A 57057-nucleotide genomic window follows, 5' to 3' on the forward strand; every position below is an offset into this window, starting at 1 on the left:
CAGGTCGGGGTATCAACATATCTGGCGTTGACTTTTGGCACGCTGTTGAGTTCTCAAGGAACGGACGCTTCCTTTGTACTCACCCGAGAGACTCTCTCAGGCTTTCCTCCGGGCGCTTCCCTTCGGTCTTGCGTTTCCGACTCTATCAGATCCTTTTCGATCCGATTTCCTCGGCGCTTTCCAGGTTCCCGCTTTCGCGTTTCCCTTTCCGGCGGCTCCGACTCTATCAGATCCTTTCGGGCTCCGATTCCCCGTCGGAGGGGGTTGTCATCGCGGCTGTTGGGCCGTTCCGACGTCTCAAACCCTAGCGGACTCTCTCGGTGATTCCCAATCGCGGTGACCGGGTCGCCGAGTCCCGTTCGGAATTGAATTCGGACACGCCGAAAGCATTCCCACTGGGAGGTCGTACTGGTGGTTTGGTGCCGCTGATGCGGCGGAAGCGCTACCGCGGAACCGTTACGGCTCCGTGGCAACCCGAAGAACCATACGGATCCCGTAGGTGGCTGTCAAGCAGGCCTGTCAAGATCTTTAATCGAGGTCGCTGAGCCGGCCGCCGGCGTCCGGCTGGGCGTGCTCCACCCGGCGCAGCAGGCGGGTGAGGACTTCGCCGAGCGCGGTCCGCTCGTCCGCAGAGAGGTCCTGCAGGAGGTCCTCCTCGAAGACCGTGGCGAGGCGCATGGCCTCCAGCCACTTCTCCCTGCCCTCCGCCGTCAGCTCGACGATGACCCGTACCCGGTTGGTCTCGTCGCGCTCCCGGGTGACCAGCCCCTCCGTCACCATGCGGTCGATGCGGTGGGTCATCGCGGCCGGCGTCAGGCCCAGCCGCTTGGCGAGGTCACCGGGCCCCAGCCGGTAGGGGACGCCGGACAGGACGAGCGCCTTCAGCACCTCCCAGTCGGTGTTCCCGATGCCCAGCTCGGCGGTTTGCCGGCCGTACGCGACGTTCATACGGCGGTTGAGGCGGGAGAGCGCCGAGACGATCTTCTCGACCTGCGGGTCGAGGTCCTGGAACTCGCGCTGGTAGGCGGCGATCTGTTCTTCGAGTGGCGGCTCGCCGGCGCCGGAGGTGTCGCCCATGTCCGCAGTATGGCACGCACCTGCTTTGCCTCGAAGTCCTTCGCTGTGTACTCTTTAGCTTCGAACTTTAGCTTCTAAGTCTTCAGCTTCAACGGCTGGAGCGACGACCCAAGAGAGGGTGAACGTGACCAGGGCAAGGGGCGCGGCGATGCGCCGGATCCACGTGGGCAACGCACTCAGCGCGTTCGGGCTCGGCTTCACAGTCCCCTACCTGTACGTCTACGTGGCGCAGGTGCGGGGACTGGGTTCCGTGACGGCGGGTCTCGTACTCGCCGTCTTCGCCGTGGCCGCGCTGATCGTGCTGCCGTTGGCCGGTCGGGCCATCGTCCGGCGGGGCCCGCTGCCGGTACTGCTCGCCGCCCTGGTCACCGCCGCGCTCGGCGCACTGAGCCTCGGGCTGTCGGCCTCCGCGGCCACCGTGCTGCTGTCCGCGGCCGCGCTGGGTGCGGGGCAGGCCGTGATGCAGCCGGCGCTCGCGACGATGATCGTGGACTGTTCGTCGTCCGAGACCCGGTCACGGGCGTTCGCCATGCAGTTCTTCCTGCAGAACCTGGGGCTCGGCGTCGGCGGGCTCATCGGCGGGCACCTCGTCGACACGTCGAGCGCCGCGTCGTTCACGCTGCTGTTCGCGATCGAGGCGGCGATGTTCCTGCTGCTGGTGGCGGTGATGGTGACGGTGCGCACGCCGCGCGCGCCCCGTATGGAGCAGGCTCCCGGGCAGTCCGGCGCGGGCAGCTGGAAGCAGCTGCTGGGGAACCGGGCCATGGTCCAGCTGTGCGTGCTGGGCTTCGTGCTGTTCTTCGCCTGCTACGGGCAGTTCGAGTCCGGCCTGAGCGCGTACGGCGTCGAGGCGGCCGGAATCACCACGTCCGCGCTGGGGACCGCGCTGGCGGCCAACACGCTGGTGATCGTCGTCGCGCAGTTCGCGGTGCTGAGGTTCGTGGAGCGGCGCAAGCGCTCCCGGGTGATCGCGGCCGTGGGGCTGATCTGGGCCGTCGCGTGGGCCGTGGCCGGGTACGCCGGGCTCGGGCACGGCAGCCAGACCATGGCGACGGCCGCCTTCATCTCGACGTACGCGCTGTTCGGGCTGGGTGAGGCGATGCTGTCACCGACGCTGGCGCCGCTGGTGGCGGATCTGGCGCCGACCGGGCTGGCCGGGCAGTACAACTCGGCCTTCGCCCTGGTGAAGCAGCTCGCGCTGGCGATCGGGCCGGCGGTGGGCGGACCGCTCGGGGCCTCGCTGCACGGGCCGTACATCGTGGCGTTCCTGCTCTTCTCCCTGGGCATCACGGTGCTGGCGGTGCGACTGGGGCGGCAGCTCACCGACGTACAGAACCAGCCGTCGCTCGCCGGGAGCCGGGTGGTCACGCAGAGCGGGGCGCCGGCCGGCACGGTGGCGGCCGCCGAGGCCTGACCGGGGGTGTGACGGGCTCGGCGCCCGTCACGACCCGCCCTTCACGGTTCACGGCTTGGGCAGGACGAACTCGCACCAGACGGCCTTGCCGCCCCCGGGCGTGCGCCGGGAGCCCCAGTTGGAGGCGATCGTCGCGACGATGGCGATGCCCCGGCCGGACTCGTCCCCGGGCTCCGCACGGCGGCGTCTGGGGAGGTGGTCGTCGCCGTCGGTGACCTCGATGATCAGTCGGCGGTCGGTGCGGCGCAGGCGCAGCCGCATGGGGGGTGTGCCGTGCTGGAGGGAGTTGGCGACCAGTTCGCTGGCCGCCAGGACGCCCAGGTCGTGCAGGTCGGTGGGGAAGCGCCAGCTGGCGAGGACGCCGGAGGCGAAGGCACGCGCGCGGGGGGCCGCTTCCACGCCGCCGAGCAGTTCCAGGGCGGCGTTGCGGAAGCGCTCGGCCTCCGCGCCCTTGCGGGCGGGGTGCTGGAGGACGAGGACGGCCACGTCGTCGTCGTGCTCCGGGGTGACGCCCGCCGAGCGGACCAGGCGGTCGCAGACCACCTGCGGGGTGCCGGTCGCGCCGGACAGGGCGCGCTCCAGGGCGGCGATGCCCTCGTCCAGGTCCTCGTTCCGGCGTTCGACCAGGCCGTCGGTGTAGAGGACGGCCGTGGAGCCGGGGGTCAGGGCGATCGAGCCGGACGTGTGGATCCAGCCGCCGGTGCCGAGCGGGGGGCCGGTGGGTTCGTCGGCGCGCTGGACGGTGCCGTTCTCGTCGCGGACCAGGATGGGCAGGTGCCCGGCGGACGCGTGGACCAGCCGGCCCTCGTTGGGGTCGTGGATGGCGTAGACGCAGGTGGCGATCTGGTTGGCGTCGATCTCGGTGGCGAGGCCGTCGAGGAGCTGGAGCACCTCGTGCGGGGGCAGGTCGAGGCGGGCGTAGGCCCTGACCGCCGTACGGAGCTGGCCCATGACGGCTGCCGCGCGGACGCCTCGGCCCATGACGTCGCCGATGACCAGGGCGGTGCGGCCGCCGCCGAGGGTGATCACGTCGTACCAGTCGCCGCCGACCGCGGCCTCGGTGCCGCCGGGGTGGTAGGTGGCGGCGACGCGCAGGTCGTCGGGCTCCTCCAGTTCCTGCGGGAGCAGGGAGCGCTGGAGGGTGACGGCGGTCTCGCGCTGGCGGCGTTCGCTCGCGCGCAGGCGGGCCGCGGCCTCGGCGTGGTCGGTGACGTCGGTCGCGAAGACGAGGACGCCACGGCCGCCGCCGGCGGCGCCCTCGGTGACCGGGGTGCAGGTGAAGGTGTAGGAGCGGCCGTCGGGTGCCTTGCGGGACTTGAGGGTGCGGGGTCTGCCGCTGCGCTGGACCTGGTCCAGGAGCGGGAAGAGGCCGAGCGCGTCCAGCTCGGGGAGGGCCTCCGCGACGCGCTCGCCCAGGGGAGGCGTGCCGAAGGCCGTGACGTAGGTGTCGTTGACGTAGGCGAGGCGGTGGTCGGGGCCGTGGACGAGGGCGACGAGGGCCGGGACGCGGTCGAGGACGTCGCGCACGGGCAGGTCGTCGACGGCGGGGACGGGCGGGGCCTCGTCGGTCAGCTGCTCGGCGCGGGCGGCGGGTACGGACCCGTCCCCCCGCCGGTCCGCGGAGACGGTCGGGTCGGTCCGCGCTGCGGCGCGGCGCTGCGTTCCGGGGAGACGGGCGCTCCAGCGCGTGAAGTTCACGAATCCTTGCCTCGTGTAGTTGTCGGCGGCCGGGGGCCGGCCGGGGCCCCGATGGCCGCGCGTGGGCGGGCGCCGGCGCGCCCGCGGTGGTGGACCAGTCTGGCAGGGTGCCGACCGGGCCGACATCCGTCAGACGCCGGGCCGCCCGGTGGAGTTCCTGAGTCCGGTCAGGACGACCCCTTCGGGTTGCGCGGAGGTTCCTGAGAAGGCTTTCCACCGGCCGCGAGTTCGAACTCCGCGCGCGGATGTTCGAGTGAACCCAGGGAGACGATCTCCCGTTTGAAGAGTCCGGCCAGGGCCCATTCGGCCAGCACGCGCGCCTTGCGGTTGACGGTGGGGACGCGGCTGAGGTGGTAGGCGCGGTGCATGAACCACGCGGGGTAGCCCTTCAGCTTGCGCCCGTAGACGTGCGCGACGCCCTTGTGGAAGCCGAGGGAGGCGACCGAACCGGCGTACTTGTGGGCGTACGTGTCCAGGGGCTCACCGCGCAGGGCGTGCGCGATGTTGTCGCCGAGGACCCTGGCCTGGCGGACGGCGTGCTGGGCGTTGGGGGCGCATTCCCGGCCGGGTTCCCCGGCGGTGACGTCGGGGACGGCGGCGGCGTCTCCCGCGGCCCACGCGTGCGGGGCGCCGTCGACCGACAGGTGGGGGGTGCAGCGGAGCCGGCCGCGGTCGTCGAGGGGGAGGCCGGTCGCGGCGAGGACCGGGTGGGGTTTGACGCCGGCCGTCCAGACGACGGTGCGGGTGGGGAAGCGGGCACCGTCGCTGAGGAGGGCGACGCGGTCGACGCAGGAGTCCAGGCGGGTGCCCAGGCGGACGTCGATGCTGCGGCGGCGCAGTTCGGTGACCGTGTAGCGGCCCAGCTCCTCGCCGACCTCGGGCAGGACGCGGTCCGATGCCTCGACGAGGATCCACTTCATGTCGTCGGGCGTGACGTTGTGGTAGTACCGCGCGGCGTACCGGGCCATGTCCTCCAGCTCGCCGAGGGCCTCCACGCCCGCGTAGCCGCCGCCGACGAAGACGAAGGTGAGCGCGGCGTCGCGGAGGGCGGGGTCCCGGGTCGACGAAGCGATGTCCATCTGTTCGAGGACGTGGTTGCGCAGGCCGATGGCCTCCTCGACGGTCTTGAACCCGACGCCGTGGTCGGCGAGGCCCGGGACGGGCAGGGTGCGCGCGACCGAACCCGGCGCGAGGACGATTTCGTCGTACGCCAGCCGGCGGGCCCCCGCCCCTTCCTCCTCGGTGGCGAGGGTGGTGAGGGTGGCGGTGCGCGTCGTGTGGTCGACGGACCGCACCTCACCGACGACGACGTCGCACTGGCCGAGGACGCGGCGCAGCGGCACGACGACGTGCCGCGGGGAAATGGAGCCGGCCGCCGCCTCGGGGAGGAACGGCTGATACGTCATGTAGGGATCGGGGGTGACGACCGTGATCTCGGCCTCGCCCCGCCGCAGTTCGTTTCTCAGGTTCCGCTGCAGACGCAGCGCCGTGTACATCCCGACGTAGCCGCCGCCGACAACGAGAATGCGCGCACGTTCCTTCACCATCCCATGACGCACCCGGCGCTTGCGTTTGTCCACAGGCTCGTCGATTTGTGTGACCGGGGACCACCGGGGCCCGAGGCGTGTCCGGCCGTCGTGCTGTGGCACGGTCGCGCAGGTCAGTGGCGGTGTGCGCGGAAAAAGGGGGTGGCATTCACAGGGTGTATACGATCCGTACTCCGATCGGTGGGAGCTGCGTGCGGAACCTGCCCCTTCTGAATTGACTCCCGCTCAACTATGTTCTCTCACACGGTGTGCAGGGGGTGTGCTCACGGGTCCGCGACGGGCGGGCCGCAGAACGGGCCGTTCCGCGCACTCCGGCTTTCGATGGCGGGGAGAGTCTCCGGGGGGAGACGTCATTACCGGGGGATTGTCATGCATGTTCAGGACTCTCATTGGTCGTCCGCGTCCACTGTCGCGCCCGGTGGCGCGATGAGTACGGCGACGGGCGGGGCTCGCGGGGGCGGGGCGCGGACCGCGCCGTTGCGCGTGGACGCCCAGCGGAATCTGGAACACGTGCTGCGCGCGGCACGTGAGGTGTTCGGCGAGCTGGGGTACGGCGCGCCGATGGAGGACGTGGCGCGGCGCGCACGGGTCGGTGTCGGCACGGTGTACCGGCGCTTCCCGAGCAAGGACGTCCTGGTGCGGCGGATAGCCGAGGAGGAGACGGCCCGGCTGACCGACCAGGCCCGGGCCGCGCTCGGGCAGGAGGACGAGCCGTGGTCGGCGCTGTCGTGCTTCCTGCGGACGTCGGTGGCCTCGGGCGCCGGCCGGCTGCTGCCGCCGCAGGTGCTGCGGGTCGGGGTGGCGGACGACGGTGAGGGCGGTGACGGCGGTGCCGCGGCCGGTGAGCCGCGGGTGCCGCAGCAGCGGGCGCAGCCGGGACCGGGCGAGCTGCGGCTGATGTCCGAGGGCGTCGGGTCCACCGGCGCCATGGCCGGTGCGGTGGCTTCCGTGCTGGACGACGACGGGGCGTCGGAGCTGCTGGAGGTCGTGGGCCGGCTGGTGGAGCGGGCGCGGGCCGCGGGTGAGCTGCGACCGGACGTGTCGGTGTCGGACGTGCTGCTGGTGATAGCCACGGCGGCGCCCTCGCTCCCGGACGCGGCCCAGCAGGCCGCGGCCTCGGCCCGGCTGCTGGAGATCCTGCTGGAGGGACTGCGGTCGCGGCCGGCGTGAGAACGCGGGGCCGTCGGGTGGCAGCCGGCGTCGGTGGGCGGTTCGCGTGGGGTACTCCTCGCGTCCCGCCCCACGGCCGCCGGTACGGGCGTCTTCTCATCCCCCGAACGGCCGAGCGTTGTCACCGCGTCACGCGCAAACGCCACGGACGGGTGACGGTCCGCGGCTTGGGGTCCTGACCACGGGCCCCTATGACACGCTGACCCGATGTTCGGGACTGGCTGGGCAGGTGGCGGGGGCCTTCCGCGATGAGTGTCGAAAGGCGGGGCGGGCCACGCGGCGAGGACGCCACCGGACCCGGTGACCCACCGCAGGTGCCGGGCCAGGGAGGGCCGACCCGGATGCCACGGGACGGTGCCCCGGCTCGGGGTGGCGTCCCGGCGGAGGGCGGCCTTCCAGCGGCGGGCGGTGTCCCGGCCAGTTCTGGTGGCGTCCCGGCGGAGGGCGGCGCCCCGGCGGAGGGCGGTGCCCCAGCCAGGGGCGGCGCCCCAGCGGACGGCGGCCTTCCGACGGCGGGCGGTGTCCCGGCCAGTTCTGGTGGCGTCCCGGCGGAGGGCGGTGTCCCGGCGGAGGGCGGCGCCCCAGCCAGGGGCGGCGCCCCAGCGGACGGCGGCCTTCCGACGGCGGGCGGTGTCCCGGCCAGTTCTGGTGGCGTCCCGGCGGAGGGCGGTGTCCCGGCGGAGGGCGGCGCCCCAGCCAGGGGCGGCGCCCCAGCGGAGGGCGGCCTTCCGACGGCGGGCGGTGTCCCGGCACAGCGTGAAGTGCACGAGGGCAGTGTCCTGCCCCCGTCCCGGGAGCGGTACGACGGCGGCGTCCTGCCTCCGCCGCGCGAGCAGCCGGTGTCCGACGCGGAACTGATCGAAGGGATGCGCTCGGGGGACGACGCGGCCTACGAGGAGTTGTACCGGCGCCACGCGCACGCGGTGCGCCGGTACGCGCGCACCTGCTGCCGTGACGCCCACACCGCGGACGACCTCACCGCCGAGGTCTTCGCCCGCGTGCTCCAGGCGGTGCGGGGCGGTTCGGGCCCGGAGCACGCCGTGCGCGCCTACCTCCTCACCGCGGTCCGGCGCGTCGCCGCCGGCTGGACCCGGTCGGCGGGGCGGGAGCAACTGGTCGACGACTTCGCGGTGTTCGCCGCGCAGTCCACGCACACCGCCCAGGCGCCGGACGACGACACGCTGGAACTGGGCGCCGACGTCCGGGCCATGCACGAGGCCGAGCAGTCGATGGCCATGCGCGCCTTCCGTTCCCTGCCGGAACGGTGGCAGGCCGTGCTGTGGCACACCGAGGTGGAGGACGAGTCGCCGAGCGAGTTGGCCATGCTCTTCGGGCTGGACGCCAACGGCACCCGCGTGCTCGCCAGCCGCGCCCGCGAGGGCCTGAAGCAGGCCTATCTCCAAGCCCACGTCAGCGAAACCCTCGCCACCGACGAGCAGTGTGCCCGCTACGCGGACCGGCTCGGCACCTACGCGCGCGGCAGGCTGCGCACCCGGGCCGAACGGGGGCTGCGCCGGCATCTGGACGAGTGCGCCCGGTGCCGGCTGGCCGCCACTCAGATCGAAGAGGTTGCGAGCTGCATTCCGGCCGTGGTTCCGGTCGCGGTCATCGGCTGGTTCGGCGCCGCCGGTTACGCCAAGGCGGTGGGGCTCGTCGCCGGGGGCCTGGGCGCCGGTGCGGCCGGTGCCGCGGGCGCGGCGGGCGGTGCCGCGTCCGGCGGCGCGGGCGCGTCCGGCGGCGCCACGGTCTCCGAGGGCCTGGGCGCGCCGGTGAAGGCCGGGATCGCGGCCGGTGTCGTGGCGGTGGCCGCCGCGGCGGCGCTGGTCTTCGCGCTGGTCGGCGACGACACTCCGGTCGAACGGCCGCCGAAGGCGGGTCCGCCCGCCTCCTCACCGGTGGCCGAGCCGGCCCCGGACACACTCGCGCCCCCGGCACGGCCGCCCCGCCCGCACCCACCGGAGGCTGCCCCCCGGCCTTCTTCTCCCCCGACGCCCACGCCCGGCCCGACACCGCCTCCCCCGCCCGCGCCCTCCCCCGCACCGACGCCGGAACCGGCACCCACGCCGACCCCGAAATCACCGACCCCGAAACCATCGGCCCCGAAATCACCGACCCCGAAACCATCGGCCCCGGAATCACCGACCCCGAAACCATCGGCCCCGGAATCACCGACCCCGAAACCACCGGCCCCGGCACCGCCGCCCGCCCCGTCGGTCCACCGGTGGAGCGAGTTGGCGTACGACGTCGTCGGTGACGGCACCGGCCCCGAGATGCGGCTGGCCGGGAGCGGCTGGGTGTGGCAGCGGTCCGCCCTGTCGATCGGTGGCCGGCGGTACGCGCACGGTGTCACGGTGCACGGCCGCTCCTCCGTCACCGTCGTCCTCAACCGCTCCTGCTCGTCGTACGACGCACGCGTCGGCGTCGACGACCTGACGGCGGAGCTGGGCGGGGTCCGCTTCTCGGTGCACGCCGACGGCGCCCGGCTGTGGACCTCGGGCACGGTCGAGGGCGGGGACCCGGCGGTGCCCGTCCAGGTGGACCTCACGGGACGCGAGACAGTACGGCTGGTGGTCGAGCCGCACGGTCCCCTCGGCCCGGTGGCGCTCGCGGACTGGGCCCAGTCACGGTTCACCTGCGCGTAGCCGCGTACGGGAAGGGACGTGCAGGCGAGCGGTGTCCGCCCGAAGGCGCGTCACCCCCGCCGCGCCACCGCCCCCGCACCGCCCAGCGCACCCCGCTGCGGAGCGATCCCGGCCGGTACCGCGCGCTGGCGAGCCGGCGTACCCGTCCAGCAGGTGCCGCGCCGGGCCAGGAGGCGGCGGAGCCACAGTTCGAGGGAGACGAGGTCGGCCAGCCCGGCCAGGGGCAGTGTCTCACCGGCCGCCGCCGCCCGCACCGCCTTGCGCACGACCCGGGCCTCCACGAGCCCCGCCTCGGCGAGCAGCGGTGTGTCGAACAGCCCCAGCAGGGAGTCGGCGGCGACCCGCAGCCCCGTGCGCGCGGCGGAGGCCGCCACCGCCTGGGTGGGCTCGCCCCAGCCGCTCGGCAGCTCGCTCACGCCCGCCCCCTCCAGCACCTTGCGCAGGATCGCCGCCCGCGCCCCCGGCTGCACCCGCAGCGCCTCCGGCAGCGCGCGGCAGGCGCGGACGACCTGGTTGTCGAGGAACGGCGTGTGCAGTCGCTGGAAGCGGATCTCGGCGGCCTGCTCCAGCACCCGCACGTCCGCCGCGTGCCGCGTCAGTGCCGCACGCGCGCGGAAGTCACCGGGCCGCTGCCCCGGCCCCACCCCGGACCGCTGCGAGGACGTCTGCAGGCGAACCGATACTTCAGCCAGCGCCTCCCCGGTCAGCCAGCGCGCCGCCGGTCCGGGCCCCGCCCAGGTGAGGACGGCGAGCGACGCCTCCATGGCGCCGCCCCCGTCGGCCGGTGTGTCGAAACGCCGGTGCAGCAGCCGTTCGGCGAGCACTTCGATGCCGGTGCGGTACGGCGTCCGCGCCAGTCGCCGGGCCGCGCCGTACACGCGGGCGGGGACCAGCACCGAGCCGTCCGCCTTGGCCAGCGCGGCGACCGGCCGTACGAGGTGGCGCCGCTTGCGGTCCATCAGCAGGTCGGCCAGCCGCGCCGGGTGCGCGTCCAGCACCTGCCGCGCCCCGTACCCGGTGAAGTGGTCCGCGCTGCCCGCGGCCAGCCGCGCCCGGTGGCGTGCCGCGGCGACCAGGACGGAGCCCGGTTCGTCGGTCAGCGGCCCGTCCAGCGCGGCGTACGGCAGCACCTCCTCGTCGCCGGCGACGACCACGTGGTGCAGCCGCGGGTTGGCCGCCAGCGCGCCCGCCCGCTCCAGCTCGCCCTCCTGGCCGCCGACGGCGAGGTCGTTGAAGGTGACGGCCAGCAGCCGCTCCCCCGCCCCGGTACCGTGGCCGAGCAGGGTCCCCGGCCTCCCCGGCAGCCCGGCGGCCAGCAGCGCCAGCGTCCCCGAGGCCGGCCCGCCGGACAGGTCGGCGCCGATCCCGGGGGCCGGCATCCCGCGCGCGGCGCGCCGTTCCGCGGGTCCCATGCCGGGCACCGGTCCGGGGTCCATGCCGTCGCCGGGAACGTGGCGGGGCGCGGCGAGGCGGGTGCGTACGGCCTCCACCAGGGCGTCCCGGACACCGTCCACCGCCCGGTCGGGGTCGGCCGAGGGGGCCGCCACGGCGAGCGAGGCCACGGGCTCGTACCCGGCGATCTCACGCGCTCCGGCGCGCAGGATCAGCGCGTGCCCCGGCGGAACGCGCTTCACGCCGTCGTACGGGGTGGAGTCGTCCAGCGCGGCCGGCACGTCGGGGGCGGCGAGCAGTGCGGCGAGGTATCCGAAGTCGAGGTTGGCCTCGACGAGGTCGGCCAGGGGCAGCGCGGCCGTCGCGTACGCCGTGCCGCCCCTCCAGGGGGTGTGGAACACCGGGCGCGCACCCGCGAGGTCACCGCAGACCGTGACCCGCCGTCCCACCTGGACGACGGCCGTGTAGCTGCCGGGCCACGCCGTCAGGTGGCGCAGCGCCCCTCCGCGCGCGGCGAACAGCCCGACGCGCAGTTGCTCGTCGGTCGCGCCGCAGATGCCGAGGACGGCGATCCGGGTCTGCGGATCGACCGAGACGACGCGCACCTCGTCGGGGCGCCAGTCGCCGACCGCCCACAGGGGATCGGGGTCGCCCCACAACGGCTGGGCGCCCACGGGCTGTACGGTCTCGCCGTCGTACCCGGTGGTCCCCGCGGAGCCGCCCGCCCCGGTGATCCCCGCGGCTCCCACGGCGGCGCTGCTCCACCCCACCAACCACCGCATCGACGCCTCCACAGGCTGGGGACAACCAGTGCACCGTACGAACTGGTCCCATGCTGCCATGAAGGGCGCGCCGAAGAGCATCGGCGGAGCCGCACGTGCTCCCGTGAACCCGCCTCGGCGGGTGTCCACCCGCGGAGGCCGACTTCCTGCCCGGAGGGTGCGCGGACGACGCGAATGCGCCCCCACAACGCGCCCCTTAGCTCCCTGACGCGCCCTCAACTCCCGTGGTGAGGGCCGCGAAACCCTGGAAACACCAGGGTCTGTTTTCAGCCAAAGTGGCGTCACGCGGACACGTTCGAACACGCTCCGTACAGGCTTTGCGCACCGCCCGGCGGTGCGTGGTCCGGGAGGCGAGGCGCACCCCCCGGACCGGTCCGCCGCCCGCGGGGATGTAGGCGGCGGTGTCCCCCAGCCCACTGGATCCAGTACAGCGGGCCGACCCACGCGGCACCCATGGAACCGCTCCCCCCGTGGCCGGAGAAGAGCGCACGGCCGGGCGCACGGCCACACACCGGGAGCACGTGGCAACGCACCGTGCGCGCGCCGCACTTCGGCACGGACCACAATCCCGCCATCCGGAACAATGCCTCTTAACGCATGGGATCCGGCGAACTACGCTGGGTTTACGAATGCCGCGTGGTTATGCCAGCACGGCAGCCGTCTGTGTCGAGGGGTGGCGCATGTCCAGGGAGCAACGCGGGCCGAACGAAAAGCTCGGCACCGTTCTCGCCCTCGCGGGAATCAGCAACGCCGGCCTCGCCCGGCGTGTCAACGACCTCGGCGCGCAACGCGGGTTGACGCTTCGCTACGACAAGACGTCGGTGGCGCGCTGGGTGTCGAAGGGCATGGTGCCGCAGGGAGCGGCGCCGCACCTCATCGCCGCCGCCATCGGCCAGAAACTCGGCCGCCCGGTGCCGCTCCACGAGATCGGCCTGGCGGACGCGGACCCCGCTCCCGAGGTGGGCCTGGCCTTTCCCCGGGACGTCGGCCAGGCGGTCAGGTCCGCCACCGAGCTGTACCGTCTCGACCTCGCCGGACGCCGGACCGGCGGCGGCATCTGGCAGTCACTCGCCGGCTCGTTCGCCGTGAGCGCATACGCGACACCCGCCTCGCGGTGGCTGATAACCCCGGCCGACAGCTCGGTGGCGCGTGACGCGAGCCCGGCGGAGGGCTCCGGCGCACCGCTCAAAGTCGGCCACAGTGATGTGCGGAAACTGCGGGAGGCCGCCGAGGACGCCCGCCGCTGGGACTCCAAGTACGGCGGCGGCGACTGGCGGTCGTCGATGGTCCCCGAGTGCTTACGCGTAGAGGCGGCCCCGCTGCTCCTCGGTTCCTACTCCGACGAGGTCGGCCGCGCCCTGTTCGGCGCCTCGGCGGAGCTGACCCGCCTGGCCGGCTGGATGGCCTTCGACACCGGCCAGCAGGAGGCGGCGCAGCGGTACTACATCCAGGCCCTGCGCCTGGCCCGCGCGGCGGCCGACGTGCCCCTGGGGGGGTACGTCCTGGCCTCCATGTCGCTCCAGGCCACCTACCGCGGCTTCGGCGACGAGGGCGTGGACCTCGCCCAGGCCGCCCTCGAACGCAACCGCGGCCTGGCCACCGCCCGCACCATGAGCTTCTTCCGCCTCGTCGAGGCCCGCGCACACGCGCGTGCCGGCGACGCGCCGGCGGCCGGCGCCGCCCTCAAGGCCGCCGAGAGCTGGCTGGAGCGGGCCCGCCCCGGCGACAGCGACCCGTCGTGGCTGGGTTTCTACTCCTACGACCGGTTCGCCGCCGACGCCGCCGAGTGCTACCGCGACCTGAAGGCACCGCGCCAGGTCCGCCGGTTCACCGAGCAGGCCCTGTCGCAGCCGACGGAGGAGTTCGTCCGCTCGCACGGCCTCAGGCTCGTCGTCTCGGCCGTGGCCGAGCTGGAGTCGGGCAATCTGGACGCGGCCTGCGAGCAGGGCGTGCGGGCGGTGGAGGTAGCCGGCCGCATCTCCTCGGCCCGCACCACCGAGTACGTCAAGGACCTCCTCCACCGCCTCGAACCGTACGGCGACGAGCCGCGCGTGGCCGAGCTGCGCGAGCGCGCCCGGCCGCTGCTGATGACCACGGCCTGATCCGCCGGCGCTTCCCGGGTTTGAGGGCGTTGTCAGTGGCGCAGTGCACTATCGAGGCCGGGAGGTGCACCGGGAGATGGAACGAGTGCGGACCGCGACCGCGCAGCGCGTCGCGTACGACTGCGACGTGCTGGTGATCGGCGGCGGAATCGTCGGCCTGTCGACGGCGTACGCGATCACGCGCGCCGCCCCGGGCACCCGGGTCACGGTCCTGGAGAAGGAGCCGGGCCCGGCCCGGCACCAGACGGGCCGTAACAGCGGCGTCATCCACAGCGGCGTCTACTACCGTCCGGGCTCCCTGAAGGCCCGCTACGCGGTGCGGGGCGCCGCCGAGATGGTCAAGTTCTGCGCCGAGTACGGCATCGCCCACACCGTCACCGGCAAGCTGATCGTCGCCACCCACCGCTCCGAGCTGCCCCGGCTGCACGCCCTCGTGCAGCGCGGCCGGGAGAACGGCATACCGGTCCGCGAGCTGGGCGCGGCGCAGATTCCGGCGTACGAGCCGGAGGTGCGCGGCCTCGCCGCCATACACGTCGGCACGACCGGCGTCTGCGACTACGTCGCCGTGGCCCGGCACCTGGCACGGGCCTCGGGCGCCGAGATCCGCTACGGCGCGCGGGTCCGGCACATCGACCGGCGCCCGGGCCTCGGAGTGGCCGTCCGCACCCGCTCCGGGGACGTGCTCCGGGCCCGCGTCCTGGTCAACTGCGCCGGCCTGCACTGCGACGAGATCGCCCGGACGACCGGGGACGACCCGGGCATGCGGATCGTCCCCTTCCGGGGCGAGTACTACGAGCTGGCCCGTCCCGAGCTGGTGCGGGGCCTGGTGTATCCGGTGCCGGATCCGGCGTTCCCGTTCCTCGGGGTGCATCTGACCCGCGGCATCGACGGGGGCGTCCACGTCGGGCCCAACGCGGTGCCGGCGCTGGCCCGGGAGGGGTACGGGTGGGGCGTGGTGCGGCCCGGCGAGCTGGGCGGGACGCTGGCCTGGCCGGGCTCGTGGCACATAGCCCGGCGGCACTGGAGGTACGGAGCGGGCGAGCTGCGCCGGTCACTGTCCAAAAGGGCGTTCACCACCGCCGTACGCAGGCTGCTGCCCGGCGTCACGGAGGACGACCTGGTGCCGGCGCCGGCCGGGGTGCGGGCGCAGGCGGTGCTCGCGGACGGGACGCTGGTGGACGACTTCCTCATCCGCGAGGGCGCCCACGCCGTCCACGTGCTGAACGCGCCGTCCCCCGCGGCGACGGCGGCGCTGCCGATCGGCCGGGAGGTCGGCCGCAGGGCCCTGGCCGTGCTCGGAGGCGCGTGACCCGGGCGACCGACCGTAAAATCGGGTGCACTGTGTCTGATTTCCGCAGCGCTTCCGACGCTCCCCAGCCAGCCGCCCCCCATGCCGGCGCCTCCCCGGGGCACGCCCGTGCCAAGGGCGAGCCCCGTTTCCCGGACGGTCCGAAGGCCGACCCGGCCGGGTCGCACTTCGAGCGGCGGATCCGGAGTTTCCAGCCTCGGCGCAGCCGGGTGACCACCGGGCAGGCGGACGCCCTGCAGCGGCTGTGGCCGACGTGGGGGCTGGACGTCGACGGGCAGCGGGTCGTCGACCTCCCCGAGCTGTTCGGGAACGACCGCCCCGTCGTCCTGGAGATCGGTTTCGGCATGGGCGAGGCCACCGCCCGGATGGCCGCCGCCGACCCGGACACCAACCTCCTCGCCGTGGACGTCCACACCCCCGGCCAGGGCAACCTGCTGGCTCTCGCGGAGCGCCAGGGCCTGTCCAACATCCGGGTGGGCAACGGCGACGCGATCATCCTCCTGCGCGAGATGCTCGCCCCCGGCTCCCTCGCCGGGCTGCGCGTCTACTTCCCCGACCCCTGGCCCAAGAAGCGGCACCACAAGCGCCGCCTGATCCAGCCGGAGTTCCTCACCCTGGCCGCGACGCGGCTGGCGCCGGGGGCCGTCGTGCACTGCGCCACCGACTGGGAGCCGTACGCCGAGCAGATGCTGGAGGTGCTCACCGCGCACCCCGGCTTCGAGAACACCGTGCCGGACGGTGGCTTCGCGCCGCGTCCCGCGCACCGGCCGCTGACCCGTTTCGAGGGCCAGGGACTGGACAAGGGGCATGTGGTGAACGACCTGCTCTTCCGCCGCGTACAGCACCTCGCGCCGCACCCCGCGGCACCCGGCGACCAGCGCCCGGAACAGCACCGCGTTCAGCACACGGAACAGTACGGGGAACGGCACCGGGGCCGGCACGAGGAGCGGCGGCCCCCCACCGGTTAGGGTCCATGCCGTGGCCACCTGTCCCCCGTACCCGACGCGTCCGCCCACACGTCCGCGTCCGCACTGGTGGCAGCACCCCTGGGTCCGCTACGGCGCGCTGGTCACCCTGCTCGCGCTCTCGGGTCTGGTGATCCTGGCCCTGGTGCGCGAACAGACCGGCACCCAGGGGTTCCTGGTGGGGCTCGGCCTCGCGGTCCTCCCCGTGCCCCTGCTCATCGCCGCGTTCCGCTGGCTGGACCGGGTCGAGCCCGGCCCCTGGCGGAACCTGCTGTTCTGCTTCGCCTGGGGCGCCTGCGCGGCGGCGCTGATCGCGATCGTCGCCAACAGCTTCGCGACGAGATGGATAGCGACCGCCACCGCGGACCCGTCCGGCGCGGACACCCTGGGAGCCACGGTGATAGCCCCGGTCGTCGAGGAGTCCGCCAAGGCCGCCGCCGTCCTCCTGGTCTTCGTCTTCCGCAGGCGCGACTTCAGCGGCATCGTCGACGGCGTGGTCACAGCCGGCGTCACCGCCACCGGGTTCGCCTTCACCGAGAACATCCTCTACCTGGGCAACGCCTTCGGCACCGACCAGCTCACCGGCGGCGGCATCGCGTCCGTCACCGCGGCGACCTTCTTCGTCCGCATCGTGATGTCGCCGTTCGCCCATCCGCTCTTCACCGTGCTCACCGGCATCGGCTTCGGCCTCGCCGCGCTCACCACGGGCCGCGACCGCCCACGCCGTGCCCTGCTCCCCCTGACCGGCCTGCTGCTCGCGATGGGCACGCACGCGCTGTGGAACGGTTCGGCCGCCTTCGGCGAGTACGGCTTCTTCGCCGTGTACGCGGCGTTCATGGTCCCGGCCTTCGGCCTGCTGACCTGGCTGGTGATCCGGGCCCGGCAACGCGAACTGCGCTCCGTGCGCACCGAGCTGCCCGTGTACGTCCTGGCCGGGTGGCTGTCGCCCGCGGAGCCGTACGCGCTCGGTTCGATGCGCGCCCGCCGCATCGCCCGCCGGCACGCCCGCCGGTACGCCGGGAAGGAGGCGGCACGGGCGGTGGCCCGGTACGAGGCGTACGCGACCTCGCTGGCGTTCCTGCGGCAACGGGGGCGCCGGGGCGGGGCGGGCGCCGACTTCGCCGTACGGGAGCGGGAGCTGCTGGAGGCCCTGTGGCACCGGCGCGGGGCGGCCCGCCCGGCCCTGGACCACGCGGCCCGGGCCACGGCACCGCCCGTGCCGCGCCCGCCCGGGTACGGCCCCGGCCCGTACCCCGGCCACGGCCCCTACGGCCACGCCCCCCTGGCTCCGGCGTGGTACCCCACCCCCCAGTACCTCCCGTACGCCCCGCCCGGCCCCTACCGGCCGTAGGCCTCCGCGTCCAGGGCGTCCTCGGCTGCCGACGACCGTCCTCGATGTTCAGGGCGGACGGACCCGGGTACTCGGAGGACCGGTCGGCCCCGGTGGCGAGGACGACGTCACCACGGCCGCCGTCGGCCCGCGGAGAAGTCGCGTCCCGCGTCAGCGAACGCGGCGGGTCCGCAGGGGCATGGAAGCGGGTGCGGCACGCGCGAACCGGCAGCCCTGACGTCGGGGGGTCGCCGTCAGGACCGCCGGGGGCCCTTGGGGCCGTGAAAGGGTCCGGTCAGGGGGTCAGGCCCTTGCTCTGCAGCCAGGCCATCGGGTCGATCCCGCCGCCGTCGGCGGTGTGGACCTCCATGTGGAGGTGGGCGCCCGTGACGTTGCCGGTGGCGCCGACGCGGCCGATGACGTCACCGGTGTTGACCTTCTGGCCGACGCTGACGCTGATGGACGACTGGTGGGCGTACCAGATCTCCGTGCCGTCGTCGAGGGTGAGCACCGTCTTGTAGCCGTACGAGCCCTCGTAGCCGGCGGACGTGATGGTGCCGCTGTGGACCGCCTTGAGCAGCGTGCCCGTGGGGGCGGCGAAGTCGAGGCCGGTGTGGTAGCCGGAGGACCAGTAGGCGCCGGCCTGGCCGAAGCTGGAGGAGATGGTGTACGAGGAGGTCGGCAGCGTGTACTGCTCGGCCAGCTTCGCGAGCCGCTCGGCCTCGGCCTTCTTCGCGGCCTCCTCCTCCGCCTTCTTCTTGGCGGCGGCGGCCTCGGCCTCGGCCTCCTTCTCCGCCTTGGCGGCTGCTTCCGCCGCCTTCTTCTCGGCGGCTGCCGCGGCCTCGGCCGCGGCCTTGGTCTCGACCTGGGCCTGCTGCTGCTCGGCCTGCGCCATGATCCGGGCCCGCAGCGTCTCACCGGCGTCGGTGGTGCCCTGCGCGGTGTCGGCGGTCGCGGTCGCGCCGATGCCGCTGAGCGGGGTGGCGGAGCCCTCGGGCTCCGGCTCCTCCTCGTCGGCGATGAGCGAACCGACGTTGGGCAGGTCCGGCATGGAGATCGAGACCGGCGGCTTGCCGGTCTGCGCGCTGGCCATGCCGCCCGCTCCGACGGCGGCTATGACACCGACGCCGAGGACGGTGGAGCTGCGGGCGAGTCCGCCGCGCTGCTTGGCCACGCGGTGCCGGCCACGGACGGGGCGGATGGATTCCGCGGTGGGATTCCACTCCTCCCAAGGGCCCTCTTCGGTGCGGTGACGGTCGTGACCGAAGGTGTCGGTGTCGTGCGTGCTCGGCACGAACGGGGCCTCGGGGGCAGGCCGGTTGGACGCCACGTGGGCGTACTCCTTTCCTTCCTTTCGCCTACCGGGTTAGCTGACGGGTTCGGAGCAGGAAGGTCTCCTACGCGCGTATACCCGCCGTGTCTCCACGGCGTCATACGCCCGATTCACCCCAATGTGGTGGTTCCCCGGTTCCCTTGCGGGATTCGGCGCGTGCGCACGGAGCCGCCTTCTGTGACGGCTGGGACGACCGCGCTGCGTTATCGAACGTTAATAGACGCGGGGCTCGGATTCCAAGCCGTTCCTCTTGATCGTTAACGGATCCGGCCGTGACGTACACCTCACGACCGGTGAAAACCGGGCGAGTTGACCCGCCCTCGGTATTCCCCTTCACGCCACGAGTTTCTGATGGTGTGTCAGTTGTTACGCGGAGGGGGGTCGTCACGTCACCGCTCGTGACAACGATCAAGGTCGTCGTCTCAGGGACGCCGTACGGCGAGCAGCGCCATGTCGTCCGCCATCCCGCCCCCGGAGTGCCGGCGCACGTCCTCGGCCAGGGCGTCGAGCAGTTCCCCCGGATGCCGGAAGGCGCAGCCGGCCAGCCGCTCCTGCGGATCGTAGAACTCGCCCCGGGCGTCCCGGGCTTCCGACAGTCCGTCGGTGTACAGCAGCAGGGTGGCCCCGCCGGGGAAGACGTCCTCCTGCGCCCGGTCGGGCCACACGCCCAGCTCGCCCATGCCGAGCGGCAGCGCCGACTCCCGGGCGGGCAGCGGGCGCAGGGTGCCGTCGGCGTACAGCAGCAGCGGGGGCGGGTGACCGCGGTTGACGATGCGGACGACCCCGTCGCCGTGCGGGAGTTCGGCGAGTACGGCGGTGGTGAACCCCTCGAAGGCGTCCAGCCCGCCGCGCCGGGTGCCCTCGCGCGCCAGCGCCCGCTCCAGGCGCTGTGCCACCGCTTCCAGGCTCGCCTCCTGCTCGGCGGCCTCCCGGAAGGCGCCGATCACGACGGCGACGGCGGCCACCGCGCCCATGCCCTTGCCGCGCACGTCCCCGACGATGAGCCGCACGCCCCGTGAGCTGTCCTGCACCGCGTACAGGTCGCCGCCGATGAAGGCGTCCGCCTGCGCGGCCTCGTAGCAGGCGGCGATCTCGAAGCCGCCGATCCGGTCGGCGGGCTCGGGCAGCACGGCGCGCTGGGCGGCCTCGGCGATCTCGCGGACGGTGACGAGGCGCTCCCCGGTGCGGCGGACGAAGGCGTTGACGAGGACGGCGAGTGCGGCGACCGTCGCGATGGTGATCAGTTCGGTGAGGGAGTCCACGTAGTGGGCGACGCCCTTGCTCAGTTGCAGCCCGACGACGGCGGCGACCACGGCGACACCGGTGAGCGCCGTACCGCGCCGTGAGTAGACCGGGGCGGCGACCAGGGGCGCGGCCGTGTAGAGGGGACCGGCCGTGAAGTACCTCGGGGTGAAGATGTCGTACAGGACGGCGACGACGATCAGCAGCACGGGGAGCAGGCGCACCAGGGTCCGCCCGTACGGTATCCGCCGCCGGCGCCCGGTCCCGGTGGACGGCGCCGGCTGCGCCCGGTGTCCGAGGCCCGGGTCGGGCACGGGATCGCCGGGGAGCCGGCCGCCGGCCCTGGCGTACGCTCCCTCGTCGTCCACGTCACCTGGCCGCACCACTCGTCTCCCGCCACCCCGAACGTCCGCGCCGTTTGTCGTCCCGCCTCCAGGTTTCCCGGAGCGGGGGCGGGCGGCGAGCCGTGAGGGCCGACCGGGTGAACGCACCGAAGGCCGGAATCCTCAAGGATTCCGGCCTTCGGTCTTCAGTAGCGGGGACAGGATTTGAACCTGCGACCTCTGGGTTATGAGCCCAGCGAGCTACCGAGCTGCTCCACCCCGCGCCGTTGTGTCTCCACTGTACGTCATCCGGGGGGCTGAATGCACATCCGTGTCCCGCTACCCCTCCAGATGGCGGTTCGGCGCCTTCGCCCGCTGCTCGTACTCGGGCAGTACGACGACGACGGCGCCCCCGGCGGCGAGCACTCCGCTGCCGTCCGCCCCCGGCACGAAGGTGTCCGGCTCCCGCCAGGCCGTGACCACGCGCCGTACCCCGGCGTCGAGGATCAGCCGGGCGCAGGGCGCGGGCCGGGAGGCGCGGCGGGCGCACGGCTCCAGGCTGCTGTAGACGGTGGCGGTCGCGAGCCGCGGGTCGGCGGGGTCGGCCTTCGCGAGCGCCGCCTCCTCGGCGTGCACGACGGGGTCGCTCCCCTCCCGCGAGTGCCCCCGCGCCAGCTCGCTCCCGTCGGCGGCGACCACGACCGCCCCCACACTGAACGCCGTCCCGGACGGCGGGCACAGCTCGGCCAGCTCGCAGGCGAGCGCCAGCCAGTGCCGGTCGGCGGCGGTGACGCGGTCACCGGTGCCGGGGGCGGTGGGCAGGTACCGCGTCAGCACCACGTCCTCGATGCGCCGCGACTCCACCAGCCGCAGCCGCCCGCCCTGGTAGGCGCCGGGTCCGAACAGCCGGGGCGCGTCCGGATCCCCCACGAACAGCGGCGCGAGGACGAGCTGGAGTTCGTCGGCGAGTTCCTGCTGCAACAGCTGGGTGTGCACGGTCCCGCCGCCCTCGACCATGAGCCGCCGTACGCCTCGCCGGTCGTGCAGGTACTCCAGCGCCGCCCGCCAGTCGAGCGCGGCACCGAGCGGCACGACGTCGGCGGCGAGCCCCAGCGCGTGGGCATGCCGGGCCCCCTCGTCCGTGGTGAGGAGCACCTTCTCCCCTCCCGTGTGCCAGAACGCCGCCGCCGGGTCCAGCTCGCCGGTGGCGCTGACCGTCGCCTTCAGCGGGTACTCCGCCTCCCCGGCCGCGACCCGGGCCGCCCGCCGCTCGTCGGAGTTCACCAGCAGCCGCGGGTTGTCGGCCCGGATCGTGCCGGCGCCGACGAGGATCGCGTCGACGGAGGCCCGCACCTCGTCGACGCGGTCGAAGTCGGCCGGGGAGGAGAGCAGGAGCCGGTCGGGGCCGGTGTCGTCCAGGTAGCCGTCGAGGGAGACGGCGGCGGAGAGGAGGACGTAGGGGAGGGGCATCAGGGGCGCTCCATGGGAGGCGTGGACGTTGTCCGGGGCGATCGGTCCTTGACCGTCACCAGTTCAGCACGGGCCTCGTCGACCATCTCCCGGACCGACTCCGGCAGCGCTTCGCGGTCCGCCAGAGCGTCAAGCCGCCAGTCCGTCTGCCGAGCCGGCCCCAGGAACTCATCGGTCACTGGCCGGGCTCCGTCTGCCGCACCCGGTGCCGGATCTGCGAGGCCTCTTCGAGCAACTCCTTGGCCTCGACGACTCGGTGGAATCCGCCGCACGGTGGTGGAGATCAGCCATGTGTGCGTCGAGCGCCGGATCGCGAGCGATCGCGTACTCGGCCCACCAGCGGGCCATGAACGCGGGGAGAGGACCGATGTCGAAGGTGTCGGCGATCGCCCACTTCCAGTGCTCGTCGAAGTCGGGCAGCAGCTGGGGAGCGTACTGGGCAATGGCAGCGCGCAACGCCTCTGGATTCCGCTCGGGCATGCGAGGAACGACCGGCGTCGGTTCTGCGGCGTGTGCGGTCATGACCGGACGTACTCCTCTACGCTCCTTCGGCGCTCTGTGCCTACGCGACGATAATCCGTCCCGACAACCCGGGTGTCAGCTCAGATGGCGTCGGTGCCGTCGTCCGCTTCGGGCAGGCGTCGGCCACGGGACTCCGCGACCCTCAGCGCGTCGGCTAGGCACTCCGTCAGCCGGATCGCGGTGTAGCGGACCTCGGCGTTCGGGGACACGGGGTCGTCCAGCAGATGGCGGGCGGAGCGGAGCACGTCCAGTCCTTCGGTGAGCTGCCGGGCCTCCGTCTCGTCGGCGAGGCGCGACACGATCCCGCTCCCGTCGCCGGGGGCGAGGAAGCAGGGCTTGCCTTCCGGTGACAGCCAGGGCAGGAGCCGTAGCGCGGTGTACGCCGTCATCAGGCGGCCGCCTTCCGCGCGCCGACGACGTGCTGATCGAGGTCGATGCCGAAGTCGGCGGCGAGCACGAGGGCGAGGCGGCGGTGCCGCCGGCGGTCCTGCTCCTGTTCCTGCTCGTGGGCGGTGAGGTAGGGGCGGACGAGGCGGGATGCGGTGCCGTCGAGGGGGAGGTGACGGCAGTACGGGGAGTGGTGGAGGGGGAGGCGCGCGGGGGCGGTGCTGGGGAGGGGGCGGGGGCGCGGGGTGCTGCCCGCGCGGTGGGTTCCGGTGCCCGGGCCGAAGAGAAGGCCCAGCCAATGGGCGAAGCGGTGGATAAGGTCGTGCATGTCGACGCTCCTCGTAAGCGTTGGCCGTGCCCCGGGAGGTCTAGCCACCTCGCCGGGGTCTTTACGTGCCCGAGGCTAACTTGGAGGACAGCCCTCTACATACAAGTACAGAGGGATCCACTCGAATGGGGAGGTCAAAATGTGCATACGTTGGACACGTGAGCGATACAGAGCACACGGCAGCCTTGGACCCGATGAGCGCGAGGCCGCTCTACGTCCAACTCGCCGACGTCATCACGAAGAAGATCGAGTCGGGGGAACTGGCACCGGACAGGCCCATCCCCTCGGAGAACCATCTCGCCGACGAGTACGGCGTAGCCCGACTCACCGCGCGCCGTGCCGCGCAGGAACTCCGCGAACGGGGACTCATCGTCACCGTGCGCGGCAAGGGATCGTTCGTCGTGGAGCGGCCGCCCACCAGCGCCCCCGCCAACGACGAGGACAAGCCCACCAGCTGACGGCCCCGGGGCGGGGCCGCCCGTACCGCCGCTTGACTCTCCAGGGACTGGAGACCGGAGCGTGTGCGTCATGAACGGCGCGACGCCCCCGCACTCGATCGGTGAACTGTCGGCCCGCACCGGCGTGCCGGTACGGACGATCCGGTTCTACTCGGACACCGGCCTGCTGCCACCCACTCACCGCACCCCGGCCGGCTACCGCCGTTACAGCGACGCGGCCCTGAGCCGGCTCCACCTCATCTGCGTCCTGCGGGAGCTGGACGTCGACCTCGCCACCGTCCGCCGCGTCCTGGACGGCGACCTCCCCGTCGCCGAGGTCGCCGCCGCGCACGCCGACGCCACCGCCCTCCAGATCCGCGTGCTGCGAACGCGGCAAAGCATGCTGCGTCTCGTTGCCCAGCGCGGCTCGAGCATCGAGGAGACAGTTCTCATGCACCGCCTCTCCCGCCTCACCTCCGACGAACGACGGCGCATGGTGGCCGACTTCATCGCCGACCTCAGCACCGACACTCCCCGCGCCCGCAGCGGTGCCGCCGCCCTGCGCACCGCCCTGCCCGATTTCCCCGACGTACCGTCCGACGCGCAGCTCGCCGCGTGGGTGGAGATCGCCGAACTCATCGCCGACGACGGCTTCCGCGCGCGCATGGCGCAGGCGGCGGTCCCGCCCGCCGACGAGGACGCCCTGCCGGGTGTGGCTCCCGAGGCGGTGGCGGAGCTCATCCCCTTCGTCAGACAGACCGTCGCCGCCGCGAGGGCCGCGGACATCGACCCGGACGGTGACGATGCCGTCCCGTTCGTCGACGCCGTCGTGGAGCGCTTCGCCGCCACCCTCGGCCGCCCTGACGGCACCGAACTGCGGGAGTGGATGGCCCGGCAGTTCGAGGCGGGACACGACCCGCTCGTCGAGCGGTACTGGCGCCTGGTCTGGATCGTCAACGACTGGCAGGTGGTTCCCGCGCACCTTCCCTTCCAACCCTGGATGGTCAAGGCCCTGCGCCGCCGGGACTTGCCGTAAGGGGCGCTCGCGCTCACACACGAGCCCGGAAACGAGTCAGCGCCCGGGTCGGCCGAAGCCGACCCGGGCGCTGTGCGGCAGGTCAGAGGGCGTGCGCCCGCCTGCGAACCGTAGGCCCTGTGGGACTCGAACCCACAACCAATGGATTAAAAGTCCACTGCTCTGCCAATTGAGCTAAGGGCCCCTGGGGTGTTGTGTGATGGTGCCACACCGAGCATAGCCCGACGCGGCCGGGAGGCCGATCGGGTATCGGGGTTCCGGCCGCGTCGTGCCGGTCTCGGGGGGGCACGGGTTAGGGGTCGACCGGCTCGGGGGCGTTCGCGCGGGCGGCGGCGCGGGCCCGGGTGCGTTCGTGGTCGGGGTTGAGGAACCAGTGCCGGGCCGACGCCAGCCACCAGGTCGCGGCGAAGCCGAGGACGGCCAGGACGGCGACCGGCGCATAGTTGAAGGTCTCCCGGGTGACCGGGGAGACCTGCGGCAGCATGAACAGGACCGTGATGAAGCAGACCCACGCCACCGCCACCACGCCCACCGCCCGCGACCAGCGGCCCAGGTGCCAAGGGCCCCGCTCGAAGGCGGCGCCCTTGCGCACGCGCAGCAGGGTCGGGATGACGTAGGCGATGTAGAGGCCGATGACGGCGATCGACGTCACCGCCGCGTACGCCGTGACGTTGATGAGGTAGGGCAGGCCGAGGAGCAGTGCGGACAGCGCGGCCAGCCAGACCGCCGCGACCGGCGTGCGGGTGCGCGGGTGGACCGAGTGCCAGACGTGGGAGCAGGGCAGCGCGCCGTCGCGCGAGAAGGCGTAGATCATGCGGCTGTTGGCCGTCACCGACGCCATCCCGCAGAACAGCTGCGCTCCGATGACCACCAGCAGGAGCAGTTTGCCGGCGGTGGCGCCGAGCGCGTCGAGCAGGATCTGCGCGGGCGGCGCGCCGGTCGGGGAGGTAAGGGCCCCCTCGTAGGACTGGATGGCGAAGGTGAAGCCGAGGAGGAGGACGAAACCGGCGATCCAGGACGTCCAGATGGAGCGGACGATGCCCTGCGGGCCGGCCGTGGACGCGTCGCGCGTCTCCTCGGTCATGTGGGCGGAGGCGTCGTAGCCGGTGAAGGTGTACTGGGCCATCAGCAGGCCGAGCAGGACGACGTAGACGCCGCTGCCCCAGCCGGTGTTGTTGACGAACTCGCCGAAGACGAAGGACGCCGACTGGTGGTGGTCCGGCGCGAAGGTCAGCGCGCCGACGATGACCGCGACACCGACGACGTGCCACCAGACGCTGATGCTGTTGAGCAGGCCGACGATGCGGACGCCGAAGGTGTTCAGCAGGCCGTGGAGGACCAGGATGGCCGCGAAGAGCAGGATCGTGCGGCCGGGGGTGACCTCGAAGCCGAACTGGAGGTTCAGGTAGGCCCCCAGGAAGGACGCCGCGCCGAAGTCGATGCCGGCGGTCACCGCGACCTGGCCCAGCACGTTGAACCAGCCCGTGAACCAGGCCCAGGCGGCGGCCGTGCGGGGCGGCGCGAGACGGTGCGCCCAGAAGTACAGGCCCGCCGAGGTCGGGTACGCCGAGCAGATCTCGGCCATCGCCAGGCCGACGAAGAGGGTCATCAGGCCGACGGCGACCCAGCCCCACGTGATGACGGCCGGGCCGCCCGTGTTCATGCCGAACAGGTAGAGGGTCAGGCAGCCGGAGAGGACCGAGATGATGGTGAAGGAGACCGCGTAGTTGGAGAACGCCGACATGCGGCGGGCCAGGACCTGGGTGTAGCCGAGCTGGGCCAGCCGTTCCTCGTCCGAGAGCCCGCCCGCCTTGGCGTCGTCTGTCATGCCCCCAGCATTTCCCCTGCGGAACACGTGACATGCGTCACTCCACGGCCGAAAGCGAAACGCCGTGGCCCCCACCCGGAGGGGGCGGGGGCCACGGCGCTCGGTGCGTGCTGTCTCGGCAGCCGCCGCTCAGCCTCTCAGCCGGTCGGCCGGCAGCGGTCAGCCGTTGCGCTTCCAGCGCGGCTTGTCGTCACGGCGGCCGAAGGAGGAACCGCGGTGGTCGTCACGGCGGCCGTACGGGCGGTCGTGACCACCGGAACGGAAGCCGGGACGGTCGCCCTGACGGTCCCGGTTGAACGGACGGTCACTGCCGGGACGGTCGCTCTGACGGTCGCGGTTGAACGGACGGTCACTGCCGGGACGGTCGCCCTGACGGTCGCGGTTGAACGGACGGTCACTGCCGGGACGGTCGCCCTGACGGTCCCGGTTGAACGGACGGTCACTGCCGGGACGGTCGCCCTGACGGTCCCGGTTGAACGGACGGTCACTGCCGGGACGGTCGCCCTGACGGTCCCGGTTGAACGGACGGTCACTGCCGGGACGGTCGCCCTGACGGTCCCGGTTGAACGGACGGTCACTGCCGGGACGGTCGCCCTGACGGTCCCGGTTGAACGGACGGTCACTGCCCCGGTGTCCGCCGCGGTCGTCACGACGCTCGAAGGAACGCCCACCACGGTCACCGCCACGGTCGCCCCGGTCGTCACGGCGGAAACCACCACGGTCACCACCGCGGTCGTCACGACGCTCGAACGAACGCCCACCACGGTCACCACCGCGGTCGCCCCGGTCGTCACGGCGGAAACCACCACGGTCACCACCGCGGTCGTCACGACGCTCGAACGAACGGCCACCACGGTCGTCACGACGCTCGAACGAACGCCCACCACGGTCACCACCGCGGTCGCCCCGGTCGTCACGGCGGAAACCACCACGGTCACCACCGCGGTCGTCACGACGCTCGAACGAACGCCCACCACGGTCGTCACGACGCTCGAACGAACGCCCACCACGGTCGTCACGACGCTCGAACGAACGGTCACGGCCGTTGCCGCCGCTCCGCTCGGTCCTCTCCACGTCCCGCGCGCCCGGCTGCTCGGGCAGCGAGACCTCGGCCCCGGAGACCGCCGCGGCCACCTCGGCCTGCACCGTCTCCGGGTCCTCGCCGCGCTCCCGCGCGACCCGGGCGACCAGGCGGTCCGCCTCCTCGCGCAGCTCGGTCGCACGCCGCTGGGCCCGCTCCAGCTCCTTGGTGAGCTGGGTGACCTCGCGCTCGGCCTGCTGCGCCGCGTTGCCCGCCGACTCGGCCTGGACCTCGGTCATCGACCGGGCCCCGGTGATCTCGGCGACCTCCGGCTCGAAGGCCGCGCCGCCCTGGATGATGTGGCGCGTGGCGTCGACGCCCGCGTCCTCCATCAGCCGGAAGATCTGGCGCCGCTGGTGCGGCAGGGAGAGGGAGACGACGGTGCCGGTACGGCCGGCGCGTGCCGTACGGCCGGCGCGGTGCAGGTAGTCCTTGTGGTCGCCGGCCGGGTCGACGTTGAGCACCAGGTCGATGCCGTCGACGTGGATGCCGCGCGCGGCGACGTCGGTGGCGACCAGGACGTTGACGTACCCGTCCTTGAAGTCGGCCAGGGTGCGGGTGCGCGCGCCCTGGGTCATGCCGCCGTGCAGCGCGTCGGCCTTCACGCCCGAGTCGCGCAGCTGCTCGGCGACGCGGTCGGCGCCCAGCTGGGTGCGGACGAAGATGATGGTGCGGCCCTTGCGGGAGGCGATGGCCGCGGTGACCGGCGCCTTGTCCTTGGGCTTCACGACCAGGATGTGGTGCGACATGGTCGTCACGGCGCCCTGGGCGGCGTCGACCTCGTGGCTGACCGGGTCCTTCAGGTACCGGTCGACGAGGGTCTTGATCTCGTTCTCCATGGTCGCGGAGAACAGCATCCGCTGGCCGCCCGCCGGGATCTGGTCGAGCAGCTCGGTGACCTCGGGCATGAAGCCCAGGTCGGACATCTGGTCGGCCTCGTCGAGGACGGCGATCTCCACGTTCGCCAGGGAGCAGGCGCCACGGTTGATGATGTCCCGCAGGCGGCCCGGCGTGGCGACGAGGACGTCGACACCGCGCTCCAGGGCGTAGATCTGGTTGCCCATGGAGGTACCGCCGCAGACGACCTTCATCTTCAGGCCGAGGACGTCGCCGTACGGCTGGAGCGCGTCCGCGACCTGCATGGCCAGCTCACGGGTCGGCGTCAGGATGACGGCGCGCGGCTTGTGCTTCTCGGTGCGGCCGCCGGCCAGCGTGGCCAGGGTCGGCAGACCGAAGGAGAGGGTCTTGCCGGAGCCGGTGCGGCCCCGGCCGAGGATGTCCTTGCCCTCCAGCGCGTCCGGGATGGTCGCGGCCTGGATCGGGAAGGGGGAGGTCACGCCGTTCTGCGTGAGCTTGCGCACGACGCCCTCGGGGAGGCCCAGAGAGGCGAAGGTGACCTCGGGGACCTCAGGGACCTCGACGGCCTCGGGGGTCACAGAGGCCTCGACGGCCTCGGGGGTCACGGAAGCCTCGACGGCCTCCGGTGCGCCCTCTACGCCTTCGGCGTTCTCGGGCACGACGACGTGATCAGTACTGATGATGGACATGCGAATGCGAAACCTTCCGGAGTCTCTCGTCGGCACGCGCCCGTCAACTCCGTGAATCGCGATTCGCAATACGACCGCCTCGATGCGGTCCACCACGGCAAAGGAGAGTACGCGCCACACGGCGCGCTCTGCGGTGGCGCCGGGCAAATGGGATCAAACGATCTACCACCATACGCACCCCCCACCCCCGAAGGCAAACCGAGTAGCACATGCCCAGGTCAGCCGGGCTGCCGACCCTGTCACCAGCCCCCGCCCGCGCCCCGCCCCTCTCCGTCTCCGTCGCACCGCCCCTCCGCCGTTCACCTCTACACCGGCACCCCGGCCTCGGGGGCCGGCTCCCGCTGCGCCAGCTGCGTCCCCGGGGGCTCGTGGGCCGACGAGGACGGTTCCGGTGTGGGCTCCGGCGTCGGTGAGGCGGGCGGTTCCTCGGTCGGGGTCGGCTCCGGCTCAGCCGTGCGCGTGGGCTCCGGGGGCTGCGTCCGGGTGGGCTCGGGCTCGTCGTGACCGCCCCCCGCCGGCGGGGTCCCGGTCGCCGGCCCCGGCGGTGAGGACGCGGGGGACGCGTCCGCGCCCTTCCCGTTCCGGTCCCGGCCCTCGTCCTCGCCGTCGCCGTCGCCCTCGTCCTCGCCCTTCCTCCCCTTGCCGCGTCCGCGCCGCTCGTCGGCGGCCGCCGCGCCGTACCCGGCGTTCCCGCCCGTCGCCGCCGGGCCTCCCTCGGACACCTCACCGCCCCGCTCCCCGGTGGAGTGCGACGGTCCGGCACCCCCGCCGGACGCGCCGTCGCCGACGCTCATGCAGCCGGCGGCGGCGGCGACGGCCACGGCCGTGGCGGCCAGACGGACGGGCAGGTACAAGGGGCGCACGGGCGGCCACCTCCGGGGGTCAGGAGTCGCCGTGCCCAACTCCCGTCACCCGCAAGAGGACACGCGCCGCGCCCCACGGACTTGACCCGAGCGCGTCACCCGTACCCGAGAGCGTGCAGCCTGGCGTCGTCGATCCCGAAGTGGTGCGCGATCTCGTGGACCACCGTGACCTCCGTCTCCGCGACGACGTCCGCGCGCGTCTCGCAGAAGCGCAGCGTCGGTCCCCGGTAGATGGTGATCCGGTCCGGCAGCACGCCCGCGTACCACTCCCCGCGCTCGGTCAGCGGCGTCCCCTCGTACAGCCCGAGCAGCTCGGGATCGTCCGCCGGCGGCTCGTCCTCGACGAACACCGCGACGTTGTCCATCAGCCGCGTCAGCTCCGGCGGGATCCGGTCCAGGGCCTCGGCGACCAGTTCCTCGAACTCCTCGCGCGTCATCTCCAGCACAGGCCCATTGTCGGGTACGACCGTGGAGTACGACACAGCCGTCCCGCGGGTTCCCCGCACACCGCCCCGCGCGGCGGTCGCGCGCCGCCGCCCGCATACCCGCCCCGAGGCCCGGGCATACGGGTCCAATGGCCCGCCGCCCCGCCGCAGTCCCGCACGTCCTGGCCGAGGTGATGAAACCCATCCGCAACGCCCCGCACGCCACCCGCCACCGCCGCCGCACCCGCCGGGCGGCCACAGCGGTCGAGCTCGCCCCCCGGTCGCGCCCCTGGACCCGGGCCGCCGGCCTCGTCGCCGTCGTCCTGCTCGGAGCCTGGCTGGGCCTGCTGGTCGTGGGCGACGTCCGCGTCCCCGTCGGCCCCATGAACACGACCATGACCCTGCGCCCCTCCGTCTCCGGCGGCACGAAGATCAACGTGTCCCCGCTGGGCGCCCTCCGGCTCGACAGCCACGTCGCGCCCGTCCGGCTCGACGTCAACGTCGACCAGCTCGACCCCGACCGGGCCCAGGCCCTGGTCGACCACCCCGAACGCCTCTCCGGCCTCCAGGACGAGGTCGCCCAGGACGTCGAACGCGGCACGCTCGACCTCGCCGTCCGCTCCTGCGTCGCCGTCGTCACCGGAGCCACCGCCCTCGGCCTCGCGGTCTACCGCCGTCCCCGCCCCGCCCTGGCCGCCGGCGGCATGGCCCTCACCCTCCTGGTCGTCTCCGGCGGCTCCGCCTACGCGACCCTGAACCCCGACTCCGTACTGGAACCGAAGTTCTCCGGGCTGCTCTCCTCCGCGCCCTCCCTGGTGGGCAACGCGCGCAGCATCGTGACCGAGTTCGACGTCTACCAGAAGGAACTGGCCCGCCTGGTCACGAACGTGACCAAGCTGTACGACGTCACGTCCACCCTCCCCGCCTACCAGCCCGACCCGACCACGATCCGCGTCCTGCACGTGTCGGACATCCACCTCAACCCGGCGAGCTGGAAGATCATCGCCTCGCTGGTGGAGCAGTACAAGGTGAACGTGATCGTCGACTCGGGCGACACGATGGACCACGGCACCGCCGCGGAGAACGGCTTCCTGGACCCCATCGAGGACCTCGGCGCCCCCTACGTCTGGGTCCGCGGCAACCACGACTCCCACGCCACCCAGGAGTACCTGAAGGGCCTGAAGAACGTGCACGTCCTGGACGGCGGCCTGGCCCGGAACGTCGCGGGCCTGCGCTTCGCGGGCATCGGCGACCCGCAGTTCACCCCCGACCGCTCCCGGCCCGCGGGTGCCGAGGCGTCCCAGGAGCTGGCCGGCGCCCGCCTGGCCTCGGCCCTGCGCGACCAGCGCACGATCGGCACCCCCGTCGACGTCGCCGTCGCCCATGAACCGTCGGCGGCCCGCGAGGTCGACGGCGAGGTGCCGCTGGTGCTCGCCGGGCACGTCCACCGCGACCACATGGAGGTCATGAAGTACGGCACCCGCCTGCGCATCGAGGGGTCCACCGGCGGCAGCGGCCTGCGCGCGGTCGAGAGCGAGCACCCCGACCCGATCCAGGCGTCGATCCTGTACTTCGACCGGGACAGCCGACGGCTCCAGGCCTGGGACCAGATCAAACTCGGCGGCCTGGGCCTGACGACGGCCGAGGTCAGCCGCCACCTCCCCGAGGAGAACCAGCCCGGCGCCACTCCGTCCCCCACGGGCGCGACCCCGTCCCCCACCGGCACGGGCCCTTCGCCCACGGGCACGAGGCCGTCCCCGACCGGCCCGACCCCCGGCCCTCCGTGAAGCGTTTTGGCGATACCTCCCGCCATCCCATATGCTTCTCACGTCCCCGACGCGCTGAGAAGCGCCCAGGCGGGCCGATAGCCCTCATCGTCTAGCGGCCTAGGACGCCGCCCTTTCAAGGCGGTAGCACGGGTTCGAATCCCGTTGGGGGCACGCAGTACGGTGTGCGACACTGTCGTACACGAGCTTGGTCCTGTGGAGCAGTTTGGAGTGCTCGCCACCCTGTCAAGGTGGAGGCCGCGGGTTCAAATCCCGTCAGGACCGCTGAGGTTTCACGTGAAACCTCATGGCTGGGTAGCTCAGTTGGTACGAGCGATCGCCTGAAAAGCGATAGGTCGCCGGTTCGACCCCGGCCCCAGCCACATTCAACCCCCGTCGGGATCATCGACGGGGGTTTTGTGTTGCCCGAGGGACGGGAGGGCCGGAAGGAAATCGTTCGCCAGGATTTTCCCGGGGATGAGATCCTGGAACCCGTATGTCTACGCACCCCGCCCTCGGCACCCTCGCTCCCCGGCTGACCGAACTGTCCCTGCGCGACGCGCACCGGCTCGGTCGACGGCTCGAGGGTGCGCGGAGGATCCGCAAGCCGGAGGCCCGTGCCGCCGTTCTCTCCGAGATCGAGGCGGAGGTGGCCAAGGCCGAGCAGCGCATCGGTGAGCGTCGGGCCCGTGTGCCTGCCGTCACCTACCCCGAGCAGCTGCCCGTCAGCCAGAAGAAGGACGTGATCGCGGAGGCCATCCGCGATCACCAGGTCGTCATCGTCGCCGGCGAGACGGGGTCCGGGAAGACCACCCAGATCCCGAAGATCTGCGTCGAACTGGGCCGCGGCGTCCGCGGCATGATCGGCCACACGCAGCCGCGGCGGATCGCCGCCCGCACCGTCGCCGAGCGGGTCGCGGACGAGATGGACACCCCGCTGGGCGAGGCCGTCGGCTGGAAGGTGCGGTTCACCGACCAGGTGAACCCGGACGCCACGTTCATCAAGCTGATGACGGACGGCATCCTGCTCGCCGAGATCCAGACCGACCGCGAGCTGCGCGCCTACGACACGATCATCATCGACGAGGCCCACGAGCGGTCCCTCAACATCGACTTCCTGCTGGGGTACCTCGCCCAGCTGCTGCCGAAGCGGCCGGACCTGAAGGTCGTCATCACGTCGGCGACCATCGACCCCGAGCGCTTCTCGCGGCACTTCGGTGACGCGCCGATCATCGAGGTGAGCGGCCGGACGTACCCGGTGGAGGTGCGTTACCGGCCGCTGCTGGAGGAGGACGGCGACGACGCCGACCGGGACCAGATCACCGCGATCACCGACGCCGTCGAGGAGCTGATGGGCGAGGGGAAGGGCGACATCCTCGTCTTCCTCTCCGGGGAGCGGGAGATCCGGGACACCGCGGACGCGCTGGAGAAGAAGAAGTACCGGTTCACCGAGGTGCTGCCGCTGTACGCACGGCTCTCGCACGCCGAGCAGCACCGCGTCTTCCAGCAGCACACCGGGCGACGGATCGTGCTGGCGACCAACGTCGCCGAGACCTCGCTGACCGTCCCGGGCATCAAGTACGTCATCGACCCCGGCTTCGCCCGGATCTCCCGGTACAGCCACCGCACCAAGGTCCAGCGGCTGCCGATCGAGCCGATCTCGCAGGCCAGCGCCAACCAGCGCAAGGGCCGCTGCGGCCGGACCAGCGACGGCATCTGCATCCGGCTGTACTCCGAGGACGACTTCGCAGCCCGCCCGGAGTTCACGGACGCGGAGATCCTCCGTACGAACCTCGCCTCCGTCATCCTGCAGATGACCGCGGCCGGCCTCGGCGACATCGAGAAGTTCCCCTTCATCGACCCGCCGGACCACCGCAACATCCGCGACGGTGTGCAGCTCCTCCAGGAGCTGGGCGCCCTGGACCCGGCGCAGAAGGACGTGCGCAAGCGGCTCACGGACACCGGCCGGAAGCTGGCGCAGCTGCCCGTCGACCCGCGGCTGGCCCGGATGGTGCTGGAGGCCGACAAGAACGGCTGTGTCCGCGAGGTCATGGTCATAGCGGCGGCGCTGTCCATCCAGGACCCGCGGGAACGCCCGGCGGACAAGCAGGCCCAGGCCGACCAGCAGCACGCCCGCTTCAAGGACGAGACCAGCGACTTCCTGGCCTTCCTCAATCTCTGGCGGTACGTGCGCGAGCAGCAGAAGGAGCGCGGTTCGTCGTCCTTCCGCCGGATGTGCAAGCAGGAGTACCTCAACTTCCTGCGGATCCGCGAGTGGCAGGACATCTACACGCAGTTGCGCACGGTCGCCAGGCAGATGGGCATCCATCCCGGCGACGAGGACGCGCCGGACGACCGCGTGCACGTGTCGCTGCTGGCCGGGCTGTTGTCCCACGTCGGCATGAAGGACGTGAAGGAGGGCGCGAAGAACGAGTACCTGGGTGCGCGCAGCGCCAAGTTCGCGATCTTCCCGGGATCGGCGCTCTTCAAGAAGCCCCCGCGCTTCGTGATGTCCGCCGAGCTGGTGGAGACCTCCCGCCTCTGGGCCCGCGTCAACGCCCGGATCGAACCGGAGTGGGTCGAGCCGCTCGCCGGACACCTCCTCAAGCGCACCTACAGCGAGCCGCACTGGGAGAAGGACCAGGCGGCCGTGATGGCGTACGAGAAGGTCACGCTGTACGGCGTGCCGATCGTGGCCCAGCGCAAGGTGAACTACGGGCGGATCGACCCGGAGGCCAGCCGGGAGCTGTTCATCCGCAGCGCCCTGGTCGAGGGCGACTGGCGCACGCACCACAAGTTCTTCGCGGACAACCGCCGGCTGCTGACCGAGGTCGAGGAACTGGAGCACCGCGCCCGGCGCCGGGACATCCTGGTCGACGACGAGACGCTGTTCGACTTCTACGACCAGCGGGTGCCCGAACACGTCGTCTCCGGCGCGCACTTCGACTCCTGGTGGAAGCACAAGCGGCACGAGCAGCCCGACTTCCTCGACTTCGAGCGCGAGATGCTCATCAACGAGAAGGCGGGTGCGGTCACCAAGGACGACTACCCCGACTCGTGGCGCCAGGGGCCGTTGAAGTTCCGGGTGACGTACCAGTTCGAGCCGGGCGCGGACGCCGACGGTGTGACCGTGCACGTGCCGCTCCAGGTGCTCAACCAGGTCACGGACGAGGGCTTCGACTGGCAGATCCCCGGGCTGCGGGAGCAGGTCGTCACGGAGCTGATCCGGTCCCTGCCCAAGCCGATCCGCCGCCACTACGTCCCGGCGCCGAACTACGCGCAGAGGTTCCTGGAGCGGTCCGTGCCCCTCCAGGAGCCGCTGACGGTGACCATGGCGCGGGAGCTGAAGCGCATGGTGGGAGTGCCGTTCGACGCGGAGGACTTCGACTGGTCGAGGGTGCCGGACCACTTGAGGATCACCTTCCGGATCGTCGACGAGCGGCGCCGCAAACTGGCCGAGGACAAGGACCTGGAGGCCTTGAAACTCCGGCTGAAGCCGAAGGCGCGCAAGGCGCTGTCACAGGCCGCGGCGGCCACCGCGGAGCGCAGCGGCGGCGAGTCCCTGGAGCGCGCGGGGCTGACGGACTGGACGATCGGCACGCTGTCGCGCGTCTTCGAGACGCGCCGGGCGGGTCAGCCGGTGAAGGCGTACCCGGCGCTGGTCGACGACGGCGACACGGTCTCCGTGCGTCTCTTCGACACGGAGGCCGAGCAGGCGCAGGCGATGTGGAAGGGCACGCGCCGGCTGATCCTGCGCAACATCCCGGTGAATCCCGCGAAGTTCGCGTCCGAGAAGCTGACCAACCAGCAGAAGCTGGGGCTGTCCGCGAATCCGCACGGCTCGATCCAGGCGCTGTTCGACGACTGCGCGACGGCGGCGGCGGACCGGCTGATCGCCGACTTCGGAGGACCGGCGTGGGACGAGGAGTCGTACCGGAAGCTCTACGACAAGGTCCGCGCGGAGATCGTCGACACGACCGTCCGTACGGTGGGGCAGGTGCAGCAGGTGCTGGCGGCCTGGCAGGCGTGCGAGCGCCGTCTGAAGACCGTGCGGAGCACCGTGCTGCTGGCGAACCTCCAGGACGTGCGGGGGCAGCTGGACGCACTGGTGAAGCCCGGCTTCGTCACCGAGGCGGGGATCAAGCGGCTGCCCGACCTGATGCGGTATCTGATCGCCGCGGACCGGCGGCTGCAGCAGATGCCGACCGGCGCCCAGCGGGACACCTCGCGGATGGAGAAGGTCCACGAGATGCGGGACGAGTACGCGTGGCTGCTGGAGCAGATGCCGCAGGGCCGGCCGGTGCCGCGGCAGGTGCGGGAGATCCGCTGGATGATCGAGGAGCTGCGGGTCAGCTATTTCGCGCACGCGCTGGGCACGGCGTACCCCGTCTCCGACAAGCGGATCGTGAAGGCGATCGACGCGCTCGCGCCGTGACGGCGCCCTCACGGGGGGTGAGTTCGCCCCAGGGGCTCGCCCTCCTGTAGAGTCTCTTCTCGCAGCGCAACGCAGGAAAAGCGCGGCAAAACCTGGTCCTGTGGAGCAGTTTGGAGTGCTCGCCACCCTGTCAAGGTGGAGGCCGCGGGTTCAAATCCCGTCAGGACCGCAGCAAGAGCCCGCACCGTCCGGTGCGGGCTCTTCTCGTTCACCGCACCACGGACCGCGTCCGGGCGCCCGCCGCCGAACGCGCCGGGCGAAGGAGCCCGCACCCACCCGCGCGAGGCCGCCTCCGCGCCACCGCGACCCCGGGCACACCGCCCCACCCCCCGAGAAAGCCCTCAGCGCCCCTCTCGCGGCCTTGACGGCGTCACCTTCGCTCGGTACTCCAGAGGCAGGGCCCGTTGTCCGTACGGCCCCTGGAGGTGGCATATGGCGGCATCGGTCAGGCACGAGACGCGAGCCCTGCTCCGCGCGCACCTGGCGGCCGCGTCGTCGTACCGCCACCTGACGCGCCACTGCCCGATCTGCCACCGGCTGCTGCGCCTGGCGCTGGACTCGCCGGCCCCACCGTCCTCGACGGGGCGTCAAGAGGGCGTCGAGGACGAGAGCGCTCCCACCGCCTGAGGGCCGTCGGCCCCAACGCCCTTGCCACGCCGCCCTCCTGAACCTCACGTCGCCCTTTAGCGCACGGACGGCGGAGCCAACAAGCGCCGAGCCGTGTGACGGGTGTCACCACATGAGTTTTCGGAACGGTGGCACTTACCACTCTCCTACAACCACTCAATTTAATATGTGCAATTGCACCACCTCGCGCAGTGCCCGCACAGCCGATCCGACACCCCTCCCCAGACTCCGGCAAGGCCGCTCACAGAGTCGGCCGACCGCCCCGCCACCAGGTACAGGACCAGGCACAGGGCCGCACACAAAAAGATCGCGCTGGACCCGGCGGAGTCCAGCGCGATCCACGGCGCACCCCTGTTGGGGCAGGTACGGCGTCGTGTGGAGCTGTGGTTCCGAGCGCGTCGGCCGGTTGGGGGACCTGCCGTTTTGCCCGGTTATTCAGTTGTTCAGGCCTCGCTGCGCTGCTGCGGAATGCCCGCGAGCAGAGCGCGGACCTCGGCTTCGCGGTAGCGGCGATGCCCGCCGAGCGTGCGGATCGACGTGAGCTTGCCGGCCTTCGCCCAGCGCGTGACCGTCTTGGGGTCGACGCGGAACATGGTGGCGACCTCAGCCGGGGTCAGCAGCGGCTCGGCATCAGGGGTGCGAGCGGTCATGAGCGGCCTCCTCGGGAGAACCGAACCTTCTCGGTTCTTTCCTCTAAATTCTGCACCTTGACCCGCGTTGCCCGAAATGGCGGACGCGAGTCGAGTCGGTTATAGGACGAACGGCTTGTCCTCGGCACTACAACTACACCATCTGTCCAGCCGCGTCGGCCAAACCGATGGAATTGCCCTCCCAGGTGTTCATCAGCGACGGAAGCCGATGGACCATGCCATAGCGGACAGTCACGTCACTGTGACGATCAGTCACAGGGCGATCAGGAGTCGTCAGACCCATCATCAGACCCCCCAAAGCGTGCAATGCGGAGATTCCGCCCACAGTGCATCACGGCAGGACGGAAAGAGTCCTCCCCGGACTCCTTGTCCTATTTTGGCATGAGGAGGGGGAAGCGGCGCAAGAGTGATGTACGTGCGGTCCGTCACGCTTGACACTTACGCCCGGATCGGGACCTACGTCCCTTGTCAGCAGAGCATCAGCCCACCCGGGGCAGGTGTCGGACCGGAAGACCAAACCCCACATCGGGCGGTACGTCAAACGTCAGTTCGCCGACCGCCGGTCCCGCACCGCCCGCCAGCGCTCCACGAGCCGCCCGTACGCCGCCCCCGCCGTGTCCCCGTCGCCCTGGCGCAGTGCCTCGATGCCCTCGGCCACGTCGGCCGCCGAGTGGTCGTCCTCCAACTCGCCGGACGGCACGGCGTGCACCAGTCCGCCGTAGTCCAACTCCACCAGTGAGCGCGGGTGGAACTCCTCCAGCCAGCGCCCCACGTCCACCAGGCCGTCGATGAGCGCCCCCTCGTCCATGGCCTCCTTCAGGGCCCGCAGCCCCCGGGCCACCCGCCGGCGGGCCTGCACCATCGGCGTCCGGTAGCGCAGGACCGGCGCGGCCGCCCCTTCGCCGTCGCCACCCCGGTCGTACTCCCGCTCCGCGTCGGAGACCAGCACGAACCAGTTGATCGGCACCTGCCAGGTGGCGGTGCGGATCCAGGGGCGGGCGTCCGGGTTGCGCCGGAGCCAGCGCTCGTAGTCCTGGGCGCTCTGCCGGCGTACGAGCGGGGGCAGCAGGGCGTCCAGGACCGGCCCGGAGAAGTCCTCGGCCAGCTCCTCCAGGGCCTGCCAGCCGCGCAGCCGGGTCCGCCAGGGGCAGACCCGGACCACGCCGTCGGCCTCGGTCACGAACGCGTCCGCGCTCTCGTGCACCGGCACGGCGACGGGCGGGGTGGGCAGCAGGTCCGTGAGGGAGCGGCGGAGCTCGTCCTGGTAGGAGGGCAGGTCGGTCCGGCGGGCGTAACGGGTCCAGTGCTCGCGCTCCGGCTCGGGGAAGGCGGCCAGCGGCTCGTACACGCGCAGGTACGCCGCATAGGGGACGATCACCGAGGACACCTTGGGCACGCCTGCTCCCTCCCCCGCGCGCGACCGCGAAAACCTGCGGGAGTCGATCACGAACGCGCGGGAACCTCTGCAAATCGTCGCACGCCCGTACTCCGTGCGGAGGTGATCCCAGGCACTGTGCGGCGGGCGGGCACCACCAGGCTCTAATCTCGTGCCACAGTCTCCGCCACCCGCACGGGGACAGGTCTCCACCCGCCGCACCTACACAGGAGTCACCACCGTGACCGACGTAACCGGCGCACCTGCTGATGTACTGCACACCCTGTTCCACTCGGAGCAGGGGGGTCATGAGCAAGTCGTGCTCTGCCAGGACCGTGCCAGCGGCCTCAAGGCCGTCATCGCCCTCCACTCCACCGCCCTGGGCCCCGCGCTCGGCGGTACGCGCTTCTACCCGTACGCGAACGAGGCGGACGCCGTCGCCGACGCGCTGAACCTCGCGCGCGGGATGTCGTACAAGAACGCCATGGCCGGCCTCGAACACGGCGGTGGCAAGGCCGTGATCATCGGCGATCCGGAGCAGATCAAGTCGGAGGAACTGCTCCTCGCCTACGGCCGGTTCGTCGCCTCGCTCGGCGGCCGGTACGTCACCGCCTGCGACGTCGGCACGTACGTCGCCGACATGGACGTCGTGGCGCGCGAGTGCCGCTGGACGACGGGGCGCTCGCCCGAGAACGGCGGCGCGGGCGACTCCTCCGTGCTCACCGCCTTCGGCGTCTACCAGGGCATGCGGGCCAGTGCCCAGCACCTGTGGGGCGACCCGACGCTGCGCGACCGCACCGTCGGCGTCGCGGGCGTCGGAAAGGTCGGCCGCCACCTCGTCGAGCACCTGCTCGCCGAGGGCGCCCACGTGGTCGTCACCGACGTGCGCAAGGACGTCGTGCGGGGCGTCACCGAGCGGCACCCGTCGGTGATCGCCGTCGCCGACACCGACGCGCTGATCCGGGTCGAGAACCTGGACGTCTACGCCCCCTGCGCGCTCGGCGGCGCGCTGAACGACGACACCGTGCCGGTGCTGGCCGCCGGGGTCGTGTGCGGCGCCGCCAACAACCAGCTCGCCCACCCGGGTGTGGAGAAGGACCTCGCCGACCGCGGGATCCTCTACGCGCCGGACTACGTGGTGAACGCCGGCGGTGTCATCCAGGTCGCCGACGAGTTGCACGGCTTCGACTTCGAGCGGTGCAAGGAGAAGGCGGCGAGGATCTACGACACCACGCTGGCCATATTCGCACGTGCGAAGGAAGACGGTATTCCGCCGGCCGCCGCGGCCGATCGGATCGCCGAGCAGCGGATGGCGGAGGCACGTACCCGGGTGTGAGCCCGCGGAGATCGGGAAGGCGTCTTCGACGGCGTGACCGGTACCCGCCGGGGGCTCTTGGAGAGAACTCTCACTTCTCCCGGCGGGTCGACCGCGGAAACGTGGTTAAAATCGCCGTTGACCAGCGAGGACAGGGCGCCTCGAAGGTCCTGGGCGTCGCCACGTCCTGCGGGCGACGTACCGTATGGGCGTGGGCTCAGGTACCGTGGAAGCCCTACGGACCGGTCTCTCTGCGGGGAGCCCGTTCCGGACCATGAACGCGTGTCAAGACTCTGGGGCCGTCGAGCCCCGTCGTTGAGGGGGTCGAGCCATGGGGCGCGGCCGGGCCAAGGCCAAGCAGACGAAGGTCGCCCGCCAGCTGAAGTACAACAGCGGTGGGACTGATCTCTCCCGCCTGGCCGAGGAGCTGGGCGCATCGCCGTCGAATTCGCAACCGCCTAATGGCGAGCAATTCGAGGACGATGAGCAGGACGATGACGTGTACGCACGGTACGCCGACCTCTATGGGGACGACGACCAGGACGAGGACGGCCAGTCCCCGCAACAGCGACGCGGCGCTTGACCCTGCACGGAACACTCACCCGGTCGGTGACTCACGTCACCGACCGGGTTCTGTGCTGCCCGCACGGTCGTGGTCTCAGCCGGCGTAGTCGCCGACGAGGGCGGCGCCCGTCGCGTGGTCGCCGCGGTCGGTGATCTCGCCGGCCACCCAGGCGTCCAGGCCGCGGTCGGCCAGGGTCGCCAGGGCCACGTCCGCCGATTCCCCGGGCACGATCGCGATCATGCCCACGCCCATGTTCAGGGTCTTCTCCAGCTCCAGGCGTTCCACCCGGCCCGTCGTACCGACGAGGTCGAAGACCGCGCCCGGGGTCCAGGTGGAGCGGTCGACGACGGCGTGCAGGCCGTCGGGGATCACGCGGGCCAGGTTGGCGGCGAGGCCGCCTCCCGTGACGTGGCTGAAGGCGTGGACCTCGGCGGTGCGCATGAGGGCCAGGCAGTCCAGGGAGTAGATCCTGGTCGGCTCCAGCAGCTCCTCGCCGAGCGTGCGGCCGAGGCCGTCCAGGTGGGCGTCGAGCGCGAGGCCGGCCTCGTTCAGCAGGACGTGCCGGACGAGCGAGTACCCGTTCGAGTGAAGCCCGGAGGACGCCATGGCGATCACCGCGTCACCCGTGCGGATGCGGTCGGGTCCCAGCAGGCGATCGGCCTCCACGACGCCCGTACCGGCGCCGGCGACGTCGAAGTCGTCCTCGCCGAGCAGACCCGGGTGCTCGGCCGTCTCGCCGCCCACCAGGGCGCAGCCGGCCAGCACACAGCCTTCGGCGATGCCCTTGACGATCGCGGCGACGCGCTCGGGGTGGACCTTGCCGACACAGATGTAGTCGGTCATGAACAGCGGCTCGGCGCCGCACACCACGATGTCGTCCATGACCATGGCGACCAGGTCGTGGCCGATGGTGTCGTAGACGCCCAGCTGCCGGGCGATGTCGACCTTGGTGCCGACGCCGTCCGTGGCGGAGGCGAGGAGGGGACGCTCGTAGTTCTTGAGGGCGGAGGCGTCGAAGAGGCCGGCGAAGCCGCCGAGGCCGCCGAGGACCTCGGGGCGCCGGGTCTTCCTCACCCACTCCTTCATGAGTTCGACGGCGCGGTCGCCCGCCTCGATGTCGACGCCCGCGGCTGCGTAGCTGGCACCAGTTGTGTCAGGCATGACGATGAGAACCTTTGTGTCGTACGGCAGGTATTGCGGACGGCTACGGGCGACGGATGGCGTCGGCGGCGGCCGTGGCGGCGGGCCCGGCGGCCAGCTCGGTCTCCAGGAGCTGCTTGCCGAGCAGCTCGGGGTCGGGCAGCTCCATCGGGTACTCGCCGTCGAAGCAGGCGCGGCACAGGTTCGGCTTGGCGATGGTGGTCGCCTCGATCATGCCGTCGATGGAGATGTACGCCAGTGAGTCGGCGCCGAGCGAGGTGCCGATCTCCTCGGTGCTCATGCCGTTGGCGATGAGTTCGGCACGGGTCGCGAAGTCGATGCCGAAGAAGCAGGGCCACTTCACGGGCGGGGACGAGATCCGGATGTGGACCTCGGCGGCGCCGGCCTCGCGGAGCATGCGGACCAGGGCCCGCTGGGTGTTGCCGCGGACGATGGAGTCGTCGACGACGACCAGCCGCTTGCCCTTGATGACTTCCTTCAGGGGGTTCAGCTTCAGGCGGATGCCGAGCTGGCGGATGGTCTGCGAGGGCTGGATGAAGGTGCGGCCGACGTAGGCGTTCTTCACCAGGCCGTTGCCGAAGGGGATGCCGGAGGCCTCGGCGTAGCCGATCGCGGCGGGAGTGCCGGACTCCGGGGTCGCTATGACCAGGTCGGCTTCGGCGGGTGCCTCCGCGGCCAGCTTGCGGCCCATCTCCACGCGGGAGAGGTACACGTTCCGGCCGGCGATGTCGGTGTCCGGGCGGGCCAGGTACACGTACTCGAAGACGCAGCCCTTGGGCTTCGCTTCTGCGAATCGAGACGTGCGCAGGCCGTTCTCGTCGATGGCGACGAACTCGCCCGGCTCGATCTCGCGGACGTAGGAGGCGCCGCAGATGTCGAGGGCCGCGGACTCGGAGGCGACCACCCAGCCGCGCTCGAGGCGCCCCAGGACCAGCGGGCGGATGCCCTGCGGGTCACGGGCGGCGTAGAGGGTGTGCTCGTCCATGAAGACGAGGGAGAAGGCGCCGCGCACCTGGGGCAGCACCTTGCCGGCCGCCTCCTCGACGGTCAGCGGCTTGCCGTCGTCGTCGACCTGGCCCGCGAGCAGCGCGGTGACCAGGTCGGTGTCGTTGGTCGCCGCGACCCGGGTGGAGCGGCCGTCCTGCTTGGGCAGGTCGGCGACCATCTCGGCGAGCTGGGCGGTGTTGACGAGGTTGCCGTTGTGCCCGAGCGCGATGGAGCCCTGCGCGGTGGCACGGAACGTCGGCTGGGCGTTCTCCCACACGGAGGCGCCGGTGGTCGAGTAGCGGGCGTGTCCGACCGCGATGTGACCCTGGAGCGAACCGAGCGAGGTTTCGTCGAAGACCTGGGAGACCAGGCCCATGTCCTTGAAGACGAGGATCTGGGAGCCGTTGCTGACCGCGATTCCCGCGGATTCCTGGCCTCGATGCTGGAGGGCGTAGAGCCCGAAGTAGGAGAGCTTTGCGACCTCTTCGCCCGGAGCCCAGACACCGAAGACGCCGCATGCGTCCTGGGGGCCCTTCTCGCCGGGAAGCAGATCGTGATTGAGTCGACCGTCACCACGTGGCACGCAACCGAGTGTAGGCGAGATCGACCACTGGTCCGAATTGGGGAAAGCGGCCCCCGTATGGATCACCGATCGGCACGGGCCCGGACGACGGTGCCGTCTTCGCTGGTCAGCGTCAGGGTCTCCTGATCGATCCGGTAGTCGACGCGACCGTCGAAGAGGCGCAGTATCCGCTTCTCGGCGTCCATGAGTGAGCCTTCGCACATCATTCGGGTGGTGGAGGGGGCGCCCAGGGTGATATGTCCGTCGCTGACGGTGGCCTCGGCGTTGACGTGGTTGCAGGGAAGGCGTCCCGAGACGGTGTTCGCGTCCTGGTCGAAGGTGAGCCGGGCGCGGCCCCGGTCGCCCGGGTCCTTCTGGCCCGGGGCGGTGACGGTCCACTCCGTGCCGTGCAGGGGCGCGTCCTTCCCCCTGCTCAGCTCGACGGTGTCCCCGTCGGTGGTGGTGAGGGTCAGGCGCCCGTCGGCGGTCGTGGCGGTGAGTTCGGCGGTGAGGGCGCGGCCGAGGGACTTCTCGAAGGCGGCCGGCGTGTTCTCGCACGCCTTCTCGGTGAACCTCGCGTCGCTCAGCCGGACGCGTTCGCCGTCGAGGTCGGCGCGGGCGCCGAAGGTGTTGCAGCCGGTGCTGCCCGCCACCTCGCCCTGCTCGGTGATCCGCAGGTGTGCCGTGTCCGGTGCCCGGTGGGAGGTGCCGTCCACGGTGACGCGGTCGATGCTCCACCGGACGCCGGTGAGGGGCCGGTCCGCCCCGGCGGAGCCGCTGCCCCCGTCGGCCTTCTCAGTGCCGCAGGCCGCGGCGAGCGGGACGAGCGCCGCGACGGCAGCCACGGTCAGGGTCATACTGCGCTGCTGCTTCTGCCGGTACATGCCTCTTCGACGGAGGTGCGGAGGATCTGGTTCCCCCGCCGGTTCACCTGAGCAGGGGCAGCAGTTCCCCGAGGTCGGCCCGCTCCCCGCTCGCGCTCACCCTCGCCTCGTCCACGGCGTCCTTCCAGGCCAGCCGTCCGGTCGCCAGCCGGACCCAGGTCAGCGGGTCGGTCTCGACGACGTTCGGCGGGGTGCCCCGGGTGTGCCGGAGCCCCTCGACGCACTGCACGACGGCGTACGGCGGGATGCGCACCTCCGTCGAGCCGCCGGGCGCCCTCGCGGCGAGCGCGTCGGCCAGCAGCCGGGTCGCGGCGGCCAGGGCCTGCCGGTCGTACGGGACGTCGAGGCCGGGCACGGCGGCGTTCAGGTCGTCGGTGTGGACGACCATCTCGACGGTGCGGGTGACGACGTAGTCGGCCAGCGGCAGGACGCCCGCGTCGGTGGGCAGCAGCCGGGTGCCGGGGTGGGTGTCGAGGCGGTCGGTGAAGCGGCGCTCGGCCTCGGCGAGGTGGGCGTCGAGGCCGGGATGCTCCGCCGCGAGGCGCCGGGCGGTGGCGGCGATCGCGTCCGCGCCGGCGGCGACCGCGAACGGCCAGTCGAGCAGGCGCGCGTCCTGCCGGGCGGGCTCGGGCTCACCGAGCAGCCGGTCCACGGCCGTCAGCGCCGCCCCGACGTGCACGACCAGGTCCCGCACGGTCCACTCCCCGAGCCGCGTCGGCAGCGCGAGCTGCTCGGGGGTGAGGGAGCGGACGGCCGCCCGTACGTTGCCGAACTGGGCGAGTACGGCGGTACGGGTGCGGGCGGGGTCGTAGGCGCGGGCACGCTTGCCGGCTGCGGGCATGCGGGGATCCTATGCGGGAGTGGCGCGGGCGGTCACCCGTACGAGTGGCCGCCCGTGGGAACCGCGAGCAAGGGGAGCACCGGTCCCCGCCCCCGGGTCCGCGGCGGGACGGTGGCCCTCCCCGGCCCGGCCGGCGGGGGACCCGGCACGGAGGTCCCCGGGACCCGGGTGCGATGAGACGCCGGGGTCCCGCCCGCGACCGGACGGGACCCCGGGCCGTACGGACCCGCTACGCGAGCAGTGCCGGGATCGTGCCCTCGTGGATCTCGCGCAGCTCGGCCAGGGGGAGCGAGAACTCGCCCTGGACCTCCACCGCGTCCCCGTCCACGACACCGATGCGGGTGGCCGGCAGGCCCCGGGCACCGCACATGTCGGTGAAGCGCAGCTCCTCCGAGCGCGGGACGGCGACCACCGCGCGGCCCGCCGACTCCGAGAAGAGGAAGGTGAAGGCGTCGAGCCCGTCCGGTACGACCAGACGCGCGCCCCGGCCGCCGAGCAGCGCCGACTCGACGACCGCCTGCACCAGACCGCCGTCGGACAGGTCGTGCGCGGAGTCGACCATGCCGTCGCGGGAGGCGGAGATCAGGATCTCGCCGAGCAGGCGCTCCCGCTCCAGGTCGACCTTCGGGGGCAGGCCGCCGAGGTGGTCGTGGACCACCTGGGACCAGGCCGAGCCGCCGAACTCCGCACGCGTGTCGCCGAGGAGGTAGAGCAGCTGGCCCTCCTCCTGGAAGGCGACCGGCGTGCGGCGGGCCACGTCGTCGATGACGCCGAGGACCGCGACCACCGGGGTGGGGTGGATGGCGGCCTCGCCGGTCTGGTTGTACAGCGAGACGTTGCCGCCGGTCACCGGGGTGCCCAGCTGCCGGCAGCCGTCGGCCAGACCGCGCACGGCCTCGGCGAACTGCCACATGACCGCCGGGTCCTCCGGCGAGCCGAAGTTCAGGCAGTCGGAGACCGCGAGGGGCTTCGCGCCGGTCGTCGCGACGTTGCGGTAGGCCTCCGCCAGGGCCAGCTGCGCGCCCGTGTACGGGTCGAGCTTGGCGTACCGGCCGTTGCCGTCCGTGGCGATCGCGACGCCGAGGCCGGTCTCCTCGTCGACGCGGATCATGCCGGAGTCCTCGGGCTGGGCGAGGACGGTGTTGCCCTGCACGAAGTGGTCGTACTGCTGGGTGATCCACTTCTTGGACGCCTGGTTGGGCGAGCCGACCAGCTTCAGGACCTGGTCCTTCAGCTCCTCGGACGTCTGCGGCCGGGGCAGCTTGCCGGCGTCGTCGGCCTGGAGGGCGTCCTGCCACTCGGGGCGGGCGCAGGGGCGCTCGTAGACCGGGCCCTCGTGCGCGACCGTGCGCGGGTCGACGTCGACGATCTTGCCGCCGTGCCAGTAGATCTCCAGGCGGTCGCCGTCGGTCACCTCACCGATGACGGTGGCGATGACGTCCCACTTGTCGCAGATCTCCAGGAAGCGGTCGACCTTGCCGGGCTCCACGACCGCGCACATCCGCTCCTGCGACTCGCTCATGAGGATCTCCTCGGGCGAGAGCGTGGAGTCGCGCAGCGGTACGTCGTCCAGGGTGACGCGCATGCCGCCGGAGCCGTTCGACGCCAGTTCGCTGGTCGCGCAGGACAGGCCCGCCGCTCCCAGGTCCTGGATGCCGACGACCAGCTTCTCCCGGAACGCCTCCAGGGTGCACTCGATGAGGAGCTTCTCCTGGAAGGGGTCGCCGACCTGGACGGCGGGGCGCTTGGACGGCTTGGCGTCGTCGAAGGTCTCGGAGGCCAGGATGGAGGCGCCGCCGATGCCGTCGCCGCCGGTGCGGGCGCCGTAGAGGATGACCTTGTTGCCCGCGCCGGACGCCTTGGCGAGGTGGATGTCCTCGTGCCGCATGACGCCGATGGCACCGGCGTTGACCAGCGGGTTGCCCTGGTAGCAGGCGTCGAAGACGACCTCGCCGCCGATGTTGGGCAGGCCCAGGCAGTTGCCGTAGCCGCCGATGCCGGCGACGACGCCCGGGAGGACGCGCCTGGTGTCCGGGTGGTCCGCGGCGCCGAAGCGCAGGGGGTCCACGACGGCGACCGGACGGGCGCCCATCGCGATGATGTCGCGGACGATGCCGCCGACGCCCGTGGCCGCGCCCTGGTAGGGCTCGACGTAGGAGGGGTGGTTGTGCGACTCGACCTTGAAGGTGACCGCGTAGCCCTGGCCGACGTCGACGACACCGGCGTTCTCTCCGATGCCGACCAGCATGGCGTCGGACTCGGGGGCCTTCTCGCCGAACTGGCGCAGGTGGACCTTGCTGCTCTTGTACGAGCAGTGCTCGGACCACATCACCGAGTACATGGCCAGCTCCGCCCCGGTGGGGCGGCGGCCGAGGATCTCCACGACCCGCTCGTACTCGTCCTTCTTCAGGCCCAGCTCGGCCCAGGGCAGCTCGACGTCGGGGGTCTCGGCCGCGTGCTCGACCGTGTCCAGAGGCGTCCGGCTCATGCGTTGACCAGCTTCTTGAGGATCGACGTGAAGAACGGGAGGCCGTCGGTGCGGCCGGTGCCGATCAGCGGCTCGACGGCGTGCTCGGGGTGCGGCATGAGGCCGACCACGTTCCCGGCGGCGTTGGTGATGCCGGCGATGTCGTTGAGCGAGCCGTTGGGGTTGACGTCGACGTAACGGAACGCGACCCGCCCCTCGGCCTCCAGCTCGTCCAGCGTGCGCCGGTCGGCGACGTACCGCCCGTCCATGTTCTTCAGCGGGATGTGGATCTCCTGGCCGGTGCTGTAGTCGCCGGTCCAGGACGTGTCCGCGTTCTCCACCCGCAGCTTCTGGTCGCGGCAGACGAAGTGCAGGTGGTCGTTGCCCAGCATCCCGCCGGGCAGCAGGTGGGCCTCCGTGAGGATCTGGAAGCCGTTGCAGATGCCGAGCACCGGGAGCCCGGCCCTGGCCTGGTCGATGACGGTGTCCATCACCGGCGAGAAGCGCGCGATGGCACCGGCGCGCAGATAGTCGCCGTACGAGAAACCGCCGCAGAGCACCACGGCGTCGACCTGCTTGAGGTCCTTGTCCTTGTGCCAGAGGGCGACGGGTTCGGCGCCGGCGACGCGGATCGCGCGCTGCGTGTCCCGGTCGTCGAGACTGCCGGGGAAAGTGACGACGCCAATACGAGCGGTCACTTCGCGGCCCCCGTGACCACGTCATCGGACTCGACCTTGACGGTGAAGTCCTCGATCACGGTGTTGGCGAGGAAGGATTCCGCAAGATCGTGGATGCGGGCGAGGGCGGCGTCGTCGACCGGCCCGTCCACTTCCAGTTCGAATCGCTTTCCCTGACGTACGTCCGAGATCCCCTCGAAACCCAGTCGCGGCAGTGCGCGCTGCACCGCCTGGCCCTGGGGGTCGAGGATCTCCGGCTTGAGCATGACGTCGACTACGACGCGTGCCACTGGCACTCCCGGTGTGTGGTGCTGAGCAGGTCCCTTCAGACTACCCGTACAAAATTTCTACGCGCGTAGCATTGGAGGAAAGTACGTGAGCCCTGTCACGATCGGGTATCGGGGGGAGGTGGCTTCGAAAAACTTCGGGAAAGATCCCGGATCGGACCCCGGCGCCTATTGCGCGGCGGACACGCGGGGAGATTTAGTCGAGCTTCCCATTGCAATGCCGGGCACTGTACAAATGAAATGTCATTAGCCGATACTTTGCCCAATTACAGGCGAACAGTCGGCATCATCGCGGCGTCCCGGCACGTCATCGCGAGGTGCCGCACGAAGGGACCGATATTCGTGGCGCAGCGTGTCGTGGTCACTCTCTTCGACGACATCGACGGCTCGGAAGCGGCGGAGACGATCGCCTTCGGAGTCGACGGGCGGACGTACGAGATCGACCTGAACGAAGCCAATGCCCGGAAACTGCGCACGGCTCTCGAACCGTACGTGTCGGCCGGCCGCAAGCGCTCGCGCTCCGGCAGGGCGTACCGGCAGACGGAGGTCGCCCCCGACCCGGCGGCGGTCCGGGCCTGGGCGCAGGCGAACAGGATGGACGTGCCCGCGCGGGGCCGGATCCCGAAGAGGGTCTACGAGGCGTTCACCGCGGCGCAGTGAGCCGCGCGCGGCTCGTCGGCGTCCGGTGCGGAGGCCGACGGCCGCTCAGCCGCCCCTCGCGGCACCCGACTTGCGCAGCACCCCGGGTGATCAGCTAAAGTCTGGAGCACGCCGAGGGGCGAGGCCGAAAGGCCCAGCTCACGGAACATGCGGGTGTAGTTCAGTAGTAGAACATCCCCCTTCCAGGGGGAAGGCGCAGTGTGCAATTCCTGTCACCCGCTCTGCACCGCCGTACCGATCAGTCGATTCGATCAGGTAGGCTGGTGCTCGCACCGATCGGTGAAGGCCGGTCGGCGGCAATGCGGACGTAGCTCAGCTGGTAGAGCGCAACCTTGCCAAGGTTGAGGTCGCGAGTTCGAACCTCGTCGTCCGCTCGGGAATCAGACCCCGGTCTTTCGTGGACCGGGGTCTTTTCGTGCGCCCGTAACCCGCGCCCGTGACCCGCGGGGCCGGGCGGACGCCGTCTGACATTTGTCATGCCGGGCGATGACGGGCCGCACTGTCACGTGGTCCGGGGCGCCGGAATGCTGGAGGCATGCGAACAGACGGACACGAACACGTGATTGAGGTCACCGGCCTGCGGCGCGTGTACGGGGGCGAGTTCGAGGCCGTGCGCGGAATCGACTTCTCCGTACGCCGCGGGGAGGTCTTCGCGCTGCTGGGCACCAACGGCGCCGGCAAGACGTCGACGGTGGAGCTGCTGGAAGGGCTGGCCGCTCCGGCCGGCGGGCGGGTGCGCGTCCTCGGGCACGACCCGTACACCGAGCGGGCCGCCGTACGCCCCCGCACCGGGGTGATGCTCCAGGAGGGCGGCTTCCCGTCCGAGCTGACCGTCGCCGAGACCGCCCGGATGTGGGCGGGATGCGTGAGCGGGGCCCGGCCGCCGGCGGAGGTGCTGGCGGCGGTCGGCCTGGAGTCCAAGGGCGGCACCCGCGTGAAGCAGCTCTCCGGGGGCCAGCGGCGCCGCCTGGACCTGGCGCTCGCGCTGCTCGGCGACCCCGAGGTGCTCTTCCTGGACGAGCCCAGCACCGGGCTGGACGCCGAAGGCCGCCGGGACACCTGGGAGTTGGTGCGCGCGCTGCGCGACGGCGGCACGACGGTGCTGCTGACCACGCACTACCTGGAGGAGGCCGAGAACCTCGCCGACCGGCTCGCGATCATGCACGAGGGCCGGATCGCCGCCACCGGGACCCCGGCCGAGGTGACCGCCGCCCAGCCGTCCCGGATCTCCTTCGACCTGCCCGACGGCTACTTCGTGGGCGACCTGCCGCCGCTCGCCGGGCTCGGTGTGAGCGGTCACGAGGTCGACGGCCGGACGGTCAGGCTGCGCACCCACGAACTACAGCGCGCGGCCACCGGGCTGCTGGCGTGGGCCGGAGGGGCCGGAGTGGAACTGCGCCGCCTCGACGTGCGGTCGGCGTCCCTCGAGGAGGCGTTCCTCGGGATCGCGAAGGAGGCGTCCGCGAGGACCGCCGGGGGAACGACGACGAAGGAGTACGCGGCATGAGCGCCACGACCACGACGCACTCCGCGGCAGGCGCCGCGAACGCGGCGGTCACCACGCCGAGGGGGCGCATGACCGCCCTCGCCCGCGCCGAGACGACCCTGCTCGGACGGAACAAGGGCACCCTCTTCGCCGCGCTGTTCGTGCCGCTGGTGCTGCCGTTCAGCGTCTGGTCGGCGTCCCGGGAGATGGACCTCGCCGAGGCCGGACTCACCACCGGCACCCTCGTGCTGCCCGCCGCGATCGGTTTCTCCCTGCTGTTCGCCGTCTACTCCGCCCTCGTCGGCGTCTTCGTCGTCCGGCGCGAGGAACTCGTCCTCAAGCGGCTGCGCACCGGCGAGCTGCGGGACGTCGAGATCCTGAGCGGGTCCGCGATGCCGGCCGTCCTCAGCGGGCTCGTGCAGAGCGTGCTGCTGGCGGTGGGCTGCTTCGTGCTGCTGGACCTGTCCGCGCCGCCCGCGCCCCACCTGGCCGTCCTCGGCCTGCTGCTGGGCCTGGTGATGTGCGCCGCGCTCGCCGCGGTCACCGCGGGCCTCACCCGGACCGGTGAGAGCGCGCAGGTCACCCCGCTGCCGTTCACGTTCGTCTCGATGCTCGGCTCCGGCATGTTCGTCCCGCTGGACCTGCTCCCCGACCGGCTGGCCTCCTTCTGCGAGCTGCTCCCGCTGACGCCCGTCATGACCCTGGTGCGCGGCGGCTGGACCGGCGACCTGTCGGCGTACGAGGCGCTGGGCGCCGTGGCCACGGCGGTGGCCTGGACCGTGGTCGCGGTGTTTGCTGTACGGCGGTGGTTCCGCTGGGAGCCACGGCACTGACGTACGGGCGGACCCGGACCCGGACCGGGGCCGGGAACAGGGAGAGCGGGGCGAGCGGGGACATGCGCAGGCCGAAGCGCTGGTGGGGGCGGAAGAGCACGCCCGCGAAGGTGGAGACGTACACGCGGTGGTCGTTCCACTTCTTCGGTGTCATGGAGATCGCCGTCATGGGGCTGTCTGCCCTCAGGCAGGTGGACGCGCGGCTCGCGGCCGGGCTCTTCCTGATGGTCGCCGTGCACGCCGCCGTCCTCATGCTGGTCGCGTCCCGGACCCTGGACTGGGAGCTGGGGCTGCGGGGGAAGCCCGTGCGGCCGCTGTGGACGCTCGCCGTGCTCACCGCGGTGATCGCAGCGGGCGCGCTCGGTGTCGCCGAGCACGGGCCGGGCGGTGAGGACGCCGCCACGGCCGCGGGCGCGGCCTTCGGGAGTGTCGTGACCATCGGGACGGGCGTCGTCGCCCTCGGTCTGCGCAACCGGCGGCACGCGACGGGGCTCGTCCTCGGTTTCGCGGCCGGCGCCGCAACGGTGTCGTTCCTGCTGGGCACACCGGTCCCCGCCGCCCTCCTCACCCTGGTCGTCGTGCTGACGGGCGGCGGTTTCATCGCCTTCGCCTGCGCCTTCTCCGTGTGGCTGCTCAACGCCGTCTACGAACTCGACCAGGCGCGTGAGACCCGGGCTCGGCTCGCCGTCGCCGAGGAGCGGCTGCGGTTCGGCCGGGACCTGCACGACGTGATGGGACGGAACCTGGCCGTGATCGCGCTCAAGAGCGAACTGGCCGTCCAGCTGTCCCGGCGTGGCCGGGCCGAGGCGGTGGAGCAGATGATCGAGGTGCAGCGCATCGCGCAGGAGTCGCAGCGGGAGGTCCGGGACGTCGTCCGCGGCTACCGGGAGGTCGACCTGGAGGTCGAACTGGCCGGCGCCCGGGGCGTGCTCTCGGCGGCCGGCATCACCTCGGAGGTCGTCTGCGAGACGGACGGACTGCCCGCCGGGGTGCAGTCGGCGCTGGGCTGGGTGGTGCGCGAGGCCACGACGAACGTGCTGCGGCACGGGAACGCGGAGAGGTGCGCCGTGACCGTACGGATGTCGGAGGGGCGGGTCGTGCTGACGGTGGAGAACGACGGGGTGGCGGAGACGACCGAACCGGAGCCCTCGGGCGGCTCCGGGCTGGCCGGGCTGCGGGAGCGGCTGTCCGCCGTGGACGGAACGCTGGAGGCGGGGCGGGCCGGCAAGGGCGTGTTCCGGCTCACGGCCCGGGTACCGCTGCCGGCCCACGGCCCGGCGGTACTGGAGGCCGCGTCGTGACGACCCCCGTACGGGTGCTGCTCGCCGACGACGAGCACCTCATCCGCGGGGCGCTGGCCGCCCTGCTGTCCCTGGAGGACGACCTCACCGTGGTCGCCGAGGCGGCCACCGGACCGGAGGCGCTGGCGATGGCCCGTGCGCACGCGCCGGACGTCGCCGTACTGGATCTCCAGATGCCCGGCGCGGACGGTGTGAAGGTCGCCACATCGCTGCGGGCCGAGCTGCCCGCCTGCAAGGTGCTGATCGTGACCAGTCACGGACGGCCGGGCCATCTGAAGCGGGCGCTCTCGGCGGGGGTGCGCGGGTTCGTCCCCAAGACGGTCAGCGCCCAGCGGCTCGCCGAGCTGATCCGCACGGTGCACGCCGGAAACCGCTATGTCGACCCCGAGTTGGCCGCCGACGCGATCTCCGCCGGGGACTCGCCGCTGACCGCGCGCGAGGCCGAGGTGCTGGAGCACGCCGCCGACGGGGCGCCCGTCTCGGAGATCGCCGAGCGCGCCGCGCTGGCGGAGGGGACCGTGCGGAACTACCTGTCGTCGGCCGCCGGCAAGCTCGGCGCCGAGAACCGGCACGCGGCGGTGCGGCTCGCGCGGGAGCGGGGTTGGGTATAGTGGCTCTCGCACCACGGCGAAACCCGCGACTCCGGTCGGGGACTTCGGCCCCCGGTGCAGTGCGAACGTAGCTCAGTTGGTAGAGCGCAACCTTGCCAAGGTTGAGGTCGCGAGTTCGAACCTCGTCGTTCGCTCCACAGGAGAAAGCCCCCGGCCGTGGCCGGGGGCTTTCTCCGTGGGCAAGCCCCCGTTCGCGGCCGGGGGCTCTCTCCGTGGGCGCCGGCTCTACGACCAGCGCTGGCCGGTGAGCAGCTCGTAGGCCTCGACGTACTTGGCCCGGGTCGCGTCCACGACGTGCTGGGGCAGGGCCGGCGGGGGCTGCTCGCTCCGGCGGTCCCAGCCGGACTCGGCCGAGGTCAGCCAGTCCCGGACGTACTGCTTGTCGTAGGACGGCTGGGCGCGGCCCGGCTGCCACTGGTCGGCCGGCCAGAAGCGGGAGGAGTCCGGGGTGAGGACCTCGTCGGCCAGGACCAGGTTCTCGTCCTCGATGCCGAACTCGAACTTCGTGTCGGCCAGGACGATGCCGCGCTCGCGGGCGACGTCCCGGGCCCGGGAGTAGACGGCCAGGGTCGCCTGGCGCAGGCCCGCCGCGGTGTCGGCGCCGACCTGGCGGGCGACCTCCTCGTAGGAGACGTTCTCGTCGTGCTCGCCGACCTCCGCCTTGGTGGCCGGGGTGAAGATCGCGGCGGGCAGCTCCGAGCCGTCGACGAGGCCCTCGGGCAGGGCGAGGCCGCAGACGGTGCGGGTCTCCTCGTACTCGGCCAGTCCCGAGCCGGTGAGGTAGCCGCGGGCCACGCACTCCACGGGGACCATCCGCAGGGACTTGCAGACCAGGGCGCGTCCCTGCCAGTCGGCGGGGGCGCCGGGGGGCAGCTCGGTGCTCAGGACGTGGTTCGGGACCAGGTCGGCGAGCTGGTCGAACCACCACAGGGAGAGCTGGGTCAGGACCCGGCCCTTGTCGGGGATCTCGGTCGGCAGCACCCAGTCGTAGGCGGAGATGCGGTCACTGGCGACCATCACGAGGTCGCCCGCCTCGTTCCGGTACAGCTCGCGCACCTTGCCGGTGTGCAGGTGCACCAGGCCCGGAACCTGGAGCGGCTCGGGCTTCTCGACGAATCCGGACACGGTTCCTCCCCGTGGTCGACTCACATGGGGCCCGCGGGGCTCGTGGGGGTGGTGGTGGAGACGGGCGGGCCGATGCCTCGATTCTCCCGTACGTCCGGGTGGCCCGGGACCCGGGGTGGTGCTCCGTGCCCCGGGGCGGGTCCGGAGCGGCCCCGGGCGCGGTCAGTCCCGTTTGCAGATGCGGTCCAGGAGGTTGGCGGTGGCCCGCTGGACGCGGGGGTCGACGTGGCCCGGGCGGTCCAGGGCCGGGGACCAGGCGAACGTGCCGGACGCGAAGACCCAGGCGCCCGACGGCGCCCGGTACAGCGACGTCTCCTGGTGGCGCCGGGCGCCGTCCACGTCGGTGTACGGGGAGTGGGCGAGCAGGATCCGCTCGTCGTGCTCGGGGAGCGGGGTGCGGGGGAAGTAGCGGTCGGCCTCGCCGGCGACCAGGTCCTCGATCTCGTCGCCCTCGTGGGCGCCGGTGGCCTCCCAGAGCCAGTGTCCGGCGTTGCGGACGATCATCGGGTGCGGTTCGGGGACGCGGCCGGCGTACTGGATGCCGAGCAGCTGCTGTTCGGCGCGGTCGATCTCCCGCCACAGCGCCGGCCGGCCCGGGCCCCGGCGCTTGCGGCAGGTGAGCAGGCGGTCGGGGGCGCCGGACGGGGAGGGGGCCAGCTCCACCTGCCAGTACATGGTGTTGGCGGAGAGGAAGACCAGGGACGTGCCCTGCTCGCGGGCGAGTTCCGTGGTGCGGCGCATGGCGGCGGACCAGTACTCGTCGTGGCCCGGGAAGACCAGGCCCCGGTAGCGGGACGGGTCGATCCGGCCGGAGTGCAGGTCGCGGGCGTCGGCGTAGGCGACGTCGTAGCCGTAGCGCTCGGCGAAGCGGATGAAGTCGTAGGCGTGGCCGACGTGCAGGGGCAGCCCCGCGCCCGCGTACGGCCGGTCGAAGGAGACGGTCGTCGCGGCGTCCGCCTCGCCCAGCAGCCGGCCCTCCTCGTCCCAGGCGTGGTAGAGGCTGGCACCGGTGCGGCCGTCCTCCGGGTAGAGGTTGTACGCCTGCCAGGTGATGTCCGGCAGCAGGAGCAGCAGGTCGGCGGGGTGGCCGTCGCGCACCGTGAAGGGCACGTGGGAGCGGTGTCCGTCGGCGGTGGTGAGGACGGCGACGTACGCGCCGATGTTCCAGTACGACGGGATCTGCAGGCGCCAGGACAGCCACCAGTGGTGGCAGGAGACCGTGCGGTCCGCGGTCAGCGGCGGGGGCTGGACGATGCCGGACAGCCGGGGGCTGGTGGTGATCTTCGCGGCGCCGTCGCCGCCGTAGTGGCCGATCCGGTAGACGTCGACGCCGAACTGCTGCGGCGGGTCGACGGTGATGTGGAAGTCGATGGCCTCGCCGGGGGCGGCGGCTCCGGTGGCGGTGAAGCCCTTGATCTGGCGGCGGACGTCGTCGGCGGCGATCGGACCGCCGCCGTCGGCGCGCCCGCGGGACCGCGGGCCGGGCCTGCCGTCCGGGCCGGGGGCGGCTTCCTGGTCCGCGTACCAGGGGACGACCTGGCCGGTGTCGCCGAAGTACGTCTCGCCGCCGCGCAGCCAGGGGACGGGTCCCTGTCCGAAGGGGTCCGTCACGGCGTGCGCGAGTGCTCCCGACTCCCAGCGGCGGATCTGCTCGGGCCCCATGGGACAGTCCCCTCCCTCGTGCCCCCGTGGTCGTGCGTATGACGAACGCCTTTGCCATGTGCGCGATCGGTCCCAGCACATCACATTTCGCGCGTGCGCTGTCACTGTTCGTCGCGAAGTGGCCGAAAGAGGAATCAGAGCCTCCACTTCCTCCTCCGGCGGGGCTGCTCGGCCGGCCGTGGGGCTGCGTGATGTGGTGCGTGGGGCTGCGTGACCTGGTGCGTGGGGCTGCGTGATGTGGTGCGTGGGGCTGCGTGACCCGGTGCGCAGGGGCTTGGCCTGGCCCGTGGGCCACCGACCTGGCCTGCGCGGCTGCTCGACTTGGCGAGCCGGGGTCAGACCAGACGCACCGGCTTCTCCGGCCGTATGCCGAGCTCGGTCATCCAGGAGCGCAGGGGCCCCGGGTCGCCGGACTCGACGAGGCTTCGGACGCAGGGGGCCAGCTCGACGGCTCGGGCGCCGTCGACCAGGAGGGACGGTCCGTCGAGCCAGTCGAGGCCCGGGGCCGCGCCGGCGGTGTCCATGGCCGC

Annotated in this window: 46 protein-coding genes, 9 tRNA genes and 1 riboswitch (1 of these 56 only partly in view); of the genes, 26 read left to right on the top strand and 29 right to left on the bottom strand. The window is 72.2% G+C overall.

Annotation, left to right across the window (positions count from 1 at the left end; translation table 11 throughout):
* Positions 1–528: 528 nt before the first annotated feature.
* Positions 529–1077 carry a MarR family winged helix-turn-helix transcriptional regulator gene (locus ACVV2G_RS06590; RefSeq protein WP_453841648.1) on the bottom strand — a complete coding sequence of 183 codons (549 nt, stop codon included), beginning with the start codon at positions 1075–1077 and terminating at the stop codon, positions 529–531.
* Positions 1078–1225: 148 nt separating this feature from the next.
* Here ACVV2G_RS06590 and ACVV2G_RS06595 point away from each other — a divergent pair, with 148 nt between their 5' ends.
* Positions 1226–2491 carry an MFS transporter gene (locus tag ACVV2G_RS06595; RefSeq protein WP_453842039.1) on the top strand — a complete coding sequence of 422 codons (1266 nt, stop codon included), beginning with the start codon at positions 1226–1228 and terminating at the stop codon, positions 2489–2491.
* A 48-nt stretch (positions 2492–2539) separates the two neighbouring features.
* On the opposite strand, the gene ACVV2G_RS06600 is transcribed toward ACVV2G_RS06595, so the two are convergent.
* Both ACVV2G_RS06600 and ACVV2G_RS06605 read right to left on the bottom strand, forming a co-directional pair.
* A complete protein-coding gene (locus ACVV2G_RS06600; protein WP_453841649.1) occupies positions 2540–4189 on the bottom strand; it encodes an ATP-binding SpoIIE family protein phosphatase in 1650 nt (549 codons plus the stop codon).
* 167 nt (positions 4190–4356) lie between these two features.
* On the bottom strand, positions 4357–5736 hold the full coding sequence (locus ACVV2G_RS06605) for an NAD(P)/FAD-dependent oxidoreductase (protein ID WP_453841650.1): 1380 nt from the start codon (positions 5734–5736) through the stop codon (positions 4357–4359).
* Positions 5737–6105: 369 nt separating this feature from the next.
* On the opposite strand from ACVV2G_RS06605, the gene ACVV2G_RS06610 reads away from it, so the two are divergent.
* Both ACVV2G_RS06610 and ACVV2G_RS06615 read left to right on the top strand, forming a co-directional pair.
* Positions 6106–6906 carry a TetR/AcrR family transcriptional regulator gene (locus ACVV2G_RS06610; RefSeq protein WP_453841651.1) on the top strand — a complete coding sequence of 267 codons (801 nt, stop codon included), beginning with the start codon at positions 6106–6108 and terminating at the stop codon, positions 6904–6906.
* A 341-nt stretch (positions 6907–7247) separates the two neighbouring features.
* A complete protein-coding gene (locus ACVV2G_RS06615) occupies positions 7248–9548 on the top strand; it encodes a sigma-70 family RNA polymerase sigma factor (RefSeq protein WP_453841652.1) in 2301 nt (766 codons plus the stop codon).
* A gap of 50 nt (positions 9549–9598) precedes the next feature.
* On the opposite strand, the gene ACVV2G_RS06620 is transcribed toward ACVV2G_RS06615, so the two are convergent.
* Positions 9599–11722, bottom strand: coding sequence for an asparagine synthase-related protein (locus ACVV2G_RS06620; protein ID WP_453841653.1), 2124 nt, complete (start codon positions 11720–11722; stop codon positions 9599–9601).
* A gap of 680 nt (positions 11723–12402) precedes the next feature.
* Between ACVV2G_RS06620 and ACVV2G_RS06625 the strand changes: the two genes are divergently transcribed.
* The 4 genes from ACVV2G_RS06625 (at position 12403) to ACVV2G_RS06640 (ending at position 17449) form a co-directional block, all read left to right on the top strand.
* Complete coding sequence (locus ACVV2G_RS06625; RefSeq protein WP_453841654.1) at positions 12403–13824, top strand: NsdA family TPR-like regulatory protein; 1422 nt, start codon at positions 12403–12405, stop codon at positions 13822–13824.
* Between the two features lie 76 nt (positions 13825–13900).
* Positions 13901–15133, top strand: coding sequence for an L-2-hydroxyglutarate oxidase (gene lhgO / locus ACVV2G_RS06630; protein WP_453841655.1), 1233 nt, complete (start codon positions 13901–13903; stop codon positions 15131–15133).
* A 32-nt stretch (positions 15134–15165) separates the two neighbouring features.
* Positions 15166–16101, top strand: coding sequence for a tRNA (guanosine(46)-N7)-methyltransferase TrmB (gene trmB / locus ACVV2G_RS06635; protein ID WP_453841656.1), 936 nt, complete (start codon positions 15166–15168; stop codon positions 16099–16101).
* A 10-nt stretch (positions 16102–16111) separates the two neighbouring features.
* The gene (locus ACVV2G_RS06640) at positions 16112–17449 is read left to right on the top strand and encodes a PrsW family intramembrane metalloprotease (protein WP_453841657.1); all 1338 of its coding nucleotides are present in this window, start codon (positions 16112–16114) and stop codon (positions 17447–17449) included.
* A gap of 274 nt (positions 17450–17723) precedes the next feature.
* Here ACVV2G_RS06640 and ACVV2G_RS06645 read toward each other — a convergent pair whose 3' ends face one another.
* The 8 genes from ACVV2G_RS06645 to ACVV2G_RS06680 all read right to left on the bottom strand — a co-directional run bounded on the left by ACVV2G_RS06645 (position 17724) and on the right by ACVV2G_RS06680 (position 23033).
* A complete protein-coding gene (locus ACVV2G_RS06645) occupies positions 17724–18758 on the bottom strand; it encodes a M23 family metallopeptidase (RefSeq protein ID WP_453841658.1) in 1035 nt (344 codons plus the stop codon).
* Between the two features lie 10 nt (positions 18759–18768).
* Positions 18769–18926, bottom strand: a riboswitch (cyclic di-AMP (ydaO/yuaA leader).
* A 257-nt stretch (positions 18927–19183) separates the two neighbouring features.
* Positions 19184–20371 (bottom strand): PP2C family protein-serine/threonine phosphatase, encoded by a 1188-nt coding sequence (locus ACVV2G_RS06650; protein ID WP_453841659.1) that lies wholly within the window; start codon positions 20369–20371, stop codon positions 19184–19186.
* A gap of 165 nt (positions 20372–20536) precedes the next feature.
* Positions 20537–20610 (bottom strand) — tRNA-Met (locus ACVV2G_RS06655).
* Positions 20611–20665: 55 nt separating this feature from the next.
* Positions 20666–21796 (bottom strand): dihydrofolate reductase family protein, encoded by a 1131-nt coding sequence (locus ACVV2G_RS06660; RefSeq protein ID WP_453841660.1) that lies wholly within the window; start codon positions 21794–21796, stop codon positions 20666–20668.
* Complete coding sequence (locus tag ACVV2G_RS06665) at positions 21796–21975, bottom strand: hypothetical protein (RefSeq protein ID WP_453841661.1); 180 nt, start codon at positions 21973–21975, stop codon at positions 21796–21798. The genes ACVV2G_RS06660 and ACVV2G_RS06665 overlap by 1 nt, the downstream gene beginning before the upstream one ends.
* Positions 21965–22318 (bottom strand): DUF6247 family protein, encoded by a 354-nt coding sequence (locus ACVV2G_RS06670; protein ID WP_453841662.1) that lies wholly within the window; start codon positions 22316–22318, stop codon positions 21965–21967. Before ACVV2G_RS06670 ends, ACVV2G_RS06665 begins: the two co-directional genes overlap by 11 nt.
* An 80-nt stretch (positions 22319–22398) precedes the next feature.
* Positions 22399–22707, bottom strand: coding sequence for a hypothetical protein (locus ACVV2G_RS06675; RefSeq protein ID WP_453841663.1), 309 nt, complete (start codon positions 22705–22707; stop codon positions 22399–22401).
* Positions 22707–23033, bottom strand: coding sequence for a hypothetical protein (locus ACVV2G_RS06680; RefSeq protein WP_453841664.1), 327 nt, complete (start codon positions 23031–23033; stop codon positions 22707–22709). Before ACVV2G_RS06680 ends, ACVV2G_RS06675 begins: the two co-directional genes overlap by 1 nt.
* Before the next feature lie 194 nt (positions 23034–23227).
* Here ACVV2G_RS06680 and ACVV2G_RS06685 point away from each other — a divergent pair, with 194 nt between their 5' ends.
* Both ACVV2G_RS06685 and ACVV2G_RS06690 read left to right on the top strand, forming a co-directional pair.
* The gene (locus tag ACVV2G_RS06685; protein ID WP_453842040.1) at positions 23228–23491 is read left to right on the top strand and encodes a GntR family transcriptional regulator; all 264 of its coding nucleotides are present in this window, start codon (positions 23228–23230) and stop codon (positions 23489–23491) included.
* Between the two features lie 70 nt (positions 23492–23561).
* Positions 23562–24506, top strand: coding sequence for a MerR family transcriptional regulator (locus ACVV2G_RS06690; protein ID WP_453841665.1), 945 nt, complete (start codon positions 23562–23564; stop codon positions 24504–24506).
* A gap of 111 nt (positions 24507–24617) precedes the next feature.
* Here the strand turns inward: ACVV2G_RS06690 and ACVV2G_RS06695 are convergent.
* From ACVV2G_RS06695 to ACVV2G_RS06715, 5 genes are all read right to left on the bottom strand, one after another.
* Positions 24618–24690 (bottom strand) — tRNA-Lys (locus ACVV2G_RS06695).
* Between the two features lie 108 nt (positions 24691–24798).
* On the bottom strand, positions 24799–26334 hold the full coding sequence (locus tag ACVV2G_RS06700) for an amino acid permease (protein ID WP_453841666.1): 1536 nt from the start codon (positions 26332–26334) through the stop codon (positions 24799–24801).
* A 159-nt stretch (positions 26335–26493) separates the two neighbouring features.
* Entirely contained in the window at positions 26494–28962 is a 2469-nt protein-coding gene (locus ACVV2G_RS06705; protein WP_453841667.1) for a DEAD/DEAH box helicase, read from the bottom strand.
* Between the two features lie 305 nt (positions 28963–29267).
* Positions 29268–29825: a hypothetical protein gene (locus tag ACVV2G_RS06710; RefSeq protein ID WP_453841668.1), complete on the bottom strand. Its 558-nt coding sequence runs from the start codon at positions 29823–29825 to the stop codon at positions 29268–29270.
* A gap of 95 nt (positions 29826–29920) precedes the next feature.
* Entirely contained in the window at positions 29921–30271 is a 351-nt protein-coding gene (locus ACVV2G_RS06715; RefSeq protein WP_453841669.1) for a metallopeptidase family protein, read from the bottom strand.
* 128 nt (positions 30272–30399) lie between these two features.
* On the opposite strand from ACVV2G_RS06715, the gene ACVV2G_RS06720 reads away from it, so the two are divergent.
* The 7 genes from ACVV2G_RS06720 (at position 30400) to ACVV2G_RS06750 (ending at position 37078) form a co-directional block, all read left to right on the top strand.
* Positions 30400–32037 (top strand): metallophosphoesterase family protein, encoded by a 1638-nt coding sequence (locus ACVV2G_RS06720; RefSeq protein WP_453841670.1) that lies wholly within the window; start codon positions 30400–30402, stop codon positions 32035–32037.
* An 80-nt stretch (positions 32038–32117) separates the two neighbouring features.
* A tRNA-Glu gene (locus ACVV2G_RS06725) sits at positions 32118–32190 on the top strand.
* Between the two features lie 36 nt (positions 32191–32226).
* A tRNA-Asp gene (locus ACVV2G_RS06730) sits at positions 32227–32301 on the top strand.
* A 24-nt stretch (positions 32302–32325) separates the two neighbouring features.
* A tRNA-Phe gene (locus ACVV2G_RS06735) sits at positions 32326–32399 on the top strand.
* Between the two features lie 113 nt (positions 32400–32512).
* Entirely contained in the window at positions 32513–36451 is a 3939-nt protein-coding gene (gene hrpA, locus ACVV2G_RS06740) for an ATP-dependent RNA helicase HrpA (RefSeq protein WP_453841671.1), read from the top strand.
* 94 nt (positions 36452–36545) lie between these two features.
* Positions 36546–36620: transfer RNA gene (locus ACVV2G_RS06745), tRNA-Asp, on the top strand.
* A gap of 263 nt (positions 36621–36883) precedes the next feature.
* Positions 36884–37078: a DUF6274 family protein gene (locus tag ACVV2G_RS06750; protein ID WP_453841672.1), complete on the top strand. Its 195-nt coding sequence runs from the start codon at positions 36884–36886 to the stop codon at positions 37076–37078.
* A gap of 443 nt (positions 37079–37521) precedes the next feature.
* Here ACVV2G_RS06750 and bldC read toward each other — a convergent pair whose 3' ends face one another.
* The gene (gene bldC / locus ACVV2G_RS06755; protein WP_003949541.1) at positions 37522–37728 is read right to left on the bottom strand and encodes a developmental transcriptional regulator BldC; all 207 of its coding nucleotides are present in this window, start codon (positions 37726–37728) and stop codon (positions 37522–37524) included.
* A 544-nt stretch (positions 37729–38272) separates the two neighbouring features.
* On the bottom strand, positions 38273–39124 hold the full coding sequence (locus ACVV2G_RS06760; RefSeq protein WP_453841673.1) for a DUF8083 family protein: 852 nt from the start codon (positions 39122–39124) through the stop codon (positions 38273–38275).
* A gap of 220 nt (positions 39125–39344) precedes the next feature.
* Between ACVV2G_RS06760 and ACVV2G_RS06765 the strand changes: the two genes are divergently transcribed.
* Together ACVV2G_RS06765 and ACVV2G_RS06770 are read left to right on the top strand one after the other, a co-directional pair.
* Positions 39345–40439, top strand: coding sequence for a Leu/Phe/Val dehydrogenase (locus ACVV2G_RS06765; RefSeq protein WP_453841674.1), 1095 nt, complete (start codon positions 39345–39347; stop codon positions 40437–40439).
* A gap of 310 nt (positions 40440–40749) precedes the next feature.
* Complete coding sequence (locus ACVV2G_RS06770) at positions 40750–41001, top strand: DUF3073 domain-containing protein (protein WP_053133512.1); 252 nt, start codon at positions 40750–40752, stop codon at positions 40999–41001.
* 75 nt (positions 41002–41076) lie between these two features.
* Here the strand turns inward: ACVV2G_RS06770 and purM are convergent, their stop codons facing one another.
* The 7 genes from purM to purS form a co-directional block, all read right to left on the bottom strand.
* Complete coding sequence (gene purM, locus ACVV2G_RS06775; RefSeq protein WP_453841675.1) at positions 41077–42144, bottom strand: phosphoribosylformylglycinamidine cyclo-ligase; 1068 nt, start codon at positions 42142–42144, stop codon at positions 41077–41079.
* A 43-nt stretch (positions 42145–42187) separates the two neighbouring features.
* Positions 42188–43714: an amidophosphoribosyltransferase gene (purF, locus tag ACVV2G_RS06780; protein WP_453841676.1), complete on the bottom strand. Its 1527-nt coding sequence runs from the start codon at positions 43712–43714 to the stop codon at positions 42188–42190.
* A 62-nt stretch (positions 43715–43776) separates the two neighbouring features.
* Positions 43777–44577: an META domain-containing protein gene (locus ACVV2G_RS06785; protein WP_453841677.1), complete on the bottom strand. Its 801-nt coding sequence runs from the start codon at positions 44575–44577 to the stop codon at positions 43777–43779.
* A gap of 43 nt (positions 44578–44620) precedes the next feature.
* Positions 44621–45418, bottom strand: a complete 798-nt coding sequence (locus ACVV2G_RS06790) for a maleylpyruvate isomerase family mycothiol-dependent enzyme (RefSeq protein ID WP_453841678.1) — start codon at positions 45416–45418, stop codon at positions 44621–44623.
* Between the two features lie 229 nt (positions 45419–45647).
* Complete coding sequence (purL, locus tag ACVV2G_RS06795) at positions 45648–47906, bottom strand: phosphoribosylformylglycinamidine synthase subunit PurL (RefSeq protein ID WP_453841679.1); 2259 nt, start codon at positions 47904–47906, stop codon at positions 45648–45650.
* Entirely contained in the window at positions 47903–48583 is a 681-nt protein-coding gene (gene purQ / locus ACVV2G_RS06800) for a phosphoribosylformylglycinamidine synthase subunit PurQ (RefSeq protein WP_453841680.1), read from the bottom strand. The genes purL and purQ overlap by 4 nt, the downstream gene beginning before the upstream one ends.
* On the bottom strand, positions 48580–48852 hold the full coding sequence (purS, locus tag ACVV2G_RS06805; protein ID WP_453841681.1) for a phosphoribosylformylglycinamidine synthase subunit PurS: 273 nt from the start codon (positions 48850–48852) through the stop codon (positions 48580–48582). The genes purQ and purS overlap by 4 nt, the downstream gene beginning before the upstream one ends.
* Before the next feature lie 339 nt (positions 48853–49191).
* On the opposite strand from purS, the gene ACVV2G_RS06810 reads away from it, so the two are divergent.
* The 8 genes from ACVV2G_RS06810 (at position 49192) to ACVV2G_RS06845 (ending at position 53877) form a co-directional block, all read left to right on the top strand.
* Positions 49192–49509 carry a histone-like nucleoid-structuring protein Lsr2 gene (locus tag ACVV2G_RS06810; RefSeq protein ID WP_453841682.1) on the top strand — a complete coding sequence of 106 codons (318 nt, stop codon included), beginning with the start codon at positions 49192–49194 and terminating at the stop codon, positions 49507–49509.
* Positions 49510–49658: 149 nt separating this feature from the next.
* A tRNA-Gly gene (locus ACVV2G_RS06815) sits at positions 49659–49730 on the top strand.
* A gap of 80 nt (positions 49731–49810) precedes the next feature.
* Positions 49811–49883, top strand: a tRNA-Gly gene (locus ACVV2G_RS06820).
* A gap of 161 nt (positions 49884–50044) precedes the next feature.
* Positions 50045–51016, top strand: coding sequence for an ABC transporter ATP-binding protein (locus ACVV2G_RS06825; protein WP_453841683.1), 972 nt, complete (start codon positions 50045–50047; stop codon positions 51014–51016).
* Positions 51013–51828: an ABC transporter permease gene (locus ACVV2G_RS06830; RefSeq protein ID WP_453841684.1), complete on the top strand. Its 816-nt coding sequence runs from the start codon at positions 51013–51015 to the stop codon at positions 51826–51828. Before ACVV2G_RS06825 ends, ACVV2G_RS06830 begins: the two co-directional genes overlap by 4 nt.
* A 62-nt stretch (positions 51829–51890) precedes the next feature.
* Positions 51891–53129 (top strand): sensor histidine kinase, encoded by a 1239-nt coding sequence (locus ACVV2G_RS06835; protein WP_453841685.1) that lies wholly within the window; start codon positions 51891–51893, stop codon positions 53127–53129.
* The gene (locus ACVV2G_RS06840) at positions 53126–53740 is read left to right on the top strand and encodes a response regulator (protein ID WP_453841686.1); all 615 of its coding nucleotides are present in this window, start codon (positions 53126–53128) and stop codon (positions 53738–53740) included. The genes ACVV2G_RS06835 and ACVV2G_RS06840 overlap by 4 nt, the downstream gene beginning before the upstream one ends.
* 61 nt (positions 53741–53801) lie before the next feature.
* Positions 53802–53877, top strand: a tRNA-Gly gene (locus ACVV2G_RS06845).
* 88 nt (positions 53878–53965) lie between these two features.
* On the opposite strand, the gene ACVV2G_RS06850 is transcribed toward ACVV2G_RS06845, so the two are convergent.
* The 3 genes from ACVV2G_RS06850 to ACVV2G_RS06860 form a co-directional block, all read right to left on the bottom strand.
* Positions 53966–54865: a phosphoribosylaminoimidazolesuccinocarboxamide synthase gene (locus tag ACVV2G_RS06850; RefSeq protein ID WP_453841687.1), complete on the bottom strand. Its 900-nt coding sequence runs from the start codon at positions 54863–54865 to the stop codon at positions 53966–53968.
* 162 nt (positions 54866–55027) lie between these two features.
* A complete protein-coding gene (locus ACVV2G_RS06855) occupies positions 55028–56527 on the bottom strand; it encodes a N,N-dimethylformamidase beta subunit family domain-containing protein (RefSeq protein ID WP_453841688.1) in 1500 nt (499 codons plus the stop codon).
* 335 nt (positions 56528–56862) lie between these two features.
* Positions 56863–57057, bottom strand: the end of a protein-coding gene (locus ACVV2G_RS06860) for a hypothetical protein (protein WP_453841689.1). The gene runs 1893 nt beyond the window's last position; 195 of the gene's 2088 nt are visible here — the last part of the coding sequence; its start codon lies beyond the right edge, outside the window; the stop codon is at positions 56863–56865.

It is taken from the genome of Streptomyces sp. JK94 (genome assembly GCF_053613315.1).

Excerpts from the sequence above, each read along its gene's own strand:
- ACVV2G_RS06675 (WP_453841663.1), bottom strand. The coding sequence starts at position 22,707 with ATGACGGCGTACACCGCGCTACGGCTCCTGCCCTGGCTGTCACCGGAA.
- purL (WP_453841679.1), bottom strand. The coding sequence starts at position 47,906 with ATGAGCCGGACGCCTCTGGACACGGTCGAGCACGCGGCCGAGACCCCC.
- ACVV2G_RS06830 (WP_453841684.1), top strand. The coding sequence starts at position 51,013 with ATGAGCGCCACGACCACGACGCACTCCGCGGCAGGCGCCGCGAACGCG.
- ACVV2G_RS06590 (WP_453841648.1), bottom strand. The coding sequence starts at position 1,077 with ATGGGCGACACCTCCGGCGCCGGCGAGCCGCCACTCGAAGAACAGATC.
- ACVV2G_RS06790 (WP_453841678.1), bottom strand. The coding sequence starts at position 45,418 with ATGCCCGCAGCCGGCAAGCGTGCCCGCGCCTACGACCCCGCCCGCACC.
- ACVV2G_RS06615 (WP_453841652.1), top strand. The coding sequence starts at position 7,248 with ATGCCACGGGACGGTGCCCCGGCTCGGGGTGGCGTCCCGGCGGAGGGC.
- ACVV2G_RS06620 (WP_453841653.1), bottom strand. The coding sequence starts at position 11,722 with ATGCGGTGGTTGGTGGGGTGGAGCAGCGCCGCCGTGGGAGCCGCGGGG.
- ACVV2G_RS06595 (WP_453842039.1), top strand. The coding sequence starts at position 1,226 with ATGCGCCGGATCCACGTGGGCAACGCACTCAGCGCGTTCGGGCTCGGC.
- ACVV2G_RS06720 (WP_453841670.1), top strand. The coding sequence starts at position 30,400 with ATGGCCCGCCGCCCCGCCGCAGTCCCGCACGTCCTGGCCGAGGTGATG.
- lhgO (WP_453841655.1), top strand. The coding sequence starts at position 13,901 with ATGGAACGAGTGCGGACCGCGACCGCGCAGCGCGTCGCGTACGACTGC.
- ACVV2G_RS06835 (WP_453841685.1), top strand. The coding sequence starts at position 51,891 with ATGCGCAGGCCGAAGCGCTGGTGGGGGCGGAAGAGCACGCCCGCGAAG.
- ACVV2G_RS06680 (WP_453841664.1), bottom strand. The coding sequence starts at position 23,033 with ATGCACGACCTTATCCACCGCTTCGCCCATTGGCTGGGCCTTCTCTTC.
- ACVV2G_RS06750 (WP_453841672.1), top strand. The coding sequence starts at position 36,884 with ATGGCGGCATCGGTCAGGCACGAGACGCGAGCCCTGCTCCGCGCGCAC.
- ACVV2G_RS06625 (WP_453841654.1), top strand. The coding sequence starts at position 12,403 with ATGTCCAGGGAGCAACGCGGGCCGAACGAAAAGCTCGGCACCGTTCTC.
- ACVV2G_RS06700 (WP_453841666.1), bottom strand. The coding sequence starts at position 26,334 with ATGACAGACGACGCCAAGGCGGGCGGGCTCTCGGACGAGGAACGGCTG.
- ACVV2G_RS06670 (WP_453841662.1), bottom strand. The coding sequence starts at position 22,318 with ATGACCGCACACGCCGCAGAACCGACGCCGGTCGTTCCTCGCATGCCC.
- ACVV2G_RS06660 (WP_453841660.1), bottom strand. The coding sequence starts at position 21,796 with ATGCCCCTCCCCTACGTCCTCCTCTCCGCCGCCGTCTCCCTCGACGGC.
- ACVV2G_RS06705 (WP_453841667.1), bottom strand. The coding sequence starts at position 28,962 with ATGTCCATCATCAGTACTGATCACGTCGTCGTGCCCGAGAACGCCGAA.
- ACVV2G_RS06685 (WP_453842040.1), top strand. The coding sequence starts at position 23,228 with ATGAGCGCGAGGCCGCTCTACGTCCAACTCGCCGACGTCATCACGAAG.
- hrpA (WP_453841671.1), top strand. The coding sequence starts at position 32,513 with ATGTCTACGCACCCCGCCCTCGGCACCCTCGCTCCCCGGCTGACCGAA.
- ACVV2G_RS06605 (WP_453841650.1), bottom strand. The coding sequence starts at position 5,736 with ATGGTGAAGGAACGTGCGCGCATTCTCGTTGTCGGCGGCGGCTACGTC.
- ACVV2G_RS06825 (WP_453841683.1), top strand. The coding sequence starts at position 50,045 with ATGCGAACAGACGGACACGAACACGTGATTGAGGTCACCGGCCTGCGG.
- ACVV2G_RS06785 (WP_453841677.1), bottom strand. The coding sequence starts at position 44,577 with ATGTACCGGCAGAAGCAGCAGCGCAGTATGACCCTGACCGTGGCTGCC.
- ACVV2G_RS06610 (WP_453841651.1), top strand. The coding sequence starts at position 6,106 with ATGCATGTTCAGGACTCTCATTGGTCGTCCGCGTCCACTGTCGCGCCC.
- ACVV2G_RS06690 (WP_453841665.1), top strand. The coding sequence starts at position 23,562 with ATGAACGGCGCGACGCCCCCGCACTCGATCGGTGAACTGTCGGCCCGC.
- ACVV2G_RS06855 (WP_453841688.1), bottom strand. The coding sequence starts at position 56,527 with ATGGGGCCCGAGCAGATCCGCCGCTGGGAGTCGGGAGCACTCGCGCAC.
- ACVV2G_RS06770 (WP_053133512.1), top strand. The coding sequence starts at position 40,750 with ATGGGGCGCGGCCGGGCCAAGGCCAAGCAGACGAAGGTCGCCCGCCAG.
- bldC (WP_003949541.1), bottom strand. The coding sequence starts at position 37,728 with ATGACCGCTCGCACCCCTGATGCCGAGCCGCTGCTGACCCCGGCTGAG.
- purM (WP_453841675.1), bottom strand. The coding sequence starts at position 42,144 with ATGCCTGACACAACTGGTGCCAGCTACGCAGCCGCGGGCGTCGACATC.